Below are 43,171 nucleotides of genomic sequence, written 5' to 3' on the forward strand. Positions count from 1 at the left end.
CTCCCTTCTCACGGGCGCCCGTCATCGGGCGCCTCCCTCATGTGACCCCCGCCCGCGCCTAGGCAAAGCCCGGGCTCCTGCGGGGGGACTTCGCGCACTGCGCCACGGCGGCCTCGACGTCCTCGTCCGCGAGGAAGCTCTCCTCGCGCGCCCAGCTCGCCTCGCAGATCGCGTGGTCCACGAGCCGGCGCACGCTGCGGGCGTTGGAGAAGCCGCGCGAGGCGCGCAGGCGCTCCATCGCGGGGCCGAGGGCCCCCTCGCAGCGCACCTCGAAGCCGCGGCCCCGCGCCATGGAGCAAAAGATCCGGGCCAGCTCGTCGTTCGTGTAGTCCGGGAAGTCGATCCGGTAGCCAAACCGGTCGCGCAGCCCCGGGTTGAGGTCGAGCGTCGCGTCGAGCTGCTCCGGGTAGCCTGCGATGACGCAGACGAAGTCGTCGCGGTGCGCGTCGAGCTGGTCCACGAGGCAGTCGATGGCCTCCTGGCCAAAGTGCGGGGCGCTGGCGATCGCGTAGAACTCGTCGATGAACAGCAGGCCGCCCAGAGCTCGCTCCACGACGGACTTGACCTTGGGCGCGGTGTGGCCGACGTACTTTGCCACGAGATCCGCCTCGCCCACCTTGACTAGCCGACCGGTACCGTCGGTGACGCCCAGCAGGTCGAGGTACGAGACCAGGCGCGAGGCCAGCTCGCTCTTGCCCGTCCCGGGGTTGCCGGCAAAGATGAGGTGAAAGCACTCGATGGCCCCGCGCCCGTGACGGGACACCGCGCTCGAGATCTTCATGAGCGTCTCTCGCGGCGCGTCCATGCCCACGAGACCGTCAAAGACCTCGTCGGGGCTGGCAAGGTGTCTCTGGACTCTGGGAACCACTCCCTCGATCCAGGACGAGCCGGGATCGCCCTCCACGAGGTCGCCCAGAATCGAGAGCGTCTCGACGTCGGCGCGCGCGGGCTCGACGGTCCGGTAGCTCTCCACTCGATAGGGCGTGTTCCTCTCGATGAGCTCCTTCGGCGAGGCGGATGAACCGAACTCGTCCTGGACGGCGAAGAACGGCACCTCCCAGTTGCCCTCCTTGTCCCGCAGCGCCTCGAGGAAGGTGACGTTGAGCCCGCGGACCTCGCGCACGAAGTCGATGCGCCTCCTGAACTCGTCCCAGCCCTTGTCCCACCGCGGCCCTCCCGCGGTACCCGGATCTCCGGCCTCCCCGAGCCTCACGAGACCGCAGTTGAACTTTGCGTCACGCCATCGCGAGCTTCCCATAGTGTCCCCCTCTCTCCGCGAGGCGTCTCCCGTCCCGCGCCCCCAGGCCTAGCCCAACTTGAGAATCTCGGGCATGGCGTCAAAGCAGATGCGCACGATGGCGGCGAGAAACTCCTTCAGGACGGCAAGGTTCGCCTCGTCATGGCCGGGCAGGTCCATCTCGGCGTGCATGGTGTCGTCATCGTCAAGGCAGAACTTCACGAAGCGATAGCGGGAGTTGAGCGTGCTGGCCAGCTCAAGGGCGTCCAGGCGCCTCTCGTGCTCAAACAGGACGAGGTCGCGGGTCACGAGATGGATGCCGCCAGACTGAAGCGAGATGATCCGGGTGTAGACCATCGTCCCCTCGCCATCGCCCACCGCGACGGACACGCAGTCGGTATCGAGCTGGGCGTACTTGATGCCGAAGCTGTCAAGCAGGCCCTTGACCGCAAGAATGCCGGGATCGGACCTGTCATCCGCGAAGAGAAGCTCCCCATCCATCTGATCGATGAGAAACTCGATCTCCTCTGGGCTCAGGGATTCCAGCGCTTCGGCGACATCTGCTGGCAGGTTCATGTTGGCTCCTCTCGTCGTTGGGTGTACTCCCACCGTAGGAACGGGCTCTCAGGCTCGTTGCGCAACGAGAGGCATCTCGAGCGCGGCGAGAAGCCCCGCGGCGCAAGACGGCCGCTTGCCCTCGCTTTCGGCTTCCGACGCCTTGACGGATAATGGAGTTCGTCAAAGCGTCGTTTTTGAGGAGCGTCCATGGAGTGCCCGACCTGTGCGCACGCCCTCCCGGAGGGAGCCGTCTTCTGTCCCGTCTGCGGCGAGCGCCTCCCGGACGCCGTCGAGTGCGAGGACTACGCCTACGAGGCGTTCATCTCGTATCGCCACGTCCCGCAGGACGAGCGCGTCGCGCGCCGGATCCAACGCCGCATCGAGGGCTTCCGCATCCCCTCGGAGCTGCGCACGGCCGACCGCCAGCGCCTGGGCAAGTGCTTTCGTGACGAGGACGAGCTGCCCACCAGCGGCTCGCTCCCCACGATGCTCGAGGACGCGCTGCGCCGCGCGCGCCACCTGATCGTTATCTGCAGCCCCCAGATGCGCGAGAGCAAGTGGGTCGCGCGCGAGGTCGAACTGTTCGCCGCGTACCACGGCCGCGACCGCATCCTGCTCGCCCTGGCCGACGGCGAGCCCGAGGCCGCCTTCCCGCCCCTGCTCATGACCCGCGTCCGGCGAGAAGGGCCGAAGCTCGTCACGCAGGACGTGGAGCCGGTGGCCGCCGACCTGAGGCCCTTCGCGCGCCGGCGCTTCTCGGCCGAGACCCTCCGCCTCATCGCCCCGCTCGTGGGCTGCGGCTACGACGACCTCCGGCAGCGCGAGCGCACCCGCCGGACGCGCCGCCTCGCGACCGCGGCGTGCACGGTGGCCGTCGTGACCGCAGCCTTCGCCGCCTTCGCCCTCTTCCAGCAGGCGCAGATCCAGGCCAACTACGAGGCGGCGCTGCGCCGGCAGTCCGAGTACCTGGCCGACGAGGCGGGTGACCTGCTCGCCGAGGGCAACCACACGCAGGCGGCCCAGGTGGCGCTCTACGCCCTGGGCGAGGGCAACGGCGAGGAGCGCCCCTACGTCCCGGCCGCACGACTCGCGCTAGAGCAAGCTTGTCAGGTCTACCCGGGCGACTTCTGGCGCCCGGTCTATGCGAATCCCTCGGGTGCGGGCATCTCGTCCACCGACGACGTCTGCGTTAGCAGCGACGGCAGCCTCTATGCCGTACTCGACAGCAACGGCAGCGTCACAATCTACGATGTGCCCACCGGAGGCGCAGTGGCCACGATTGATGCGCCGGACAGCAGCGATAGCATGTTCTCCGACAGCCGTGATGACATCGCGTTCGCGGGCAACAATCTCATCTGCCTCGACAGCATCCAAAGCGAAGAGACGGTTGTCAGGTCCTTCAACCCAGCAACGCGCACGTGGGACTGGGAAACCGCCGTGGAACAAGCCTATAGCTCCCGCCTCACCGTATCTCCGGACGAGTCGCTCGTTGCCATTACCCCAATCTTATCTCCCTCTCTGACGACCTCTGCCTTCGTCATCTCCACCGATGATGGGTCCCTCATCCAGCAAATCACTCTTAACCCGCTGCAGGACGACCAAGAGAACATGTGGCTTGACCAGAACCCCACTGCCTTCAACGAGGACGGCTCTCTGCTCGTTCTCGCATACGGCTCCACCGTGAACATCATCAACACCGAAACCGGAGAGCTACGCGTCTTCTCCCCGGGCGTGGGGAGCATCTCCTCCCTTGTTGTCAGCGGCGGCTCTCTCTATCTGGGCTCATTCCAAGAGTCCGATTCCGTCAGCTCGTGCGTGATCAGCGCCTTTGGCCTCGCCGACTCTGGAGCGCTTTCCACAACGCCCCGCTGGTCCTACGAGCTCCCCGCAAAGGGGTCGCTCGCCGACGTCTATCTCCCCCAGCTTGTCGAGACGTTTGTCAATGGCGACCAGCAGAGCAATCTTCTCGTAATGGTTAGCGATGACCTCATGGCCCTCTCCACCGAAGACGGAGCCGTGACGCTCAACCTTGAGACCTTCGGAGACCTTTCTGCCGCACACGTCGTTGCCAATCGATTCCTCGCATACGTGAGCGACAAGGCCATCTGTACGGCAATTGATTCGCAGAACTACGCCGGAGCGTTTAACTCCATGGCGGTGGGAAGTGGCTTCAACTCTCCCTACAGCTATGGATCAGGCGTGCAAACCGGCTCCGAGGGCGTCAGCTTCTTTGTGGGGCCAAACACAAGCGGCTCCGGCAAGGCCCTTTACTGCCTGCTCGCAGACCTTAATCGCACGGTTGTCTACCAGTACAACCACCCGTATGAGCTGCCCGCCCAAGAGAACCCCTCTGAAGAGGTGACGGCCGCCCTTGGTGGAGGAAATCCAGACAAGCGCAGCGTCGACGGCACATACCTGTTTTCCTACGAGTACGATACGACATCCCTCTCCGTCATAGACGGAGCCACATTCGAGCTCGTCAACACCATCAATTTGCAAGAACTTGCGAAGGCGGGTGATGGCTACGTTAGTGTTGACTACGCTCCAAGCGGTGAATTTGATGACATCATCTACGTATCTTGTGGCACAACGCTCTATGCCCTCGAGCTGCCCACGGGCACCGTCATGGGCAGCTTCGAATGCAGTGAAATCGGCTCACTCGCCATAGGGTTTGCGCCTGTGGAGTGCGACAACGGACTCGTGCGCCTCACTCTGAGCAGCTGGCGTAACGACACGCTCGTCACCCTTGACGCTCGCACGCTCGAGGAGCATTCACGCATCCCCATCAACCTCGAATACGATTTTGACTACATACAGGATCTCGGAACGCTCGGCAACCGCATTCTCGTTGCCACTGACTCAGATTTAATAGCAATCGACTCGCAAACCGGTGAGCAGGTAGAATTCGGACCCGCCGGCTTCCCAGCGCAACGAGTCAATGGCATGATGCGGGGACAATCGCAGCAGCTAGACTTCTCGCCCCTCTCGGGTCAGCAGGGGTATCTCACCTTCGATAAGGACCACGAACACGTCCTTGTCTGTGACGCCAGCGGTACACTGGCGCAATACAACGCGAATGGCGAGAAGGATTGGGAGCTCGAGGCGGGAAGCCTGCTCACGGGAACTGCCAACTTTCTAGCGTATCTCCCCACAGGGGAAATCTTCGTGCAGTGCTCCCTAACAGAGGGAAGCATGGCACAATGCGTCCTGCTCGATGCGGAGACCGGTGAGACCCTTGCCTCCTCATCCGACGTGACCGCAATCGGGGAACTCTGGCCCAGCCCTGACGGGCAGAGACTCTTTGCACGAAGCAAATCCTATGGCATTGCCCAACTCGATGAAGCATATGTGACCGGAGTATTCATCATCAACCTCGACCATGATGCCTTTGGCGTGGAGTCCGCAATGACGCTTGCGACCAACGTCACACCCGACGGGCAGCGCGCCCTCTTCTACGATCAGCAGACAGATGAATACTTCACCCTGCCGCTGTACTCGACCGACGAGCTCATCGCCCACGCGAACGAGCTCGTGGAGGGCCACGAGCTCACCGGCGCCGAGCGGCGCCTCTACCACCTGACGTAGGCATCCACGTCAAAGGTCGCGCGCAACCGCAAGTCGTCAGCAATCTCGAGTTACGCGTGGCGCGCCCCATACGCAACTCAAGATTACCCCTCATTCAGACGATAAAAGACCGATTACGCATGCCCCGACCCGCCACCTAACATGCACAACTCCACATTTCAGGCAGGGCCTCACGCGCGCAACCGCCCCGAGGAGGTTCTCGCCGCAGCGGGAGGGCTGCCCCCTGTCCTTCTAAGCGGGATCTTCCGCGTCAGCGCAGTCCCGCGTGAAGGACAGGGGGCAGCCCCCGGCCCCGCTAGACGTTGAACCTGAAGTGCATCACGTCGCCGTCCTGGACGACGTAGTCCTTGCCCTCCATGCGCAGGCGGCCCGCTGCCTTGCAGCCGGCCTCGCCGCCCAGCTCGACGTAGTCCTCGTAGCTCGCGACCTCGGCCTTGATGAAGCCGCGCTCGAAGTCGGAGTGAATCACGCCCGCGGCCTCCGGCGCCTTGGCACCCACGCGCACGGTCCAGGCCTTGACCTCCATCTCGCCGGCCGTGAAGTAGCTCTGAAGGCCCAGAAGGCGGTACGCGGCCTGGGCCAGCGTCTCCAGACCGCTCTTCTCGAGGCCCAGGTCGGCGAGGTACTCGGCGGCCTCGTCGGGCTCGAGCTCGGAGAGCTCGGCCTCCACCTTGGCGCAGATGGGAATCGGCGTCACGCCGTCGATGGGCGCGAGCTCCTCGCCGAGCATGTCCTCGTCCACGTTGGCCACGTACAGCATCGGCTTCATCGTGAGCAGGAAGAGGCCCTTGGCCGCCGCGCGCTCCTCGTCGGTCATCTCCATCGTGGCGGCGCGCTTGCCGTCGTTGAGCCAGGCCAGCAGACGCTTGGCCACGTCGGCCTTCACCGCGAGCTCCTTGTCGCGCTTGGCGTCCTTCTCGAGCTTGGGCAGCTGCTTCTCGAGCGAGCCCAGGTCGGCGAGGATGAGCTCGGTCATGATGGTCTCGGCGTCGCCCGCCGGGTCCACGAAGTCCGCCGTCCGCCCGACCTCGCGCATGACGTTGGGGTCCCTGAAGTAGCGGACGACCTCGCAGATGGCGTCGGTCTCGCGGATGTTGGCCAGGAACTGATTGCCCAGGCCCTCGCCCTCGTTGGCGCCCTTGACCAGGCCCGCGATGTCCACGAACTCGACCGTGGCCGGCACGATGCGGCCGGGGTGCACGATCTCGGCGAGCTTGCCCAGCCGCTCGTCGGGCACGTCCACGATGCCCACGTTGGGGTCGATCGTGGCGAACGGGTAGTTTGCCGCCAGCCCGCCCTTGCGGGTCAGCGCGGTGAACAGGGTCGACTTGCCCACGTTGGGCAGGCCCACGATGCCGATGGAAAGCGACACGTCCTTCTCCTTACCTCAGGGCGACGAGCCCGTGCGCCCGCCGCCCCGCTATGCGTCGTCGTCGAGCTTCTCGAGCGCGTCCGCGACGCGGTTCAGCTGCTTCTTGCCCGTCTCCAGATAGCGGCTCGCCTGCTGCTTGGCCTCCGCCTTCTTGCGCGCGAGCTCCTCGGCGGCTCGGTCGGGCACCACGAGCTCGCTCACGTCCATGGGTCCCATCGAGAGGGCCCCCTCCTCGCAGGCGGTCGCGCACGCGCCGCAGCTCACGCAGTAGGCGCTCTGGATCGTCACCTTGCCGTCGCGGCTCAGGTCGAGCGCGTGCGTGGTGCAGGTGCGCGCGCAGTCGCCGCACATCGTGCAGCGCGTGGGGTCCCAGGTGGGCACGGAGAGCTCGATGCGCGCGGCAAGGTCCTCGTTGTGCTGGAGCGCCCCCATCATGAGCTTGCGCCCCTGGGTGAGCACGCGGAGGTGGTTGCCGGTGGTCCGCGCGCCCACGGCGCCCTCGATCTCCTTCTGCAGGCGGTTGAGGCGCTGCGTGTGGTCGGAGATCTTCTTCGCGACCGCCTTGGCGCCGGCGAGCGCCGGGGTGGTCCGCGTGACCAGACGCTCCGCCGAGTGGAGCGCCCCGCTCACGAACTGGCTGCGCTTGTAGGCGCGCGTGAAGTCGTGCGTGAGGTCGGCGTCGTCGACCTCGAGCCCCAGGGCGGCGTCGGCCCACTGCTCCGCCTCGGCAATCGCGTCGGTGTAGGTCTGCTCGCCCGTGGTGGTCCGGCAGCGGTCGCAGATGCCCACCGGCAGGTAGACACTGATGTTGTCGTAGTCGGCCATCAGCGAGAACCACATGTCGCGCGAGATGGACCCCACGCAGCCGAGCACGACCTCGTTGCCCTTGGGCAGCCGCTTGATCGCGCGCGTGCACGTGACGTAGCAGCGCTCGTAGGCCGAGGCGGCGCGGGCAATCTGGTCGTAGACCTGCCGGGGGGTGTGCCGGCGCGTGGTGAGCGTCTCGGTGGGACAGACGGCGGTGCACAGCCCGCACTTGCGGCAGTCCTCGCCCACGGCGACGGAACGGTTGTGAATCGTGATGGCGTGCGTGGGGCACACGTCGAAGCACCGGGAGCACGCGTCCGCGCGGCCGGACGCCACGCGCAGGCAGCGCCCGGAGTTGGCGAAGGGCTTCTCCTTGTAGTCGGCGGGGTTGAAGACCTTCTGATCGCCGCCCTCGTCCACGAGGGAGCCGACCATCGAGCTCGGCAGCTCCTTCAGGGAGCGCCAGTCGCTCTGCAGGTCGATAAGCTCGTCGAGAAAGTCCCTCTTCTCGGCCACGGACGCTCCTCTCGTTGCGGCACAACGGACCATTGTACGCCACGGAGCGGCCGGCGCGCGGCGCGCGCCCCGGCGCGGCGGGCTACCCGAGCGGGGGCATCGGCTCCCACGAGGGGTCGCGCTGGATGCGCCGCTGCTCCCGCCAACCCGCGACCAGGCGCTTGGCGCCCGAGACCGCGTTCGCACGGTCGACCAGAGCTATCCTGATGAGCTCCTTGGCAAAGGTGAGCAGCGTCCCGAGGGCGAAGCCCGCGGGGTTGTAGTCGCCGTAGAGGCGGAAGTAGCGCGCCAGGTAGCCGCGGTTGCGGGTGATGTAGTAGCGCGTCATGTCCGAGGTGGAGTTGAGCTGGCGCACGGTCCCGATGCCCTGGTTGGGCACCTCCCGACGCCGAGAGAGCACGTAGTCGGGGACGTAGTAGACGTCGGTGACCTTGCTCGCGAGGTAGCCGTACAGCGCGTCGTCCAGATAGATGAAGAAGCGCGCGTCGGGCAGGCCGATGCGGCGCACCACCTCGCGGGAGAAGAACGACCCCTCGAAGCAGAGGACGTTGCAGAGCTTGTAGCGCTCCCCCGGGCGCCAGGAGTCGCGCGAGAGCGGGTTGTAGATGCCGAGCGCCGTGGAGAAGCGGTGCTGCCAGTAGAAGTGCCCGCCGTCGAAGTCGTAGCGCTGGCCCATGATGGCCTGCGCCTCGCCGCTCCAGCGACCCAGCGTCTCGAGCGCGTCGGGGAGCACGGCCACGTCGTCGTCCATGACCCAGAACCACTCGGCGCCCAGCTCGTACGCCGTCCTGACGCCCTCCGAGAAGCCCCCCGACCCGCCGGTGTTGGTCTCCATGGGCACGTAGCGGACGCGTGAGGTCCCGCCGCGCTCGTCGGGGTCGTCGTCGGTCCTCCCCCACCGGGCGTCAAGGCGCGCGGCGAAGGCGTCCGTGAGCTCGGCGGTCTCGGGGGAGTTCTCGTTGTCGACCACCACCACGCGCCAGGGCGCCGACTCCAGGCCGAGGATGGATTCGAAGAGCCCCGCGAGCAGCGCCTGTCGCTTGAAGGTGACGATGATGATCGCGGGACGCCTCATGTACCACCCTTTCGAGATGCCCTTCCCCGGCTCAGTTCATAACCTTGTATTATAGGGCAGATGCCCCCTACACCCCAGCAGCGAGAAGAGCACATGAGCCCATCAGACGAGCGCACGGCCACCGACCTGGTCTCCGTTGTCATCCCCATCTACAACGCCGCGGCGACGCTGGACGCCTGCCTGCGCAGCGTCGAGGGACAGACGCACCGCGCCCTCGAGATCATCTGCGTCAACGACGGCTCGACCGACGCCTCGCCGGACGTCATGCGTGCCCACGCCCAGAGGGACAGCCGCATCGTCGTCATCGACAAGCCCAACGAGGGCTACGGCGCCTCGTGCAACCGGGGCATCGCGAGCGCGCGGGGCACCTGGGTCGCCGTCGTCGAGCCCGACGACCTTCTCGAGCCCTCCTGCTACGAGGAGCTTCTCGCCTGCGCCCGGCGGTACGGGGGCGAGAAGGGCGTCGACGTCGTCCGGGCTGCCTACTGGCGCGTCTTCCCGAACGCGGACGGCTCGGAGACGCGCGTGAGCTGCCCCTATCGCCACCGCGTCCGCCCCCCGCGCCAGCCGTTCGCGATCGGCGACGGCGTTGAGCTCCTGCGGCACCACCCCGCGATATGGGCCGCCCTCTACCGGCGCGACTACCTCGCGGGCCAGGGCATACGCTTTCCCGAGATCCCGGGCGCGGGATGGGCGGACAACCCCTTCCTCGTCGACACGCTGTGCCGCACGGACCGCATCGCCTACACCGACGCCTGCGTCTACGTCTACTACGAGCGCGACCTCAACGAGGCGGAGCGGCTCGCGCTCAGGTCGCCGCTCGTGCCGCTCGAGCGCTGGAACGACATGATGGACGCCGCCGAGCGCGCCGGCGTCTCGGATCGGCGGGTCCTCTCCGCGCTCGCCCTGCGCGGCGTCAACTACGCGCTCATCACCCTCGACGGGGCGGACGAGGAGACGCCGGAGGTGCGCGAGCTCGTCGCCCGCTCGATGGGGCGTCTCGACCCCGGGATCGTCTTTGGCGAGCCGGGCATAACGCCGGCGGGCCGCCGCCTGTTCGCGCGTGTGCGGGGCATCGACGAGCCTCCCGCGCACCGCGTGAGGCGCCTGGGTTATCTCGCCCGCGAGGCGCTGTACCGGCTGCGCACCAACGGGGTCGCGTTCGGTGCGCGGATGGTGCGCGCCCGCATGGGGAGGCTCCTGGGCCGCGGGGGCGACGGGACGCGCGCTGCTCAGAGGTAGGCGTCCGGCACGACCTCCGCCGGGCGGCCGCGACCGAGCAGATCCATGAGGCGGGCCTGCGCGCAGACGAGCGCCACGTTGCCGCTCCTGATGGGCATGAGCATGGAGCGGGCGTCGTTGCCCCGGGGCCGCGCAACGCTGGCCGCCACCCGGGCGCGCTCGGTGCCGATCATGTCGCCCACCAGCCGGCGCTGCTCGGCGGACGAGAGCGCGCTCCCCCGGCCGCAGGCGCCCTCGACGCAGCCCACGAGCTGCTCGACGTAGCGGCTCTGGAGCATCTCCATGCTCGCGACGTCCCCCTCGAGCCCCCAGTGGCGGTACAGCGCGACGAGCGCGTCCTGCTCGGCCTCCAGCCGACGGTAGCCCTCGCGCCCGGCCTCGCGGCGCGCCGAGGCGTCGAAGGAGCGGTCCACGTGATAGCAGGTGCCGCCCAGCACGCCCACGCGCTCGACGTCGCGCAGATAAGAGAGGGTGAAGGAGTGGTCGGTGGCGCGCTCGGGCGCAAAGGCCGCACCCACCTCCGCCGCGCGGGCGCGCTCGAAGAGCTTGGCGCTCGCGGGCAGCAGCAGGCCCGATGAGAACAGCCGCCACGCGGCGGCGCGGAACTCGTGCTGGGCGGGGAACACCTCGGGGTCGGACTCGAGCGAGACCTCGATCGTCCGCCCTCCCGTGACGGACACGCTGAGCTCGATGCCGCCCACCACGAGCTCGAGGGAGCGCTCGCGCGCCAGACTGACCATGTCCGCGAGCATCGTGGGGCGCGCCCAGCCGTCCGCGTCCATCACCACCACATAGGTGCCACGAGCCCGCTCGAGCGCGAGCCCCAGCGCGCGCTGCCTGCCGCAGCGGTCCGCGCGCACCACCTCGACGCGGAGGTCGCGCTCCGCGATGGCCTCGAGCTGCCGCGCCGTCGCGTCCCGCGAGCCGGCGTCCACGACCACGAGCTCGAGCTCCCTCAGGCTCTGGTTCTGGACGCTCTCGACCGCGCGGCGCACGCTGCCCTCGGCGTCACGGGTGACCATGAGCACCGAGACCGCTGGAGCTGTGGGCGCATGACGGGGCATCGTCTCCCCTACCCTCCGTCTCTGGGGAATCGCGAGGTTACGGCATAAGGGTATCAGCGAGCCAAGCGAAGCTGCCGGCTCGTGCGCGCGCTTGGCAAAATGAGCACAGTGGGCGGCCCGCTACGCCGCCGGGGCGATCCTCCCGAGCGCGACACCGAGCTGCGTGGCGTCGAGCACCTGGCGGCCCGTCTCCGCGGCGTTGCCCGCGTCGTCCGTGGTCGTCTCCGCGACGAGCGGCGCGTCGGAGGTCGTCAGGTTCGCGGTCCCTATGGCGGCCAGCGACTCGGCGAACGAGAGCAGTTCCGCGGCGTCCATGTTGGTGCGGATCTGCGAGAGGAAGCCCGACGCCGAGCGCACCAGGTCACCCGCGCTCGAGCCCGCGAGCTGCGCCGCCTGCTCGAGCACGTCCCCGGTGGCCAGGACCACCTGGTCGAAGCGCACGCCCGCCGCGAGGCCGAGCGGCACCACGCACGCGGCGTAGCCCTCGGACGAGAAGAGGTCGCCCAGGGTCGTGGGCTGGTCGTCCACCGTCAGGGCGAGGTCGGTCGGCACGGTGACGAGGACGGCGGTCCCCTTGGTCGAGTCCGCCGCGAGGATGCGCGCGCCCTCGAGCGTCCCGCCCTGCGCGTCCAGGCTGTCGGAGGTGAGCAGGAGCGTGTAGCTGATGTCGTCCCCCGTGGCGACGTAGCCCTCCGCCGGGCTCTCCTCGCCGTACCGGCTCAGCGCGCTGAGGGCGTCGCCCAGCGCCGTGTCCCCCATGCGGCTCTCCAGGTTCGCCCGGTTCCACGCGAACGCGACGGCGCCCGCCGCGAGCGCCAGCACGACCACGCAGACGACCGCCCCGATGACGTTGGCGTGCGGGCCGCCCTTCGGGACATCGGTCCGCTCGAACCGCTCTCGCTGTCGCGCCATGGCGCCCCCTTCGGCCGGGCGCCCCGCTGGCGCCGCTTAGAACAGGATACCCAACGCGCCGGCCCCGAGGCCAACCACCACGGCGACCGCGTAGACGAGCGCGGTGACGAGCAGGCTCTGCCGCCAGCTCGCGTTGGTGCGCCAGAGCACGAGCAGGCCCATGCCGCCCGAGGCGAGAAGCCCCGCGAGCATGGGACCCGCGGTCAGGATGCCGTCGAGGTAGAGCTCGCTGATGGCCACGCTCGCCGCGCAGTTGGGCACGAGCCCCACCAGCGCCGAGACGAAGGTCGCCCGCACCGGGTGGTCAGCGAGAAGGGCGCCGAGCGCGTCTTGTCCCACGCCCTCGATGACCAGGCCAAAGACGAGCGTCACCACGAAGATGAACGCCGTCACCTGCGCCGTGTGCACGAGCGCGGAGCGTACGATGCCCCCGATGCCGTGCCCGTGACCGTGGTCATGGTCGTCGTCGCAGTGGCAGTGCGCGCGCTCGCAGAGCTCGCTGATGTGGGGTCCGTCGCCTGCGGCGCGGCGGGAGCGCAGCAGCGCGTCGAGCGCGAGGCCCGCCACGAGACCCACCGCCACCTTGGTCGCCATGATCGCGAGCATCGAGCCCACGGGCGCCCCGTGCGCGATGAACACCGGCACCATCTCGTCGGAGGTCGAGAGGACCACGGCGACGAGGGTGCCCGCCGTGACCACACCGCCCGCGTAGAGCGTGGCCGCCATGGCCGAGAAGCCGCACTGGGGCAGCGCCCCCAGCAGGGCGCCCACCACCGGCCCCGCCGCGCCGGCGCGCGCGACGGCCTCCTGGGCCCGGTTGCCCGCGGAGTGCTCGATGGCCTCCATGATCAGGTAGGTCACAAACAGGAACGGCACGAGCACCAGCGTGTCCCAGAAGCTGTGCTCGAGCTCATGAAGAAGCAGCGACACGAGTCAAGTCCCTTCGAGAGGGCCCCGGGCCTACTCCCAGGGCTCCAAAGTTAGCCTGGGGTATTCTACCCCGACGAAGGTGAGCCCTTTCGCGGGCGCGCAGGGCCCGGCCGCGGCGCGGTCACGCGCCTCGAGGACCTCGCCCACCCACTTGACCGGGCGATGTCCGCGCCCCACCTCCGCGAGCGTCCCGACGATCGTGCGCACCATGTTGTGCAGGAAGGCGTTGCCCGTGACGTCAACGACCACGAGCTTCTCGCCCGCCTCCTCAACGCGCCGCACGTCGAGCGCCCCCACGTAGCGGCTCGTGGGCTTGCCCACGGCCGAGCTCGCCTTGCAGAAGCTCTTGAAGTCGTGCTCGCCCAGCAGCGGGCGCGCCGCGCGCGCCATCGCGTCCGCGTCCAGCTCGCCGCGGTACCACCACGCGTGGTCCCAGGCCAGGACGGGCCGCGCCTGCGAGGCGCAGATGCGATAGCGGTAGCTCCGCGCGAGCGCGTCGAAGCGCGCCGAGAAGCCCGCGGGCGCGCGATAGAGGCTCCGGACCGAGATGTCGTCAGGCGTGAGCGCCGCGAGCGAGCACATGAGGCGCGAGGCCGGAAGGGAGAGCTCGTCCCCGGAGACCGGCAGGCTCACGTACTGCGCAAGCGCGTGGACGCCCGCGTCGGTGCGGCCGGCGCACGTGAGCTCGCACGGCCGGTGCAGCACCGTCTCGAGCGCGCGGCGCAGCTCCCCGGCCACGGTCCGCATGCCCGGCTGCTCCGCGAAGCCGCAGAAGCCCGCCCCGCGGTAGCCGAGCCGTATGACGAGGGTCGCCTCCTCCATGGTGCCTCCTTCCCAGCCGATGATACGCGATGCGCGCCGAACGTGGCCGGCGCTCATATCGGATGCGTACACCCTAGCCGGTTACGTACACCCTTGCCTATCTGATGTACTTCTCGCCAAACCTCTGACCTGGTGGTTTGTCGGCGAGAAGCTCTTTTCAAACTTGCAACGGCGTACGTAACCGTATGAAGTGTACGCAACCGGACGCACGCTCGCCTACAGCAGCGTGATCGCCGCGGCCCAGGCCAGCCCGCAGGCGAGAAGCGCCCAGTCGCGCACGCGCAGCGGCTCCGCGAGCGACGTCTGGCTCCCGGTGTAGCAGCGGTCGCACATGGCGCGGGCCAGCTCGTCGGCACGGCGGAAGAGCGCCACGAGCAGCGGCACGAGCAGCTGGCCCCAGCCGCGCAGCCGCGCGACCACGCCGCCCTCGTCAAGCCGCGCGCCGCGCGAGCGCTGCGCGCAGCGGATGCGCTCCAGCTCCTCGGCCGTGAGCGGGACGAAGCGCAACGCCACCGCCACCGTCATCGAGACGTCCGTCACCGGCACGCCCACGCGCCGAAGCGGCCCCAGCGCCCATGCCACGGCCTCGGCGAGCGCCGGAGGCGTGGTGGTGGCCGAGAGCACCAGCGCGAGCCCCACCGTGACGGCCACGTGTGCGACCGCCATGGCCCCGCGCGCGAGTCCGGCGACCGAGAGGCCCGGCTGCCCCACGAGCGTGAGCGCGTTGGCAAGAAGCGACACCGCGAGCACCACCGCGGCCGGCCTGAGCCCCCGCAGCACCAGCGTCGGCGGCGTCTGGCTGGCGAGAAGCGCCGCGACCAGGGCGAGCAGCGCGAGCGCGAGCCCCGCCGCCGTGGACGACGCGAAGGTGGCCGCCGCGAGTAGCACCAGCAGCAGCACCTTCACGCGCGCGTCCAGACGGTGCGCCGGCGTCGAGCCCGGCAGATAGGCGCCCAGCGCCGGGTCCCTACGCATCGGGCGCCCCCTTCCCCGCCAGGGCGGCGGCGAGCCGGACCTCGATCGGCGGCACCAGCCCCGCGCGCTCGAAGAGCGCGGGGTCCGCGGCCGCCTCGGCGCCCGTCACGCGCGCCACCACGCGCCCCCCGGCGAGAAGGACCACCTCGCGGGCCTCGCCCAGCCACTCGCCCGCGTCGTGCGTGACCACCACGACGGCCACGCCGCGCGCCACGAGACCGGCCACCACGTCGTGCAGCAGCTCGCGCGAGGGCGCGTCGAGCCCGGCGGTGGGCTCGTCCAGGACCACCGCGCCCTGCCGCGCCGCCACCACGCCCGCAAGCGCCACGCGCCGCGCCTGCCCGCCCGACAGCTCGAACGGCGACCTGCCGAGAAGGGCCTCGTCCACGCCGAGCGCGCTCGCGGCGACGCGCGCCCGCGCGAGGGCCTCGCCCTCCCCGAGGCCCGCCATGCGCGGCGCGTAGGCGACGTCATCGAGCACGGTGTCGGCGAGCAGCTGGTCCTCGGGGCGCTGGAACGCGAGCCCCACGGCCCCGGCGCGCACCGGCGCGTCGTCCAGCGCAACGGAGCCGGCGTCGGGCTCAAGCACGCCGGCGGCGACGCGCGCCGTGGTGGTCTTGCCCGACCCCGTGGCGCCCAGCAGCAGCGTGAGGCCGCCCGGTGCGTCCAGCGAGACGCCGTCCAGGATCGCCCGCCCGGGCCCGGGCCTGGCAACGCGCACGTCACTCAGCGCGAGGCGATGAGAGACGCCTCCTTCGGGCCGCAGCGCGTCGGGTCGCCGCGGGCGCGAGGGCACGAGACCATGGCTCCGCAGGTGCGCGGCCAGCCCCTCGGCGTCCGCGCGGGACCCGATCTGGTACCCCGTCGCGACCGCGTCCGCCCACGCGCGCGCCATCGGGTCCCGGCCGAGCCCCACGGCCGCGAGCGCGGCCTCGCTCGCAAAGAGCTCCCGCGGCTCGCCGGACCAGGCCACGCGCCCCGCCTCGAGCACGACCACCTGCGCTGCGCCGAACACGGTCTCCACGTCGTGCGCGACCTCCAGCACACCCAGGCCCCGGCGCACCAGCTCGTCCACGAGCGCGCGCACGCGCCGACGCGCGGCGCCGTCCAGCTGGGCGCACACCTCGTCGAGCACGAGATAGCGCGGCCGCATCGCCAGGACGCCCGCCAGGGCCAGGAGCTGCTGCTGGCCGCCTGAGAGCTCGGTGGTCATCCGCTCGCGCAGGTCCGCGATGCCGCAGGCCTCGAGTGCCTCGTCCACCCGGGCGCGCACCTCGTCGCGCGACAGGCCCAGGTTGCGCGGGCCAAAGGCAACCTCGTCGGCCACCTGCGAGCTCACGATCTGGTCGCGCGGGTCCTGCCGCACCATCCCAACGAGCCGTGCCACCTCGAGCGCCGACTCAGGCCGCGCGTCCACTCCGTCCACCGCCACCGAGCCCGCCGACGCGAACAGCGACGCGTTGCAGAGCCGACCCAGCGTGGACTTGCCGGACCCGTTGAGCCCGAGCACAACCACGCGCTCGCCGCGCCCCACGCGGAGCGTGACGCCGTCGAGCACACGCGTGCGCCCGTCATAGCTGAACCCCGCCTCGCGCAGCTCGATCATCGTCACCTCCTCACACAAAAGAGGCCCCGGCATTCGTCGGGGCCTCAGAGCGATCTAGTGTCAAGGACGCCTACTCGGCGGTCTCCTCGGCCGGGGCCTCCTCGGTGGCCTCGGCGTCAGCCTCGGGAGCGGCCTCCTCGACGGAAGCCTCCTCGGCCTTGGGCTCCTCGGTGGGGGCCTCCTCGACCTTGGTCACCTTAGAGGCGGCCTTGCGCGGGGCCTTGGCCTTGACGGGCTCGGTCACGAGCTCCATGATCACGATCTCGGCGCCGTCGCCCTTGCGGGGACCGAGCTTCATGATGCGGGTGTAGCCGCCGTTGCGGTCGGCCCACATGCCCTGGGCGGCCTTCTCGAAGACCTCGCGGACGATGTCCTTGTCGCCCACCGTGGCGATGGCCAGGCGACGGCTCGCGATGTCGCCCTTCTTGGCCCAGGTGATGACGTGGTCGACGTCGGCACGGATGGCCTTGGCGCGCACGTCGATGGTCTTGATGCGGTCGTTCTCAAACAGGGCGCGGACCAGGCTGCGCTTCATGGCCTTGGTGTGGCTGGCGTCGGTGCCGAGCTTCATGCCCCTCTTCTTGTTGTGTCGCATTGCTTGCTTCTCCTAAATCCGGCTGCGCCTAGGCCTTGAGGGACAGGCCCATGGCCTCGAGCTTGTCCTTGACTTCCTCGATGGACTTGACGCCAAAGTTTCTGATGTTGAGAAGGTCGTTCTCGGAGAACTCGACGAGCTGGCGCACCGAGTGGATGCCGGCGCGCTTGAGGCAGTTGTAGGAGCGAACCGAGAGGTCCAGGTCCTCGATCTGCTTGTCGAGCTCGACGTTGTCCTCGACGGTGCCGGCAGCGAAGATGGAGGCATCCTCGACCGGCTCGTCCTCCTCGGCCAGGCCCATGAACGCGGTCATGTGCTGGTTGATGATGTTGGCGGCCTCGACCACGGCGTCGCGCGGAGAGATCGAGCCGTTGGTCTCGACCTCGAGCACGAGGCGGTCGTAGTCGGTGTGACGGCCGACGCGGCAGGCCTCGACGGCCTTGGCGCAGCGGCGCACGGGCGAGTAGAGCGAGTCCACGTGGATGATCCCGATGGGGTCGTTCTCGCGCTCGTTGTCCTCACCGGAGACGTAGCCGCGGCCCACGCCGATGCGCATGCGCATGGTGAGGTGCGCGCCCTCGCCGAGGGTGCAGATCACGTGCTCGGGGTTGACGAGCTCGAACTCGGCGGGAACGTCGAAGTCGCCGCCCGTGACCGTGGCGGGACCGTCGATGGAGATGGACGCCTCGGCCTCGTCACCGGTGCCCATGGAGCGGAACACGAGCCCCTTGACGTTGAGCACGATGTCGGTGACGTCCTCGTAGACGCCCTCGACGGTGGTGAACTCGTGCTGGATCCCGTCGATCTGGATGGCCTCGACCGCCGCGCCCGACAGGGAGGAGAGGAGGACGCGACGCAGCGAGTTGCCGAGCGTGTCGCCGTAGCCGCGCTCCAGCGGCTCGGCGCTCACGCGGGCGAGGTTGTCGCTGATCTCCTCGACCGACACCGTGGGTCGGATGAATTCGGACATTGCTACCTCCAAATCTGGTCGGGCTTACTTGGAGTAGAGCTCGACGATCAGCTGCGCGTCGATGTCGAGATCGATCTGATCGCGCGTGGGGATCTGGAGAACGGTGCCCTTGAGCTTCTCGATGTCAACCTCAAGCCAAGCCGGCACGGCCATGTGCTCGGAGGAGATGAGGGCCTCCTTGATGGGGAGAAGGTCGCGGGCCTTCTCGGCCACGGCGACGACGTCGCCGGCCTTCACCTGGTAGGAGGGGATGTCGACGCGCTTGCCGTTCACGGTGATGTGACCGTGACGGACGGTCTGACGGGCCTCCTTGCGGGTGCGGGCGAAGCCAAGGCGGAAGACGACGTTGTCGAGGCGGCACTCGAGCAGGCTCATCAGGTTGTCGCCGGTGATGCCCTCGCGCTTGAGGGCGCGGGTGTAGTAGCCGTGGAACTGCTTCTCGAGCACGCCGTAGATGAACTTGGCCTTCTGCTTCTCGCGGAGCTGGACGCCGTACTCGCTCTCCTGGCGGCGACGACGCTTGGGCTCGCGGTGGGAGGTCTTGTTGATGCCCATCACAACGGGATCGATGCCGAGCTGACGGCACCTCTTGAGGACCGGGGTCCTATCGATAGCCATTGATATTCCTCCTAGCTACACGCGGCGACGCTTGCTCAGACGGCAACCGTTGTGCGCGATGGGGGTCTTGTCCTGGATGCCCGACACCTCGAGGCCGGCGGCCTGGAGGGAGCGGATGGCGGTCTCGCGGCCGGAGCCGGGACCCTTCACGAAGACGGCGACCTTGTGCAGGCCGTGCTCCATGGCCGCCTTGGCAGCGGCCTCGGCGGCGAGCTGCGCGGCGAACGGGGTGGACTTGCGGGAGCCCTTGAAGCCCACGGTGCCACCGGACTGCCAGGAGATCACGTTGCCCTGGGGGTCGGTGATCGAGACGATCGTGTTGTTGAACGTGCTCTTGATGTGAGCCTGGCCCACGGCGATGTTCTTGCGCTCGGAGCGGCGAACGCGCGTGGTACGCTGGTTCTTCTTCTGCGGCATTGTCTACTCCCTAGCCCCTCTTCTTGGCACCGATCTGACGCTTCTTGCCCTTGCGGGTGCGAGCGTTGGTGTGAGTGCGCTGACCGTGGACAGGAAGGCCCTTGCGGTGACGGAGGCCGCGGTAGCAGCCGATCTCCATCAGGCGGGCGGTGTTCTGACGGACCTCGCGGCGCAGGTCGCCCTCGGTGGTGTAGTGCGCGTCGATGAAGTCACGGATGCGGGTGACCTCGTCCTCCGTCAGGTCCTTGACGCGGGTGTCCGGGTTGACGTTGGTCTCCGCGCAGATCTTGGTGGCGCGGGTCTGGCCAATGCCGTAGATGTAGGTGAGTCCGACCTCAACGCGCTTGTCACGCGGCAGGTCGACGCCGTTGATACGGGCCAACTTGAAGCTCCTTCCTTAGCCCTGACGCTGCTTGTGGCGCGGGTTCTCGCAGATGACGTAGACCTTGCCGTGGCGACGGATGATCTTGCACTTGTCGCACATCTTCTTGACCGAAGGACGTACCTTCATGCGTCTTACCTTTCCTAGTGCTGACACGAACCTATCTACTCGCCCAGCCGCTGGCGTGAATATCCGGCTGAACGGGCGCCTCCCCTACTTGTAGCGGTAGGTGATGCGCCCCCTGGTGAGATCGTACGGGGAGATCTCGACGACGACCCTGTCCCCGGGGAGGATGCGGATGTAGTTCATCCGGATCTTGCCCGAGATCGTGCAGAGAATGGTCTTGCCGTTCTCGAGCTCCACGTTGAACATCGCATTGGGCAGCGGCTCGACGACCTTGCCCTCCAGCTCGATTGCGTCCTGCTTGCTCAAGTGTCCATCCTCTCCAGTCTGACAGCGACCAATAATCATACCAAATTCACAGGAGCCTCCCCGTGCGGGAAAACTCGCTGCACCAGACGCACACAAGCGACCCTGCGCCCATGGCGCCTAGGCCGCCTCACCGCCCTGCATCGGGCACCAGGGGCCCTGGTCGTCCTGCGTGAGGATGACCGGGCCGTCCTCGGTGACTGCGACGGTGTTCTCGTAGTGGGCCGCGGGCTTGCCGTCGTCGGTGACCACGGTCCAGCCGTTGCCCAGCGTGTGGCACTCGTAGGTGCCGAGCGTGATCATCGGCTCGATGGCGATGACCATGCCCGCCTGGAGCTTGACGCCGCGGCCGCGCTTGCCGTAGTTGCGAACCTCGGGGTCCTCGTGCATGACGCGGCCCACGCCGTGGCCCACGTAGTCGCGCACGACGCCGTAGCCGTTCGACTCGGCGAGCTCCTGCACGGCGGCGCCCACGTCACCGAGGTGGTTGCCCGGGACGGCCTGCTCGATGGCGGCCTTGAGGCAGTCGCGCGTGCACTCGCACAGCGCCTTCCACTCCTCGGAGGGCTCGCCCACGTAGAACGTCCAGGCGTTGTCGCCCACCCAGCCCTGGTAGGTGGCGCCGGTGTCGATGGAGACGATGTCGCCCTCCTGCAGGATGACGCTCGTGGAGGGGATGCCGTGCACGATCTGCTCGTTGACCGAGGAGCAGACGCTGCCCGGGAAGCCGCCGTAGCCCTTGAACGTGGGGACGGCGCCGTGCAGCCTGATGAAGCCCTCGACCACCTGGTCGATCTCCATCGTGGTGGCGCCGGGGCGCACCATGGCCCCGGCACGGCGAAGGGCCGCCTTGGACAGCGCCCCGGCGGCCTTCATCTGCTCGATCTCGGCTGGTGTCTTGATGTGAATCATAGTCCGAGGAGCGCCTTGACGTCGGCGTACACGGCGTCGACCGGCCGGTCTCCGTCAACCTCCTTGAGAATGGCGTGACCCTTGTAGTACTCGACGAGCGGCGCGGTCTGCGTCTGGTAGACGTCGAGCCGGTGCTGGATCGTCTCCGGCTTGTCGTCGTCACGCTGGTACATCTCGCCGCCGCAGCGCGGGCACACGTCCACGCCGGCCGGCGCGGTGTAGCCGCACGAGCGGCAGGTGCGACGGGCGCTCAGGCGCTTGACGATGACGTCGGGCTCAACGGCGACGAGAAGCGCCGCGTCGAGCGTGCGCCCCATGGCCGCGAGCTCGGAGTCGAGCGTCACGGCCTGGGACGTGTTGCGCGGGAAGCCGTCGAGGATGAAGCCGCGCTGGGCGTCGTCGTCCTGCAGGCGCTCCTTAACGAGGTCGACCACGAGCTCGTCGGGGACGAGCTTGCCCTCGTCCATGTAGCCCTTGGCCTTCTTGCCCAGGCGGGAGCCGGCCTTGATGGCCGCGCGCAGAAGGTCGCCGGTGGAGATGTGCGCGAAGCCGTACTCCGCCACGAGCTTCTGCGCCTGGGTACCCTTGCCCGCCCCCGGGGCGCCGAGAAGAACGATGTTCATGCCAGCCGCCTTTCTCGCTTCAGACCTACCCGCGCGACGGGACTACTTGAAGAACCCGTCGTAGTTGTGCATCTTGAGCTGGCTCTCGATGGAGGAGAGCGTGTCCATGGCAACGCCGACCATGATCAGCACCGACGTGCCGCCGAACGCCTGGATCAGGGAGTTGCCCGTGAACCAGAAGATAATCGTGGGGACCACCGCCAGGACGGCCATGAACAGCGCGCCGGGCAGCGTCACGTGGTCGATCGTGCTCTTGATGTAGGCGGCCGTGGCGGCGCCGGGGCGCACACCGGGGATGAAGCCGCCCTGCTTGCGCAGCTGGTCCGCGGTCTCGGTGGGGTTGAAGACCATCGAGGAGTAGAAGTACGCGAAGGCCACGATGAGCACGACCGAGAGCAGCCAGTTGATCCAGCCGGACGAGAGCGCGTTGGCGGAGGCCAGCACCCAGTCGACCGTCGGGAAGAAGACCGCGATCTGGGCCGGCAGGTACAGGATGGCCGACGCGAAGATGATCGGCACGACGCCGGCGGTGTTGACCTTGATCGGCAGGTAGGTGGACTGGCCGCCCATCATGCGACGACCCACGACGCGCTTGGCGTACTGGATGGGGATGCGGCGCTGGCCGCGCTCCACGAACACGATGATCGGGATGATCGCCAGGATCACCACGAGGGTCACCACGGTGAGCACGACGTTGCCGGTGCCGGTGACCGAGGAGATGAGCGAGGTGGGCAGGCCGGACATGATGTTCGCGAAGATGATGAGCGACATGCCGTTGCCCACGCCACGCTGCGTGATGATCTCGCCGAGCCACATGATGATGATCGCGCCGACGAGCATCGTGAAGACGATGACGACGTCGAGCAGGATCTCGGGCGCGCCGGTGTTGGCAAACGACACGCGGTAGCTGCGGAACAGGAACAGGTAGCCGACGGCGTTGAGCAGCGCGAGCGCGATCGTGAGATAGCGCGTGTACTGCGTGATGCGCCGCTGCCCGGCCTCCCCCTCGCGGGCGAGCTCGCCCAGCGAGGGGATGACCGCCTGCAGCAGCTGCAGGATGATCTGAGCCGTGATGTAGGGCATGATGCCCAGGCTGAAGACAGACATGCGGGAAAGCGCGCCGCCCGAGAACAGGTTGAGCACGGCCATGGCGCCGTTGGAGGACAGGGCACTCTGGTAGGTGCCGAGAAGGTCCTGGAACGGCGCGCCCGGAACGGGCAGGTACGCACCGAAGCGGTACAGCAGGAGAATCCCTGCCGTCAGAAGCAGCTTCTGCCTGAGCTCTCGAACGCGAAACGCGTTGGCGATTCCCTTTAGCACGCCTGCTCGACCTTTCCTCCGGCCGCCTCGATCTTCTCCTTGGCCGAGGCGGAGACCTTGTCAACCTTCACGGTGAGCTTCTTGGTGAGCTCGCCGTCGCCAAGAACCTTCACCGGAATATAGTTGTGCTTGATGACGCCCTTGGCAACCAGCGCGTCGGCGTCGACGGTCTCGCCGTCGGCGAACAGCGCGTCGAGACGGGCGACGTTCACCGGGGCGTACTCCACGCGATTGTGGTTCTTGAAGCCGGGGAGCTTGGGGAGGCGCATCGCGAGCGGCTGCTGGCCGCCCTCGAAGCCCTTGCCCTTGCCGCCGCCGGAGCGGGAGAGCTGGCCCTTGGTGCCGCGGCCGGCCGTGGTGCCGTGACCGGACGAGTTGCCGCGGCCGATGCGCTTGCGGGCCTTGCGCGAGCCCTCAGCGGGACGCAGATCGTTGAGCTGCATGAGTGACTCCTAGTTCTCTTCCACGTCAACAAGGTGCTTGACCTTGAAGATCATTCCACGGATGCTCGGGTTGTCCGGCTGCTCGACGACGTCGCCGATCTTGCGGAGGCCGAGGGCGCGGCAGGTGGCCGTCTGGTCCTTCTTGACGGAGGCGACCGCGCTGCGGACGAGCTTGATCTTGAGGGACTGAGCCATCGTTAGTTCTCCTTCCCGGCGAACATCTCGCTGACCGTGATGCCGCGGCGCTCGGCGGTCTGCTCGGGGCTCGAGAGCTCCTTGAGGCCCTCGGCGGCCGCCTTGATGATGTTCATGGCGTTGCTCGTGCCGAGCGACTTGGACAGCACGTTGGTGATGCCCGCGAGCTCGAACAGCGGGCGCACCGGGCCGCCGGCGATGACGCCGGTACCCTCGATGGCCGGCTTGATCAGCACGTGGCCCGCACCGTAGTGACCCTCGACGGCGTGGGGGATGGTGCCGTGCTCGGTCACCGGCACGTGGAACATGTTCTTCTTGGCGTCCTCGACGCCCTTGGAAATGGCCAGGGGCACCTCGGCGGACTTGCCCATGCCGAGGCCCACGTTGCCCTTGCCGTCACCCACGGCCACGAGGGCCACGAGGGACATGCGACGGCCGCCCTTGACGGTCTTGGAGACGCGGTGGATGAAGACGACGCGCTCCTGAAGATCCGTGTCCTGCTGGCGCCTGCGATCTCGTGCCATTGAATCCTCCTAGAACTTCAGGCCCGCGTTGCGGGCACCGTCTGCAAGAGCCTTGACGCGACCGTGGTAGATGCGGCCGCCGCGGTCGAAGGTGACCTCGGTGACGCCCTTCTCCACGGCGCGCTTGCCCACCAGCTCGCCCACGAACTCGGCGGCCTCCTTGTTGGAGCCGATCTTGCCCGTGGCGCGGAACTCGGGGCTCAGCGTCGAGGCGGAGCAGATGGTCTTGCCGTCGGCATCGTCGATGACCTGAGCGTAGATGTTGGCGTTGGTGCGGTGCACGCTGAGGCGCGGACGCTCGGCCGTGCCGAAGATCTTGGCGCGGACGCGGCGCTCGCGGCGCTTGAGTGCGGCCTTCTTCGCCTGATGCTTGTTCATTCCTTCTCCTTAGACGTGCCGCCACCTGACGGGGTGACGGTCTTTCATGCCGAGACAGGCTACTACTTGGCGGCCTTGCCGAGCTTCCTGCGGATGTGCTCGCCCTCGTAGTGGATGCCCTTGCCCTTGTACGGCTCGGGCGGGCGCTTCATGCGAATCTCGGCCGCGACCTGGCCGACCTGCTCCTTGGAGATGCCCTTGACGGTGATGTGGGTGTTGTCGGGCACCTCGAACGTGATGTTCTCGGGAGCGGGGTAGACCACGGGATGCGAGTAGCCGAGGGAGAGGTCGAGGTCCTTGCCCTTGAGCGTGGCGCGGTAGCCGACGCCGGTGAGCTCGAGCTTCTTCTCGAAGCCCTCGGAGACGCCGACGACCATGTTGTGGAGCAGCGTGCGGGTGAGGCCCTGCTGCGCGTTGGAGGCGGTGCTGTCGTCAACGCGGACGACGTGGAGCTCCTCGCCCTCCTCCTTGATCTCGATCAGATCGGAGAACGTGCGGGTGAGCTCGCCCTTGCCGCCCTTGACGGTGACGGTGGTGCCGTTGACTGTCACAGTGACTCCGGCCGGAACCTGGACAGGCATCTTACCAATACGAGACATTATCGTCTCCCTTCATTCCTGCCGAGAGTTACCAGACGTAGGCGATGACCTCGCCGCCGACGCCGAGCTTGCGGGCGTCGCGGTCGCACATCATGCCCTTGGAGGTGGAGATGACGGCGGTGCCGAGGCCGCCGAGCACGCGCGGAAGCTTGTCCGCGGTGGAGTAGATGCGCAGGCCAGGCTTGGAGATCCGGCGGATGCCGCGGATGACCTTGGCGTGGCGGGCGCCGTACTTGAGGGTGATGTGGAGGGTCTTCTGGGGGGTCGTGTCCTCGACCTCGTACCCAGCGATGTACCCCTCCTCGCAGATGACGCGCGCGACCTCAACGAGCACCTTGGTCGAGGGCATGGACACCTCGGCCTTGTTGGCGGCGTTCGCGTTGCGGATGCGCGTCAGCATGTCAGAAATGGGGTCAGTGATCTTCATTGATCCTTCTCCTTAGGTAATGATGAACCTGAGTGCCCGGTTCGCCCGTACCCGTGGCGCGGACGCCTGGGCGTCAGAGCCCTGAGCGCCTACCAGCTGGCCTTGCGGACGCCAGGAAGCTCGCCCTTGCTCGCAAGCTCGCGGAAGCACACGCGGCAGAGGCCGAACTTGCGATAGACGGAGTGGGGACGCCCACAGCGCTGGCAACGGTTCTGCTTGCGGGTCGAGTACTTCGGCTCGCGCGACGCCTTGACGATCATCGATGTCTTAGCCACAAATCCTCCTTCAGTGCAAATCCTGGCGCGCGGCTCATGCCGCGTCGCCGATTGATATACGACCTACTCAGCCTTGAACGGGAAGTGGAAGGCGGAAAGCAGCGCCTTGCCCTCCTCGTCGGTCTGGGCGGTGGTCACGATGGTGATGTCCATGCCGCGGGTGTGGTCGACCTTGTCGAAGTCGATCTCCGGGAAGATGAGCTGCTCGGTGACGCCCATCGAGAAGTTGCCGCGGCCGTCGAAGCTCTTCGGCGAGATGCCGCGGAAGTCGCGGATGCGCGGGATGGCGATGGAGATGAGACGATCGAGGAACTCCCACATGCGGTCGCCGCGCAGGGTCACCTTGGCGCCGATGGGCATGCCGGCGCGCAGGTGGAAGGTGGCGATGGACTTGCGGGCGTGGGTGATCAGCGGCTGCTGGCCGGTGATGGCGCGCAGGTCGGCGACGGCGCCGTCGATGGCCTTGGCGTCCGTGGCGGCCTCGCCGACGCCCATGTTGACCACGATCTTCTCGAACTTGGGGATCTGGTTGACGTTCTTGTAGTTGAACTGCTTCTGGAGCTCGTCGCGCACGGTGGCGAAATACTGCTCCTTGAGGCGCGGGACGTACTTCTCGTCTGCCATGTTCTCTCCTTCAACTCTTGGGGCGTTCGCGCGGGGTTCCAACCTCGCGCCCCCCGACCCTGGCGAGGCCGGGAGCCATGTCACGCGCCCGAGGCAGAATCCTCCCTACCTACAGACGCAAGGAAACAGTTTATGCCTTTTCTCCGCAGAATGCAGCCGAGAAGCTCAGGGCACGTTTCCTGCACATTCGCCACGCCTCGCGGCGGTCCCGTCACGCGCTCAGGATTGCCCGCAAGTCGGAGCTTTTGACCCGTGTGCGCTCAGAAATCCCCGGAAGTCTGTGGTTGCGGCAACAGACTTCCGGGGATTTTCGAGCAGACCCCAGCGAGAAGCTCCGACATGCGTCGATTCCTCAGCGCGGAACCCGTGAAGCGAGAAGGACGAGAAGGCCCCCGGTTCATCGGAGAGAAGTTCCGCGAAGCACACTTCTTGGAGAGGAACCGGGGGCCTCCCCGAATGTCATGCGGTCAGAATCCTAGAACTTCTCGCCGCACTTCTTGCAGACGCGGACCTTGTTGCCCTTGTCGTCGACGTCGTGGCCGACGCGGGTGGGCTTGCCGCACTTGGGGCACACGAGCATGACGTTGGACACGTCGATCGCGGCCTCCTTCTCGACGAAGCCGCCCTGCTGGTTCTGGGCCGTCGGGCGCTGGGCCTTCTTGACCACGGCGACGCCCTCGACGACGACCTTGCCCTCGGCGGGCTTGGCCACGAGGACCTCGCCCTCCTTGCCCTTGTCCTTGCCGGAGAGAACGACGACCTTGTCGCCCTTCTTCACGTTCATCTTCGCCATATTCACTCACTCCCTAGAGCGTCTCAGGCGCGAGCGAGACGATCTTCATGTACTTGCGGTCGCGGAGCTCGCGGGCGACGGGCCCGAAGATACGGGTGCCCTTGGGCTCGCCCTCCTTGTCGACCAGCACGCAGGCGTTCTGGTCGAACTTGATGTAGCTGCCGTCCTTGCGGCGGGTCTCCTTGACGGTGCGCACGATGACGCAGCGAACGATGTCGCCCTTCTTCACCGAGCTGCCCGGGGTCGCCTCCTGCACGGCGCCGATGATGACGTCGGCCAGGCCGGCGTAGCGACGCTTGGAGCCACCGAGGACCTTGACGCACTTCACGCGCCGCGCGCCGCTGTTGTCAGCGACGTTGAGCATGGTCTCCATCTGAATCATTGGTGTTCCTCCGAACGGGGTGCCTTCCCAGAGGTGCGCCCGAGCGTGCGGCGCACATGGGAGCGGCTCGACAGTGAATACTTACTTGGCGCGCTCGACGATCTCGACCAGGCGCCAGCGCTTGGTCTTGGACAGCGGGCGGGTCTCCATGATGGTGACCAGGTCGCCGACGCCGCACTCGTTCTTCTCGTCGTGGGCGTGGAACTTCTTGGAGACGGTCATCATCTTGCCGTACTTGGGGTGGCGCTTGCGGTAGTCGGCCTTCACCGTGATGGACTTGTCGCCGGAGATGGAGACGACGGTCCCGGTGATGACCTTGCGCGCGTTTCTGGTTTCGGTCTCAGCCATAGTCATTCTCCTGCGATCTAGTTCTGAGCGGCGGACTTCTCCGCGGCGATCTGACGGGCGCGCTGCTCGGTGAGGACGCGCGCGATGTCCTTCTTCACGGTCTTGACGCGAGCCGTGTTGTCGAGCTGGCTCGTGGCCATCTGGAAGCGAAGGTTGAAGAGCTCGGCGCGGCCCTCCTCGAGCTTCTTGGCGAGCTCGTCATCGCTCATGGCCTGGACGTCCTTGTACTTCATCAACTATTCCTCCCCGTCGGACTCGGCGCGGGTGACGATCTTGGTCTTGATGGGCAGCTTGTGCTGCGCGAGACGCAGGGCCTCGCGAGCGACCTCGTCGGGCACGCCGTCGATCTCGAACATGATGCGGCCCGGCTTGACGACGGCCACCCACTCCTCGGGGTTGCCCTTGCCGGAGCCCATGCGGGTCTCGGCCGGCTTCTTGGTGATGGGCTTGTCGGGGAAGATGGTGATCCAGACCTTGCCGCCACGCTTCATGTAGCGGGTCATGGCGACACGGCAGGCCTCGATCTGGCGGTTGGTGATCCAGTGGGCCTCGAGCGCCTGGATGCCGTAGGAGCCGAAGTGCAGCTCGGTGTTGCCCTTGGCGTGGCCCTTCATGGAGCCGCGCTGAACCTTGCGGTGGAGAACGCGCTTAGGAGCGAGCATTAGCGGTTCCTCCTCTCGTTGCGACCGCGACGAGGACGGCTGGAGCCCTCGAGGGCCGGGCGCGGGGTGGCCTGGCCGGGCAGCTTCTCGCCGAGGTAGATCCAAACCTTGACGCCGCAGGCACCCATCGTGGTGCGGGCGGTGGACTGACCGTAGTCGATCACGGCGCGGAGGGTGTGCAGGGGCACGCGACCCTCGCGGTACCACTCGCGACGACCCATCTCGGCGCCGTTGAGGCGGCCGGAGCACTGGATGCGGATGCCCTTGGCGCCGGCCTTGCGGGCGGACTGGACGGCCTTGCGCATGGCGCGACGGAAGGCGACGCGCTGCTCGAGCTGCTCGGCCACGGACTGAGCGACGAGGTTGGCGTCGAGCTCGGGGCGCTTGACCTCGACCACGTCGACGTTGACCATGCCCTTGCCCACGCCGGCGACCTTCTCGAGGTCGGAGCGCAGGACGTCGATGTCGGCGCCCTTCTTGCCGATCACGATGCCCGGGCGGGCGGTGTAGATGGTGACCTTCACCTTGTCGCCGGCGCGCTCGATGTCCACGCGGGACAGCGCGGCGTTGGCGAGGCGCTTCTCGAGGTAGCGGCGGATGGCGAGGTCGTTGCCGAGGGTCTCGGCGTAGTTCTTATCGGCGTACCAGCGGGAACGCCACTCCTCGGTGATGCCGAGACGGAAGCCGGTAGGCTGAACCTTGTGACCCATGCTCGCTTACGCCTCCTTTCGCGGAGCGACGACGACGGTGATGTGGCTCATGCGCTTGTTGATGCGCGAGGCAGAGCCCTTGGCGCGAGGGCGGATGCGCTTGAGCGTGGCGCCCTCGTCAACGTAGGCGAGCTTGACGTAGAGGTCGTCAGCGCGCATGCCGTTGTTGTTCTCGGCGTTGGCCACCGCGGAGCGCAGGACCTTGGCCACGTCGACGGAGGCGGCGCGGGTCGAGAACTGCAGGACCTCGAGGGCCTTCTCGACGGGAAGGTTGCGGATCAGCGAGATGACGGCGCGAGCCTTGCGCGGCGCGATGCGCACGTACTTGGCGGTCGCGCGGACCTCGTTGGTGTTGGTGTTCTGAGCCATTTACTTCCCTACCCCCTAGTTGGCCTTGTGACCACGGAAGGTGCGGGTGGGGGCGAACTCGCCCAGCTTGTGACCCACCATGGACTCGGTGACGTACACGGGCACGTGCTTGCGGCCGTCGTGGACGGCGATCGTGTGACCGACCATCTCGGGGAAGATGGTCGAGGAGCGCGACCAGGTCTTGATGACCTCCTTGGTGCCAGCCTCGTTCTGAGCGGCGACACGCGCGAGGAGGCGAGTCTCCACGAACGGGCCCTTCTTGAGACTTCTGCTCATGCTTTCTATCTCCTACTACTCGTGTTCCGACTACTTGGACTTGCGGCGACGGATGATGAGGCGGTTGGAGGCCTTCTTCGGGTCGCGGGTCTTGTAACCCTTCGTCGGCTTGCCCCACGGGGTCACGGACGGACGGCCGGATGTGTGGTTCTTGCCCTCGCCGCCGCCGTGCGGGTGGTCGACCGGGTTCATGACCGTACCACGGACCGTCGGGCGGACGCCGGCCCAGCGCTTGCGGCCGGCCTTGCCGACCACGATGTTGGAGTGCTCGGCGTTGCCGACCTCACCGATGGTGGCGCGGCAGGTGAGCAGGACGCGGCGAAGCTCGGAGGAGGGCATGCGCAGGACGGCGTAGCCGTTGTCCTTGCCCATGAGCTGCACCGAGGTGCCGGCGGCGCGGGCCATGGCCGCGCCCTTGCCCGGCTGGAACTCCACGGCGTGCACGAGGGTGCCGACGGGGATCTCGGAGAGCGGCATGCAGTTGCCGGGCTTGATGTCGATGTCCTTGGTGCCGGACAGGACGACGTCGCCCACGTGCAGGCCCTCGGGGCACAGGATGTAGGCCTTGGCGCCGTCGGCGTAGTGCAGCAGCGCGATGCGGGCCGAGCGGTTGGGGTCGTACTCGATCGTGGCGACCTTGGCCGGCACGTCGTCCTTGCGGCGCTTGAAGTCGATCTTGCGGTACTGGCGCTTGTGGCCGCCGCCCTGGTGACGGGTGGTGATGCGGCCGTTGTTGTTGCGGCCGGCCTTCTTGGGCAGGGGCTCCAGGAGCGACTTCTCGGGGGTGGTGCAGGTGATCTCGGAGAAGTCCGAGACCGTCTGCCAGCGCCGACCGGCGCTCGTGGGCTTGAGGTGCTTGACTGCCATTGACTCTTTCCCTTCTTTTCCGTTGGCCGTCCCGCTCAGGGAGTGGCGGGCGACACCGGATTACCACGGTACCGCGCGTATCCATACGGCGCGGCATTGAGGCCCGAGCCCCGTGGGGCCCGGGCCGGGTTGCTACTCAGCGGCCTGCTGGTTGCCGAAGATCTCGATCGTCTCGCCGGCGGCGAGGGTCACGACGGCCTTCTTCCAGGAGCGCGTGGTGCCGGGGGTCTGGTAGCGGACGCGCTTCTTCTTGCCGGAGACGTTCATGGTGTTGACCTTGACCACGTGAACGCCGAAGAGCTTCTCGACGGCGGCGGCGATCTCCTCCTTGGGAGCGGCCTTGGCCACCTCGAAGGTGTACTTGCCCTGCTCCATGAGGTCGAAGGAACGCTCGGAGACGATCGGGCGGATGATCACGTCGTAGGCGGAGTTCATTTAAGCGAGCACCTCCTCGAGCTGCTTGGCGATGTCGGCGGTCATGACGAGCGCGCCGTTGTCGATAAGGGTGCGGGTGGTGGCCTCGGAGACGCCGATCACGCGGACGCCCTGGAGGTTGCGGAACGACAGGTAGGTGTTGACGTCGTCGTCCGGCACCACGATGGTCACGCGCTTGTCGCCCAGGCCGAGCGCGCCGAGGGCGGCCTTGGCCTGCTTGGTGGACGGCTTCTCGAAGGAGAGAGCGTCAACGAGCACGAGCTCCTGGTCGGCGACCTTGCCGGAGAGCACGGAGCGCATGGCGAGCTTGACCATCTTGTTGTTGATGCGCTTGTTGTGGGTGCGCGGGGTGGGTCCGAAGACCACGCCGCCGCCGGTCCACTGGGCGGCGCGGATGGAGCCCTGGCGGGCGCGACCGGTGCCCTTCTGACGGTACGGCTTGACGCCGCCGCCGGAGACCTCGTGGCGGTTCTTCACCGAGTGGGTGCCCTGACGCGCGCAGGAGTCCTGGCAGGTCACCACCTGGTGGATGACGGGGATGTTCGGCTCGATGCCGAAGACGTCGGCGGAGAGCTCGGCCTGGCCGACCTCAGCCCCCTCGACGTTCTTGATAGCGTACTTGGACATTCTGTCCTCCTTGTTAGCCTAAGACGTTTCCGGGCACTTAGGCCATGCGGACCTGGACGAGTGCGTTCTTGCCGCCGGGGACAGCGCCCTTGACGAGCATCAGGTTCTGCTCGGCGTCGATGCGGACGAGCTTGAGGTTCTTGACCGTCACGCGCTCGTCGCCCATGTGGCCGTACATGTGCAGGCCCTTGCGGACGCGCGCGGGATAGGCGCACTGGCCGATGGAGCCGGGCTTGCGCTGGTTGCGGGAGCCGTGCGTCATGGGCCCGCGGGAGAAGTTCCAGCGCTTGATGGTGCCCTGGAAGCCCTTGCCCTTGGAGGTGCCGATGACGTCAACGGCCTTGACGTCGGCAAAGTCGGCGACGGTCACGACGTCGCCGGTGTGGTGCTCCTCGCCGTTCTCGACGCGGACCTCGCGCAGGTAGCGCATGGGCTCCACGCCGGCGGCCTTGAAGTGGCCGGCCATGGGCTTGTTGACGTGCTTGGCGGAGATGTCTCCGAAGCCGATCTGGACGGCGTCGTAGCCGTCGGTCGCCTTCGTCTTGACCTGCGAGACGGTGCAGGGGCCAGCCTGGATGACGGTGACGGGCACGACGTTGTCGTCCTCGTCCCAGATCTGCGTCATCCCAAGCTTGCGGCCAAGGATCGTGCTGACCATGCCTTTTCCTAACCCTCGGTGGTCATGGGACCTTGGGGCACCCGTTGCCCCTCCCCAGCGGACCACGTCCTGTATCTGCGGCGCTTACGGGGACTTGACACAGATGTCCCCTTTTGCGCAGCCTGTCTAGTCTACACGCGACGCTCCGAATTCACAATGTCTACGCATAATTTTCTAGTGCCGTGAACTGCGGTTGCGCATTCCGCGCTCCCGGGCGTATCCATGGGCGGCGTTGGCGGCGGCGGTTTTACTCCTTGTTTGAGGCATCCTCCTGCCTTTACGCACGAATCGGACCCCCAAAGCGTTCGTATGGTCGGGAGCAAGCGGCGGCCGCGACGGGGTTGTGCCCGTAATCCGCAGTTACGCGTGCCTTGAGGCGTGACGCGCCATGTGTAACTCGCATTTTCCCGTCCAAATGATTGGAAGTTATGAGCTACGTATGCGTCTTGGCATGCGCAACCCAGAATCACTGACGCCAGGTGGAAGCGGGCGCGCACAGAAGGAGCCCCGACCCAGAGGGCCGGGGCTCGGAAGGACGATCGTGGACCCAACTGTTAGCGACGCTTGCGGAGGACGCGGGCGCCGAGAAGGGCCGCGGAGCCGGAGGCGGCGGCGAGAAGGGCCGCGACGGAGCCCGCGTCGCCAGTGGCGGCGAGCTTGTTCTTGTCGACGTCCTTGTCGCTGGATGCCTGCTTCGTGTCGGAGCCGCTGCCCGCGATCCCGTCGTCAGACGTGACGTTGGCGAGCACGAACGTCGAGAAGTGCGTTGTCGTGAAGCTCACGGTGCCGGCCTCGGCGTCGACCGTGGCGCCCATGTCGGTCACAGTGCCGTCATCGGCCACGTGGAAGACGTGCAGGCCGTCGGCCGAGAGGTCCTCGGGGATGGGCAGCGTCACGATGACGGAGTCGCCGTCGGGAATTTGGAAGACGTCGCCGAACATGTCGAGCAGATGGATGTCGTAGACGTACGGGTGGCCCGTCACGCCGGGGACCGCGGCGACCACTGCGTTGGTCGCGGTCTGGGCCTCGTCTCCGCCGAGCCAGTCGGTCACGAGCGTGAGCGAGGACCACATGCCGTCCGAGCCGTAATCCCCGTCGTTGGGCGTGTGCGCGAGCGTCGCGCCCTGCTCGTTGGTGATGACCGTCTGGTCAGCGACGCTTGCGTGCAGCGTGGAGGGACCGGAGAGCTGGACGAGCAGGATGCTCCCGTTGCCGGAGGGCACGAGGGTGCCCTTGCCCTCGAGCGAGGTCGAGAGCGCCTTGCCCTCGGGAACCGTCAGCGAATAGCCTGAGTAGGCCCCGCGGTTGTCGGCGCGCACCCAGAAGGGACCGTCCTTCCAGCCGTTGGCGTCATAGAGCGGGTCGGACGGATCGAGGCTGTTGGCACCGATGGTCATGGTCCACATCGCCGCGCCGCCGATGTTGCCGCCCGACGTAACGCCCTCGCCGAGGTCGAGGTCGAGCTGGTACCACTCGCCCAGGTCCGGGCGCCCGTCAAAGGTCATGACGCCGTCCTTGATGGTGTAGGGCAGCAGGCTGCCGTCCGCAGCCCAGGGCTCGGCCGGTGCCTCGCCGTCGTCGATGACGGTGTAGGTAGCCGTGTCGGTGAAGGTGGCCTCGGGGTGCGCGAGGTCGGTGATGGTCATGGTCACGTCGGTCGTTCCTGCTTTGAGCGGCGTGATGACACCGTCCTCGTCAACGGTGAGAACGCTGGGGTCACTCACGGAGAAGGAGGTCTCAATGTTGAGCACGCGGTCGGTGTCCGTGGAGGTGTAGGTGTAGCCGACGTAGGCCTGCCCCCACGAGGTCTGGATCGTCGCCTTCTCATAGGGGATAAGGTCGTCCACGACGAGCGTGGGACAATGGAACTGCTTGAGGTACTGCCTCGCCGCGTCATCGCCCTCGTTATACCAGGCGACAAACTCATCCCAGTGGTCATAGATGTTGAGCGAGTCTACCTCGAACGTGACAGCCTCCCCGTTGGTGGATGTGAGCGTCACGTACGCCACGCCCGCCTTATTCAAGTCATAGGTCTCAACCCAAAGGCCCCTCTCGTCCTGGGAGACACTGACGACAGACGGGTCCGAGCTCTCGAACGACTTGAGCTCCGTCCATGTCTTCCCCGCCTGCTCGAAGAGCTGCTTGGGATCGACGGTGCGGCCTGTCCCATAGTTGTGCGGCAGGCCGTTGCACTCCGGGCAGCTCGAGATGGTGAATAGATTGATGGTCTCCGTGCCCGGCGTGGCCTCGCCCGCCCTCGCGACGCTCGGGGCCAGGACGCCCAGGGCCACGGCGAGCGTGCACGCGAGCGCAGCGACGATTCTTCTCGGGTGTTTCATGACGTTCCCTTCTGAGCCCAGATTCAGACTCTTTTTAGACTATCCCCGCCCTGGGAACGTTCAAGGATCACGCAACAACTGACCGCGCCACCGTAAAACTTGGACGACGAGAGGGACAGCGGCCCCGCGAGCGGGCCCCTCGCCCTACCCCAGCGGCACGACGACGTCGGTCCGCCACGCCCCGTCGCGGACCTCCTCACGGACCTCGCCGTCGTGGTCGCGCGCTATCGACGCCACGATCTGGCGCCCCCAGCCGTGCTCGGGGAGGTCGTCGCCGCGGGCTCGTTCGGGCACGCGGGCGCCGGGCGCACAGGAGTTCTCCACGCGCACGGCGAGGCACCCGCGGCCCACGCGAGCCCCCACGCGCACGAACGGCGTCTCCGCGCCGCTCGCGTGCGCGGCCCCCACCGCGTTGCCGAGCAGGTTCGAGAGGAGCATCCCCACCTCGACGGGCGTGAGCCCCACGTCGCGGGGGATCTCCGCGCGGCACGACCAGCCTATTCCGAGCTCCGCGCACCGCCGCTCGTGCATGGAGAGCAGCGCCGCTGCCACCACGTGGTCGCACCGCTCCGTGCCCTTCTCGTCCGCCCCGCTTCCGAGCAATCTCTCGGCGGCCTCCAGGTCGCCCTCGTCGAGCGCCGCCGTCAGCGCCTCCAGCCGCCCGCGAGCCTCGGCGCGCAGCTCCTCGAGCGACCGGCACGTCTCCCTCACGCGGCGCGCGTGGGCGAGCTGCGCCTCGTACTGCTCGCGCGCCGCCTCTGCCTCCTGCCGCGCGAGCCCCGCCTCCTCCGAGGCCGCGAGGGCTCGAAAGAAGGCGACGTCGAGCGCCGGGCAGACCAGCGAGCACGCCGCGATGCACGTCGCCGACAGCATGCCGGGCGCCCCCGTCGCGTACAGCGCGAGCGAGAACGACGCGACGGCGAGCTGGCTCAGGGGGCAGAGCAGAAACGCGGCGCGCTGCCTGCCCGAGATGGGGCGGGACGGGACGACGAGCACGACCGTCGCGCCGACGAGCGCCGCCACCGATGCCGCCGAGAGCGCCAGCACGAGCCATCTCATCGCGCGCCCCCGTCCCCGCACCCCGCGTCCAGCTCGCCCAGGAGCTCCCGCGCGTATCGGCCCGCCTCCGCGAGCTCCCCGCGCGAGACCAGGGAGCGCAGCACGCCCCAGTGGCCCCGCAGGTCATGGCGCATCATGGCGACCTCCGACATCGCGTCCACCTCGGCGCGCGTCTGAGCGGCGAGCCGTTCGACGTGCTGCTCGTAGAAGCGGGCGCGCCGCCGCTCCTCCCCGCGCACGCGCAGCCTGCCGGCCGCCCTGAACACCTCGACGTCCGCGACCAGGCTCAGCACGCACAGGGCATCGGCCGCCCAGAAGATGGGACCCGTGGCGGGCGTGTCGAACATGCACCCCACGGACGTGAGAAACAGGGCCGCCGACTGCGCCACGAGAAACGCCGCGAGCGCGATCTGCCCCTCGTGCAGGCAGGCGAGCACATCGGGAAGCTGCCGCGAGAAGCCCCACAGCACCATCCCGAGCACCAGCGCGCCGAACAGCGTTGACGCGACGTGGGCTGGGTAGCGCTCCCAGGACGCCGCCACCGAGACCGCCGGCGCCCCTCCGGTCGCGACCTTCCAGAACGAGATGCTCAGGATCTCGGCCACGGCAACGGACGTGAGGATGAGCGCCGCCACGAGGACGCGCTCGCGCCAGTCTCCCCGATAGCACGCGACCGGCATGATCGCGCCCGCCACCACGACCGTCACTATGGTCGTCGGGTCTCCCGCGGGCAGGACGAGAAAGACGCCCACCGCGACCTCGATCGCGCGGAGCGCAGGCACGCTCCTCGGCCGCAGCACGCGCTCCGTGAAGCGATACGCCACGAGCAGCATGGGCACGAACGCGAGAAACACCAAGATGTAGGGCACCGCCCCGTCCGATGGTTCGCTCACAGCAGACCCCGCCTGACGCGCGCGAAGAGCGCCTCCTTGAACGCGGGGCGCCATCTGCGGCTCACCGGCAGCTCGACGCCCGTCACCAGCCTCACGGACTCGGAGCCAAGGCGCGCCACGTAGTCGAGGTTGATGAGATAGCTCTGGTGGCAGCGCGCGAACCACGTGGGCAGCTCGGCCTCGAGCTGCGACAGCTTGCCGTAGACGCGCAGGTCGCCCGTCCGCGCGTGCACGATGACATGGCGGCGGTCGCTCTCGGCGTAGGCGATATCGCGCGGCCGCACCACGTCGACCACGTGGTCATGACGCAGCGCAACAGGCTGGGCGCCGGTCTCCGCCTGACGGGCCCGCACCTGCTCGAGCGCCAGGCTCACGTCCTCCTGGCGAAACGGCTTTCGCAGGAAGCTCGCGTGCGCGGTGCGGTAGACGCGCGTGTGCGACTCCTCAAACCCGCTCACGTAGACCACCTGCGTGTCGCACCCCGGCGGCAGCAGGCGCTCCACCGCCTCGATGCCGCTCTCCCCTCCCAGGCGCACGTCCATGAAGACGATATCGGGCAGCTCCCCGCTATCGAGAAGCTCCTCAAGCTCGGGGGCGCTCGCGCACACGCGCGCCGCGAGTCCCCGGCCGAGCGGGGCGGCGGCGATCATCGCGGCGAGCTCGCGAGCCTCGCGCTCAACGTCATCCACGATCACGACATCAAGGCTCACGGTGCCCCCTCCCAACAAGCTGCTTAACGCAAACTTATCGCGTAGGGGGCAACTCCGGTAGCTCATCCGACACTTTTGACCCCACGAGCGATACAAATGGATTCGCGTTGCGAGCATCAGGTGGTCGATGGCCGTCTCGCGCCCGGCTAGAATCGTCTCAACGCCAGGCCCCGACGAAGGAGGACCCGTGAACGCGAGCTACGAGCTGTTCATCATGCCGACGTGCCCGTTCTGCCAGAAGGTGCTGCGCTACATGGAGGGCGCCGGGATCGAGCTGCCGCTGCTCGACATCACCCGCGACCCCGCCGCGCGCGAGCGCCTGGTCGAGGTGGGCGGCAAGGCACAGGTGCCGTGCCTCTTCATCGACGGCGCGCCGCTCTACGAGTCCGACGACATCATCGCCTACCTCAAGGAGCACGTCGCCCAGGCGTGACGACGCCCGTCGACGTGCGGGAAGCTGACGCTTCCGAACCAAAATCCGTCAGGACTCCGCACCCCAACTGTTGAGGTGCGGCAAGCTGACGCCTTCGACCCCGCAAACGTCAGGAAGCCGCACCCCCAAGAGAGGTGCGGCTTCCTGACGCTCTTCTCGCCCCGCGCGCCATAGAGCCACCACGCAAAAGGCCCCCGGTGTTCCTAAGCGAGAGTTCCGCGAAGCGCACTCTCGCGTGGAACACCGGGGGCCTTCCCAGGTGCGTTAGGACCTAGAGCTTGATCTCGATGTCAACGCCGGCCGGGAGGTCGAGACGCATGAGCGAGTCAACGGTGGCGGCAGCGGGGTCGAGAATGTCGATGAGACGCTTGTGGGTGCGCATCTCGAACTGCTCGCGGCTGTCCTTGTCCTTGTGCGGCGAGCGGATGACCGTGTAGAGGTTGCGCTCGGTGGGCAGGGGGATGGGGCCGGACACGCGGGCACCCGTCTTCTGGGCGGTGTCGACGATGAGCTTCGCGGACTGATCAACGACCTCGTGATCGTAGCCCTTGAGGCGGATCCTGATCTTCTGGCTTGACACTGTGTACCTCCAAATGAGCTAGGGCTCGGGTCGTTGAGTTAGGAAACGTTTCCGCCGTTCTTGGCGACGATCTCGTCGCGAATGTTCTTCGGGACGGGCTCGTAGGAGTCGAACTGCATGGTGTAGCTCGCGCGACCCTGCGTCTGGGAGCGGAGGTCGGTGGCGTAGCCGAACATCTCGCCCAGGGGCACCTTGGCGCGGATTACCTTGGTGTCGCGACGGTCCTCCATGCCCTCGATCTTGCCGCGGCGGCCCGAGAGGTTGCCCATGACGTCGCCCATGTACTGCTCGGGGGTCTCGACCTCGACCTCCTCGATCGGCTCGAGGAGCACGGGGTTGGACTTGCGCAGGGCCTCCTTGATGGCCATGGAGCCGGCGATCTTGAAGGCGGCCTCGGAGGAGTCGACCTCGTGGTAGGAGCCGTCGACGAGCTTGACCTTGATGTCGACGACCGGGTAGCCGGCGATGACGCCGCTCTCGAGCGCCTCCTGGATGCCCTTGTCGATGGAGGGGATGTACTCCTTCGGAATCACGCCGCCGACGATGGCGTTCTCGAACTCGTAGCCCTTGCCCTCCTCGTTGGGCTCCATGTCGATGATGGCGTGGCCGTACTGGCCGCGGCCGCCGGACTGGCGGACGAACTTGCCCTCGACGTGGCTGACGGCCTTGCCGGCGGTCTCGCGGTAGGCGACCTGCGGCTTGCCCACGTTGCAGTCGACCTTGAACTCGCGGCGCAGACGGTCGACGATGATCTCGAGGTGCAGCTCGCCCATGCCGGAGATGATGGTCTGGCCGGTCTCGTGGTCGGTGTGGACCTGGAAGGTCGGGTCCTCCTCGGCGAGCTTGGCCAGGCCCACGGACATCTTGTCCTGCTCGGCCTTGGTCTTGGGCTCAACGGCGACGGAGATGACCGGCGTGGCGAACTCGATGGACTCGAGGATGATCGGGTTCTTCTCGTCGCAGAGGGTCTCGCCGGTGGTGGTGTTCTTGAGGCCCACGCAGGCAACGATGTCGCCGGCGGAGCAGCCCTCGCGGTCAACGCGGTCGTTGGCGTTCATCTCGAGGATGCGGCCCAGACGCTCGCGGCTGTCCTTGACCGAATTGTAGACGTAGGAGCCCGCGTCGGCGTGACCGGAGTACACACGGATGTAGGTGAGCTTGCCCACGTACGGGTCGGTCATGATCTTGAACGCGAGCGCGGAGAACGGCTCCTTGGGGTCGGCGTGACGGACCGCCGGCTCGCCCTTGAGGTCGGTGCCGTCGATCTCGGCGACGTCGAGCGGGCTCGGCAGGTAGTCCACGACGGCGTCGAGAAGCTCCTGGATGCCCTTGTTCTTGTAGGCGGAGCCCACGAAGACGAGGTTGAGCTCGCCGGCGATGACGCCCTTGCGCAGGGCGGCCTTGAGGAGGTCAACGGGGATCTCCTCCTCCTCGAGCACGAGCTCCATGATCTCGTCGGAGAAGTTGGAGGCGGCGTCGAGAAGCTCCTCGCGCTTCTCCTGGGCCAGCTCGACGAACTCGTCGGGGATGGCATCGAGGGGCTCGGGGTAGATCATGCCCTTCGCGTCCTCCTTGAAGTCCCAGGCGGTCATGGTGACCAGGTCCACGAGACCCCAGAAGTTGGACTCGGCGCCCATCGGGATCTGGGCCGCCACGGCGTTGGCGTGCAGGCGGTCCTTCATGGTGTCGATGGCGTGGAAGAAGTCGGCGCCCACGCGGTCGTACTTGTTGATGAAGGCGATGCGGGGCACGCCGTACGTGGTGGCCTGGCGCCACACGGTCTCGGACTGCGGCTGGACGCCGGCCACGGCGTCAAAGACGGCCACGGCGCCGTCGAGGACGCGCAGGCAGCGCTCGACCTCGGAGGTGAAGTCCACGTGGCCCGGGGTGTCGATGATCTGGATGACGTGGTCCTTCCAGAAGCACGTGGTGGCCGCGGAGGTGATGGTCACGCCGCGCTCCTGCTCCTGGACCATCCAGTCCATGGTGGCCGCGCCGTCGTGGACCTCGCCGATCTTGTGGGTCTTGCCGGTGTAGTAGAGGATTCGCTCGGTCGTGGTGGTCTTGCCCGCGTCGATGTGGGCCATGATGCCGATGTTGCGGAGGTCCTCGAGCTTGTACTTAACCTTTGCCATACGTAGTCTCTCCTCGGATCGGCGAACTAGAAGCGGTAGTGAGAGAAGGCGCGGTTGGCCTCGGCCATCTTGAAGAGGTCCTCACGACGCTTGATGGAGGCGCCCACGCCGTTGGAGGCGTCGAGGATCTCGTTGGCCAGACGCTCGGCCATGGTCTTCTCCTTGCGGGCGCGCGAGAAGTTCACGATCCAGCGGATGGCAAGGGTGGTGGCGCGACGGGAGTTGACCTCCATCGGCACCTGGTAGGTGGCGCCGCCCACGCGCTTGGGCTTGACCTCGAGGGTCGGGCGGACGTTGTCCATGGCCTTCTTGAAGACGGAGAGGGCGTCCTCGCCGGACTTCTCGGCCACGATGTCAAAGGCACCGTAGACGATGCGCTCGGCGGTGGCCTTCTTGCCGTCGAGAAGGACCTTGTTGATGAGCTGGGTCACGAGGCGGTTGTTGTAGACAGCATCAGGCTGGACCTCGCGACGGTGGTTCTTGGCTGCTGCACGACGCGGCATGTTCTATCTCCTTCGGTGTGGGGCTCGTTGGGTGGCGTGACTACTTCGGGCGCTTGGTGCCGTAGCGGGAACGGGCCTTCTGGCGGTTCTGCACGGCGGCGCAGTCGTAGGCGCCACGGATGATCTTGTAGCGGACACCGGGGAGGTCGCGCACGCGGCCGCCGCGGATCAGGACGATGGAGTGCTCCTGGAGGTTGTGGCCCTCACCGGGGATGTAGGCCGTGACCTCGATGCCGTTGACGAGGCGCACGCGGGCGACCTTGCGCAGGGCGGAGTTCGGCTTCTTGGGGGTGGTGGTGAAGACGCGGGTGCAGACGCCGCGCTTCTGGGGGTTGTGCTGCAGAGCGGCGTTCTTGGACTTGGCCTTGACGCTCACGCGGCCCTTGCGGACGAGCTGGTTGATAGTAGGCAAAGCTCTCTCCTTCTATAGCTCCTACGTGCCTGTTTGTCGTATTCAAGGGGCGGGCAGCACCCCAAACCCCGGATTGACGCGACGATGAACGTTACGCTGTCGCGCGGCAGTTGTCAAAATGCCACGGGTCCGGGCGTATCCATTCTTCACGCGGCATCCACGGTGGGGCGCCGGGCTCGTCATTCGAGGTCCTTCTCGCCCGCGCGCTAGAGCAGGTTGCGACGAAGCACGCGCACGAGCGGCGTCGGATTGTCCACGAGCTGGTACTCGTAGCGCATGTCAACGATCGTATCCTCGTTTGGAATGAGGCCCACCACCGCGATGAGCGCGTCGCGCGCGGCGGGTTCCCAGGGGATGTAGACGCGCGCGACGTTGCCGTTCTCGTCGTACTCAAGGCAGACGCGCGTGGCCAGCGTCGTGTCGTCGAGCACGAAGCGCTCGACGCTGCGCGCCATCGCGCCCCAGTAGCCGTCCGAAGAGACGATCGCCGTCACGCGGCCGGAATCGTCACGCTCGAGCTCGTAGGAGCGGCGCCCCGTCTCGACCCCACCCGTCCCATAGCTGATCAGGGAGGAGAGGCCGCCGTCCTCGTATTCGTAGCGCTCCGCCACCTGGCCCGCGTCGTAGACCTCAACCCAGTCCGTGACGCCGTCCGCACCGACGCTGCGCCGCTGCGTGATCGAGCCCGACTCGTCGTAGCCGTCGCACACGAAGGAGCCGTCGTCGGCATAGGCGTAGAGCACGTAGCCCGAGAGCGCGCCGCCCGTCAGGGTATCCGTGCGCGTTGGGCGTCCTTGGTCGTCATAGGTGACCCGGTAGCTGGTGGCGGTGACGTCATCGTCGCGGCCGACCAGCGCCACCACGTTGCCGTGGTCGTCGGTCTCGAGGCTCTCGGCCTGGCCGTTCACCGTCAGGCTCCGGGTGACCCCATCGGTGCCGAGAACGCGCTCGGTAGTCCCGAACTGCGTGAAGAGCATCTGGTCGGGACAGGCCTTGAGCATGACGGCGTACGCATAGGGGGTTGTGTTGGCGAAGATCATCTCCGAGCCGTCGGACATGGAGTCGTTCCAGGCGTTCCCGGTGTTCGTGACGACCCACACCGGCTGGGGGCGGAGCAGGAACCACCACGCGGCTCCCCCGCCGGCGAGAAGGACCGCGAGCGCGGCGACCACGATCGCGACAACGCGACGGCGGCGGGGCTTGGGGCCGGCCGGCTGCTGGGCGGGCGCCGGGGCCGGCGCCACGGGCTTCTCGCCGCCGAGCGTCGACCCGCAGCGCGAGCAGAACCTGGCGCCGTCTGGAAGCTGCGATCCGCATCGCGGACAGAACATGGCCGCTCCCTCCCGTTTTGGGGTGTTTTCAGAGATTCTATTCCTTGGGGAGCCTCCCGTGGCGCACGGCGATGGACCTGCGGCTTCCGGACGGTTCTGTGGCCTAAAGCGTCAGGATGCAGCAGGTCAACAAAAGAGGTGGGGGGCGCTGACCATTTTTTTTTTTTATACATGCCCTAAATACCACCCCACGGGAGAGGGCAGATCCCCCCCCAAA

The 43,171-nt window shown here is 67.5% G+C and carries 53 protein-coding genes; 3 read left to right on the forward strand and 50 right to left on the reverse strand.

Going from position 1 to position 43,171, the window contains the following annotated elements; translation table 11 throughout:
- Positions 1 to 58 precede the first annotated feature (58 nt).
- Together ACWTSU_RS01620 and ACWTSU_RS01625 are read right to left on the reverse strand one after the other, a co-directional pair.
- A complete protein-coding gene (locus ACWTSU_RS01620; protein ID WP_455138160.1) occupies positions 59 to 1,258 on the reverse strand; it encodes an AAA family ATPase in 1,200 nt (399 codons plus the stop codon).
- Positions 1,259 to 1,306: 48 nt separating this feature from the next.
- Positions 1,307 to 1,813, reverse strand: coding sequence for a YbjN domain-containing protein (locus ACWTSU_RS01625; protein WP_455138161.1), 507 nt, complete (start codon positions 1,811 to 1,813; stop codon positions 1,307 to 1,309).
- Positions 1,814 to 2,002: 189 nt separating this feature from the next.
- On the opposite strand from ACWTSU_RS01625, the gene ACWTSU_RS01630 reads away from it, so the two are divergent.
- The gene (locus tag ACWTSU_RS01630; RefSeq protein ID WP_455138162.1) at positions 2,003 to 5,380 is read left to right on the forward strand and encodes an outer membrane protein assembly factor BamB family protein; all 3,378 of its coding nucleotides are present in this window, start codon (positions 2,003 to 2,005) and stop codon (positions 5,378 to 5,380) included.
- A gap of 295 nt (positions 5,381 to 5,675) precedes the next feature.
- Here ACWTSU_RS01630 and ychF read toward each other — a convergent pair whose 3' ends face one another.
- From ychF to ACWTSU_RS01645, 3 genes are all read right to left on the reverse strand, one after another.
- Entirely contained in the window at positions 5,676 to 6,752 is a 1,077-nt protein-coding gene (gene ychF / locus ACWTSU_RS01635) for a redox-regulated ATPase YchF (protein WP_455138163.1), read from the reverse strand.
- Between the two features lie 48 nt (positions 6,753 to 6,800).
- Positions 6,801 to 8,075 (reverse strand): 4Fe-4S dicluster domain-containing protein, encoded by a 1,275-nt coding sequence (locus tag ACWTSU_RS01640; protein ID WP_455138164.1) that lies wholly within the window; start codon positions 8,073 to 8,075, stop codon positions 6,801 to 6,803.
- An 82-nt stretch (positions 8,076 to 8,157) separates the two neighbouring features.
- Positions 8,158 to 9,150: a glycosyltransferase gene (locus ACWTSU_RS01645; protein ID WP_455138165.1), complete on the reverse strand. Its 993-nt coding sequence runs from the start codon at positions 9,148 to 9,150 to the stop codon at positions 8,158 to 8,160.
- Positions 9,151 to 9,243: 93 nt separating this feature from the next.
- Between ACWTSU_RS01645 and ACWTSU_RS01650 the strand changes: the two genes are divergently transcribed.
- A complete protein-coding gene (locus tag ACWTSU_RS01650) occupies positions 9,244 to 10,392 on the forward strand; it encodes a glycosyltransferase family 2 protein (RefSeq protein WP_455138166.1) in 1,149 nt (382 codons plus the stop codon).
- On the opposite strand, the gene ACWTSU_RS01655 is transcribed toward ACWTSU_RS01650, so the two are convergent.
- The 40 genes from ACWTSU_RS01655 to ACWTSU_RS01850 form a co-directional block, all read right to left on the reverse strand.
- Positions 10,383 to 11,456 carry a glycosyltransferase family 2 protein gene (locus ACWTSU_RS01655; protein ID WP_455138167.1) on the reverse strand — a complete coding sequence of 358 codons (1,074 nt, stop codon included), beginning with the start codon at positions 11,454 to 11,456 and terminating at the stop codon, positions 10,383 to 10,385. The genes ACWTSU_RS01650 and ACWTSU_RS01655 overlap by 10 nt on opposite strands.
- Before the next feature lie 120 nt (positions 11,457 to 11,576).
- On the reverse strand, positions 11,577 to 12,368 hold the full coding sequence (locus ACWTSU_RS01660; RefSeq protein ID WP_455138168.1) for a hypothetical protein: 792 nt from the start codon (positions 12,366 to 12,368) through the stop codon (positions 11,577 to 11,579).
- A gap of 36 nt (positions 12,369 to 12,404) precedes the next feature.
- Entirely contained in the window at positions 12,405 to 13,298 is an 894-nt protein-coding gene (locus ACWTSU_RS01665; protein WP_455138169.1) for a putative manganese transporter, read from the reverse strand.
- A gap of 30 nt (positions 13,299 to 13,328) precedes the next feature.
- Entirely contained in the window at positions 13,329 to 14,120 is a 792-nt protein-coding gene (gene truA, locus ACWTSU_RS01670) for a tRNA pseudouridine(38-40) synthase TruA (protein ID WP_455138170.1), read from the reverse strand.
- A 216-nt stretch (positions 14,121 to 14,336) separates the two neighbouring features.
- Entirely contained in the window at positions 14,337 to 15,095 is a 759-nt protein-coding gene (locus ACWTSU_RS01675) for an energy-coupling factor transporter transmembrane component T family protein (protein ID WP_455138171.1), read from the reverse strand.
- Positions 15,088 to 16,701: an energy-coupling factor ABC transporter ATP-binding protein gene (locus ACWTSU_RS01680; RefSeq protein WP_455138172.1), complete on the reverse strand. Its 1,614-nt coding sequence runs from the start codon at positions 16,699 to 16,701 to the stop codon at positions 15,088 to 15,090. The genes ACWTSU_RS01675 and ACWTSU_RS01680 overlap by 8 nt, the downstream gene beginning before the upstream one ends.
- Before the next feature lie 70 nt (positions 16,702 to 16,771).
- Positions 16,772 to 17,296, reverse strand: a complete 525-nt coding sequence (gene rplQ / locus ACWTSU_RS01685) for a 50S ribosomal protein L17 (protein ID WP_455138173.1) — start codon at positions 17,294 to 17,296, stop codon at positions 16,772 to 16,774.
- Positions 17,297 to 17,324: 28 nt separating this feature from the next.
- Positions 17,325 to 18,266 (reverse strand): DNA-directed RNA polymerase subunit alpha, encoded by a 942-nt coding sequence (locus ACWTSU_RS01690; protein ID WP_455138174.1) that lies wholly within the window; start codon positions 18,264 to 18,266, stop codon positions 17,325 to 17,327.
- 24 nt (positions 18,267 to 18,290) lie between these two features.
- Complete coding sequence (gene rpsD, locus ACWTSU_RS01695; RefSeq protein WP_455138175.1) at positions 18,291 to 18,884, reverse strand: 30S ribosomal protein S4; 594 nt, start codon at positions 18,882 to 18,884, stop codon at positions 18,291 to 18,293.
- Between the two features lie 15 nt (positions 18,885 to 18,899).
- Positions 18,900 to 19,301, reverse strand: a complete 402-nt coding sequence (gene rpsK, locus ACWTSU_RS01700; RefSeq protein WP_075279274.1) for a 30S ribosomal protein S11 — start codon at positions 19,299 to 19,301, stop codon at positions 18,900 to 18,902.
- A gap of 10 nt (positions 19,302 to 19,311) precedes the next feature.
- A complete protein-coding gene (rpsM, locus tag ACWTSU_RS01705) occupies positions 19,312 to 19,683 on the reverse strand; it encodes a 30S ribosomal protein S13 (RefSeq protein ID WP_455136505.1) in 372 nt (123 codons plus the stop codon).
- A gap of 15 nt (positions 19,684 to 19,698) precedes the next feature.
- Positions 19,699 to 19,812, reverse strand: coding sequence for a 50S ribosomal protein L36 (rpmJ, locus tag ACWTSU_RS01710; protein WP_013252436.1), 114 nt, complete (start codon positions 19,810 to 19,812; stop codon positions 19,699 to 19,701).
- An 84-nt stretch (positions 19,813 to 19,896) separates the two neighbouring features.
- Positions 19,897 to 20,115 (reverse strand): translation initiation factor IF-1, encoded by a 219-nt coding sequence (gene infA, locus ACWTSU_RS01715; RefSeq protein ID WP_072374229.1) that lies wholly within the window; start codon positions 20,113 to 20,115, stop codon positions 19,897 to 19,899.
- 117 nt (positions 20,116 to 20,232) lie between these two features.
- Positions 20,233 to 21,024, reverse strand: a complete 792-nt coding sequence (gene map / locus ACWTSU_RS01720; protein WP_455138176.1) for a type I methionyl aminopeptidase — start codon at positions 21,022 to 21,024, stop codon at positions 20,233 to 20,235.
- Complete coding sequence (locus ACWTSU_RS01725) at positions 21,021 to 21,647, reverse strand: adenylate kinase (protein ID WP_455138177.1); 627 nt, start codon at positions 21,645 to 21,647, stop codon at positions 21,021 to 21,023. The genes map and ACWTSU_RS01725 overlap by 4 nt, the downstream gene beginning before the upstream one ends.
- A gap of 42 nt (positions 21,648 to 21,689) precedes the next feature.
- The gene (gene secY / locus ACWTSU_RS01730; RefSeq protein WP_455138178.1) at positions 21,690 to 22,967 is read right to left on the reverse strand and encodes a preprotein translocase subunit SecY; all 1,278 of its coding nucleotides are present in this window, start codon (positions 22,965 to 22,967) and stop codon (positions 21,690 to 21,692) included.
- The gene (gene rplO, locus ACWTSU_RS01735) at positions 22,961 to 23,410 is read right to left on the reverse strand and encodes a 50S ribosomal protein L15 (protein WP_455138179.1); all 450 of its coding nucleotides are present in this window, start codon (positions 23,408 to 23,410) and stop codon (positions 22,961 to 22,963) included. The genes secY and rplO overlap by 7 nt, the downstream gene beginning before the upstream one ends.
- A gap of 9 nt (positions 23,411 to 23,419) precedes the next feature.
- The gene (rpmD, locus tag ACWTSU_RS01740) at positions 23,420 to 23,605 is read right to left on the reverse strand and encodes a 50S ribosomal protein L30 (protein ID WP_455136500.1); all 186 of its coding nucleotides are present in this window, start codon (positions 23,603 to 23,605) and stop codon (positions 23,420 to 23,422) included.
- Between the two features lie 2 nt (positions 23,606 to 23,607).
- Entirely contained in the window at positions 23,608 to 24,129 is a 522-nt protein-coding gene (rpsE, locus tag ACWTSU_RS01745; RefSeq protein WP_455136499.1) for a 30S ribosomal protein S5, read from the reverse strand.
- 9 nt (positions 24,130 to 24,138) lie between these two features.
- On the reverse strand, positions 24,139 to 24,507 hold the full coding sequence (rplR, locus tag ACWTSU_RS01750) for a 50S ribosomal protein L18 (protein ID WP_455136498.1): 369 nt from the start codon (positions 24,505 to 24,507) through the stop codon (positions 24,139 to 24,141).
- 62 nt (positions 24,508 to 24,569) lie between these two features.
- The gene (gene rplF, locus ACWTSU_RS01755) at positions 24,570 to 25,106 is read right to left on the reverse strand and encodes a 50S ribosomal protein L6 (RefSeq protein WP_455138180.1); all 537 of its coding nucleotides are present in this window, start codon (positions 25,104 to 25,106) and stop codon (positions 24,570 to 24,572) included.
- Between the two features lie 28 nt (positions 25,107 to 25,134).
- The gene (gene rpsH, locus ACWTSU_RS01760; protein WP_455136496.1) at positions 25,135 to 25,533 is read right to left on the reverse strand and encodes a 30S ribosomal protein S8; all 399 of its coding nucleotides are present in this window, start codon (positions 25,531 to 25,533) and stop codon (positions 25,135 to 25,137) included.
- 89 nt (positions 25,534 to 25,622) lie between these two features.
- Positions 25,623 to 25,808, reverse strand: a complete 186-nt coding sequence (locus ACWTSU_RS01765) for a type Z 30S ribosomal protein S14 (RefSeq protein WP_058271077.1) — start codon at positions 25,806 to 25,808, stop codon at positions 25,623 to 25,625.
- 63 nt (positions 25,809 to 25,871) lie between these two features.
- A complete protein-coding gene (gene rplE, locus ACWTSU_RS01770) occupies positions 25,872 to 26,432 on the reverse strand; it encodes a 50S ribosomal protein L5 (RefSeq protein WP_455138181.1) in 561 nt (186 codons plus the stop codon).
- Positions 26,433 to 26,907: 475 nt separating this feature from the next.
- On the reverse strand, positions 26,908 to 27,225 hold the full coding sequence (gene rplX / locus ACWTSU_RS01775) for a 50S ribosomal protein L24 (protein ID WP_455136494.1): 318 nt from the start codon (positions 27,223 to 27,225) through the stop codon (positions 26,908 to 26,910).
- 13 nt (positions 27,226 to 27,238) lie between these two features.
- A complete protein-coding gene (rplN, locus tag ACWTSU_RS01780) occupies positions 27,239 to 27,607 on the reverse strand; it encodes a 50S ribosomal protein L14 (RefSeq protein WP_455136493.1) in 369 nt (122 codons plus the stop codon).
- Between the two features lie 81 nt (positions 27,608 to 27,688).
- Positions 27,689 to 27,955, reverse strand: coding sequence for a 30S ribosomal protein S17 (gene rpsQ, locus ACWTSU_RS01785; RefSeq protein WP_455136492.1), 267 nt, complete (start codon positions 27,953 to 27,955; stop codon positions 27,689 to 27,691).
- Positions 27,956 to 27,972: 17 nt separating this feature from the next.
- The gene (gene rpmC, locus ACWTSU_RS01790; RefSeq protein WP_455136491.1) at positions 27,973 to 28,188 is read right to left on the reverse strand and encodes a 50S ribosomal protein L29; all 216 of its coding nucleotides are present in this window, start codon (positions 28,186 to 28,188) and stop codon (positions 27,973 to 27,975) included.
- Positions 28,189 to 28,191: 3 nt separating this feature from the next.
- Positions 28,192 to 28,617 (reverse strand): 50S ribosomal protein L16, encoded by a 426-nt coding sequence (gene rplP / locus ACWTSU_RS01795; RefSeq protein ID WP_455136490.1) that lies wholly within the window; start codon positions 28,615 to 28,617, stop codon positions 28,192 to 28,194.
- Positions 28,617 to 29,327, reverse strand: coding sequence for a 30S ribosomal protein S3 (gene rpsC, locus ACWTSU_RS01800; protein ID WP_455138182.1), 711 nt, complete (start codon positions 29,325 to 29,327; stop codon positions 28,617 to 28,619). The genes rplP and rpsC overlap by 1 nt, the downstream gene beginning before the upstream one ends.
- Positions 29,328 to 29,333: 6 nt before the next feature.
- Positions 29,334 to 29,696, reverse strand: a complete 363-nt coding sequence (rplV, locus tag ACWTSU_RS01805; protein WP_455138183.1) for a 50S ribosomal protein L22 — start codon at positions 29,694 to 29,696, stop codon at positions 29,334 to 29,336.
- A 15-nt stretch (positions 29,697 to 29,711) separates the two neighbouring features.
- Positions 29,712 to 29,972, reverse strand: a complete 261-nt coding sequence (gene rpsS / locus ACWTSU_RS01810; RefSeq protein ID WP_087227318.1) for a 30S ribosomal protein S19 — start codon at positions 29,970 to 29,972, stop codon at positions 29,712 to 29,714.
- A 30-nt stretch (positions 29,973 to 30,002) separates the two neighbouring features.
- Positions 30,003 to 30,839, reverse strand: coding sequence for a 50S ribosomal protein L2 (gene rplB, locus ACWTSU_RS01815; RefSeq protein ID WP_455138184.1), 837 nt, complete (start codon positions 30,837 to 30,839; stop codon positions 30,003 to 30,005).
- A gap of 132 nt (positions 30,840 to 30,971) precedes the next feature.
- The gene (rplW, locus tag ACWTSU_RS01820) at positions 30,972 to 31,274 is read right to left on the reverse strand and encodes a 50S ribosomal protein L23 (protein WP_455136486.1); all 303 of its coding nucleotides are present in this window, start codon (positions 31,272 to 31,274) and stop codon (positions 30,972 to 30,974) included.
- Positions 31,275 to 31,901 (reverse strand): 50S ribosomal protein L4, encoded by a 627-nt coding sequence (gene rplD / locus ACWTSU_RS01825; protein ID WP_455136485.1) that lies wholly within the window; start codon positions 31,899 to 31,901, stop codon positions 31,275 to 31,277.
- A gap of 37 nt (positions 31,902 to 31,938) precedes the next feature.
- The gene (rplC, locus tag ACWTSU_RS01830; RefSeq protein WP_455136484.1) at positions 31,939 to 32,559 is read right to left on the reverse strand and encodes a 50S ribosomal protein L3; all 621 of its coding nucleotides are present in this window, start codon (positions 32,557 to 32,559) and stop codon (positions 31,939 to 31,941) included.
- Between the two features lie 554 nt (positions 32,560 to 33,113).
- Complete coding sequence (locus tag ACWTSU_RS01835; protein WP_455138185.1) at positions 33,114 to 34,898, reverse strand: hypothetical protein; 1,785 nt, start codon at positions 34,896 to 34,898, stop codon at positions 33,114 to 33,116.
- Positions 34,899 to 35,042: 144 nt separating this feature from the next.
- Positions 35,043 to 35,957 carry a GHKL domain-containing protein gene (locus tag ACWTSU_RS01840; RefSeq protein WP_455138186.1) on the reverse strand — a complete coding sequence of 305 codons (915 nt, stop codon included), beginning with the start codon at positions 35,955 to 35,957 and terminating at the stop codon, positions 35,043 to 35,045.
- The gene (locus ACWTSU_RS01845) at positions 35,954 to 36,850 is read right to left on the reverse strand and encodes a hypothetical protein (RefSeq protein WP_455138187.1); all 897 of its coding nucleotides are present in this window, start codon (positions 36,848 to 36,850) and stop codon (positions 35,954 to 35,956) included. The genes ACWTSU_RS01840 and ACWTSU_RS01845 overlap by 4 nt, the downstream gene beginning before the upstream one ends.
- Complete coding sequence (locus tag ACWTSU_RS01850; RefSeq protein ID WP_455138188.1) at positions 36,847 to 37,560, reverse strand: LytR/AlgR family response regulator transcription factor; 714 nt, start codon at positions 37,558 to 37,560, stop codon at positions 36,847 to 36,849. Before ACWTSU_RS01850 ends, ACWTSU_RS01845 begins: the two co-directional genes overlap by 4 nt.
- 187 nt (positions 37,561 to 37,747) lie before the next feature.
- Between ACWTSU_RS01850 and ACWTSU_RS01855 the strand changes: the two genes are divergently transcribed.
- A complete protein-coding gene (locus tag ACWTSU_RS01855; RefSeq protein ID WP_455138189.1) occupies positions 37,748 to 37,993 on the forward strand; it encodes a glutaredoxin family protein in 246 nt (81 codons plus the stop codon).
- Positions 37,994 to 38,264: 271 nt separating this feature from the next.
- Here the strand turns inward: ACWTSU_RS01855 and rpsJ are convergent, their stop codons facing one another.
- The 5 genes from rpsJ to ACWTSU_RS01880 all read right to left on the reverse strand — a co-directional run bounded on the left by rpsJ (position 38,265) and on the right by ACWTSU_RS01880 (position 42,954).
- A complete protein-coding gene (gene rpsJ, locus ACWTSU_RS01860) occupies positions 38,265 to 38,573 on the reverse strand; it encodes a 30S ribosomal protein S10 (protein WP_075575844.1) in 309 nt (102 codons plus the stop codon).
- A gap of 38 nt (positions 38,574 to 38,611) precedes the next feature.
- A complete protein-coding gene (gene fusA, locus ACWTSU_RS01865) occupies positions 38,612 to 40,708 on the reverse strand; it encodes an elongation factor G (protein ID WP_455138190.1) in 2,097 nt (698 codons plus the stop codon).
- A gap of 26 nt (positions 40,709 to 40,734) precedes the next feature.
- Positions 40,735 to 41,211 (reverse strand): 30S ribosomal protein S7, encoded by a 477-nt coding sequence (gene rpsG / locus ACWTSU_RS01870; protein ID WP_455136317.1) that lies wholly within the window; start codon positions 41,209 to 41,211, stop codon positions 40,735 to 40,737.
- A 40-nt stretch (positions 41,212 to 41,251) separates the two neighbouring features.
- Positions 41,252 to 41,623 carry a 30S ribosomal protein S12 gene (gene rpsL / locus ACWTSU_RS01875; protein WP_455138191.1) on the reverse strand — a complete coding sequence of 124 codons (372 nt, stop codon included), beginning with the start codon at positions 41,621 to 41,623 and terminating at the stop codon, positions 41,252 to 41,254.
- A 206-nt stretch (positions 41,624 to 41,829) separates the two neighbouring features.
- On the reverse strand, positions 41,830 to 42,954 hold the full coding sequence (locus tag ACWTSU_RS01880) for a zinc ribbon domain-containing protein (protein ID WP_455138192.1): 1,125 nt from the start codon (positions 42,952 to 42,954) through the stop codon (positions 41,830 to 41,832).
- Positions 42,955 to 43,171: the final 217 nt, after the last annotated feature.

This window comes from Thermophilibacter sp. (assembly GCF_966187215.1).

Bases quoted from the DNA above. Each gene is read 5' to 3' on its own strand.
- ACWTSU_RS01650 (WP_455138166.1), top strand. From the start codon at position 9,244: ATGAGCCCATCAGACGAGCGCACGGCCACCGACCTGGTCTCCGTTGTC.
- ACWTSU_RS01835 (WP_455138185.1), bottom strand. From the start codon at position 34,898: ATGAAACACCCGAGAAGAATCGTCGCTGCGCTCGCGTGCACGCTCGCC.
- rplE (WP_455138181.1), bottom strand. From the start codon at position 26,432: ATGGCAGACGAGAAGTACGTCCCGCGCCTCAAGGAGCAGTATTTCGCC.
- rplB (WP_455138184.1), bottom strand. From the start codon at position 30,839: ATGGCAGTCAAGCACCTCAAGCCCACGAGCGCCGGTCGGCGCTGGCAG.
- rpmC (WP_455136491.1), bottom strand. From the start codon at position 28,188: ATGAAGTACAAGGACGTCCAGGCCATGAGCGATGACGAGCTCGCCAAG.
- rplX (WP_455136494.1), bottom strand. From the start codon at position 27,225: ATGGCGAAGATGAACGTGAAGAAGGGCGACAAGGTCGTCGTTCTCTCC.
- rpsG (WP_455136317.1), bottom strand. From the start codon at position 41,211: ATGCCGCGTCGTGCAGCAGCCAAGAACCACCGTCGCGAGGTCCAGCCT.
- rplC (WP_455136484.1), bottom strand. From the start codon at position 32,559: ATGGTCAGCACGATCCTTGGCCGCAAGCTTGGGATGACGCAGATCTGG.
- ACWTSU_RS01660 (WP_455138168.1), bottom strand. From the start codon at position 12,368: ATGGCGCGACAGCGAGAGCGGTTCGAGCGGACCGATGTCCCGAAGGGC.
- fusA (WP_455138190.1), bottom strand. From the start codon at position 40,708: ATGGCAAAGGTTAAGTACAAGCTCGAGGACCTCCGCAACATCGGCATC.
- rpmD (WP_455136500.1), bottom strand. From the start codon at position 23,605: ATGGCTCAGTCCCTCAAGATCAAGCTCGTCCGCAGCGCGGTCGCCTCC.
- ACWTSU_RS01840 (WP_455138186.1), bottom strand. From the start codon at position 35,957: ATGAGATGGCTCGTGCTGGCGCTCTCGGCGGCATCGGTGGCGGCGCTC.
- ACWTSU_RS01655 (WP_455138167.1), bottom strand. From the start codon at position 11,456: ATGCCCCGTCATGCGCCCACAGCTCCAGCGGTCTCGGTGCTCATGGTC.
- ACWTSU_RS01630 (WP_455138162.1), top strand. From the start codon at position 2,003: ATGGAGTGCCCGACCTGTGCGCACGCCCTCCCGGAGGGAGCCGTCTTC.
- rplD (WP_455136485.1), bottom strand. From the start codon at position 31,901: ATGTCCAAGTACGCTATCAAGAACGTCGAGGGGGCTGAGGTCGGCCAG.
- map (WP_455138176.1), bottom strand. From the start codon at position 21,024: ATGATTCACATCAAGACACCAGCCGAGATCGAGCAGATGAAGGCCGCC.
- ACWTSU_RS01675 (WP_455138171.1), bottom strand. From the start codon at position 15,095: ATGCGTAGGGACCCGGCGCTGGGCGCCTATCTGCCGGGCTCGACGCCG.
- rplP (WP_455136490.1), bottom strand. From the start codon at position 28,617: ATGCTCGCTCCTAAGCGCGTTCTCCACCGCAAGGTTCAGCGCGGCTCC.
- ACWTSU_RS01645 (WP_455138165.1), bottom strand. From the start codon at position 9,150: ATGAGGCGTCCCGCGATCATCATCGTCACCTTCAAGCGACAGGCGCTG.
- ACWTSU_RS01625 (WP_455138161.1), bottom strand. From the start codon at position 1,813: ATGAACCTGCCAGCAGATGTCGCCGAAGCGCTGGAATCCCTGAGCCCA.
- rpsK (WP_075279274.1), bottom strand. From the start codon at position 19,301: ATGCCGCAGAAGAAGAACCAGCGTACCACGCGCGTTCGCCGCTCCGAG.
- rplQ (WP_455138173.1), bottom strand. From the start codon at position 17,296: ATGCGACACAACAAGAAGAGGGGCATGAAGCTCGGCACCGACGCCAGC.
- rpsQ (WP_455136492.1), bottom strand. From the start codon at position 27,955: ATGGCTGAGACCGAAACCAGAAACGCGCGCAAGGTCATCACCGGGACC.
- rplN (WP_455136493.1), bottom strand. From the start codon at position 27,607: ATGATTCAGATGGAGACCATGCTCAACGTCGCTGACAACAGCGGCGCG.
- rpmJ (WP_013252436.1), bottom strand. From the start codon at position 19,812: ATGAAGGTACGTCCTTCGGTCAAGAAGATGTGCGACAAGTGCAAGATC.
- rplV (WP_455138183.1), bottom strand. From the start codon at position 29,696: ATGGCTCAGAACACCAACACCAACGAGGTCCGCGCGACCGCCAAGTAC.
- ACWTSU_RS01620 (WP_455138160.1), bottom strand. From the start codon at position 1,258: ATGGGAAGCTCGCGATGGCGTGACGCAAAGTTCAACTGCGGTCTCGTG.
- ACWTSU_RS01680 (WP_455138172.1), bottom strand. From the start codon at position 16,701: ATGATCGAGCTGCGCGAGGCGGGGTTCAGCTATGACGGGCGCACGCGT.
- rplR (WP_455136498.1), bottom strand. From the start codon at position 24,507: ATGAACAAGCATCAGGCGAAGAAGGCCGCACTCAAGCGCCGCGAGCGC.
- rplO (WP_455138179.1), bottom strand. From the start codon at position 23,410: ATGCAGCTCAACGATCTGCGTCCCGCTGAGGGCTCGCGCAAGGCCCGC.
- ACWTSU_RS01725 (WP_455138177.1), bottom strand. From the start codon at position 21,647: ATGAACATCGTTCTTCTCGGCGCCCCGGGGGCGGGCAAGGGTACCCAG.
- ACWTSU_RS01880 (WP_455138192.1), bottom strand. From the start codon at position 42,954: ATGTTCTGTCCGCGATGCGGATCGCAGCTTCCAGACGGCGCCAGGTTC.
- truA (WP_455138170.1), bottom strand. From the start codon at position 14,120: ATGGAGGAGGCGACCCTCGTCATACGGCTCGGCTACCGCGGGGCGGGC.
- rplW (WP_455136486.1), bottom strand. From the start codon at position 31,274: ATGAACTCCGCCTACGACGTGATCATCCGCCCGATCGTCTCCGAGCGT.
- rpsS (WP_087227318.1), bottom strand. From the start codon at position 29,972: ATGAGCAGAAGTCTCAAGAAGGGCCCGTTCGTGGAGACTCGCCTCCTC.
- rpsH (WP_455136496.1), bottom strand. From the start codon at position 25,533: ATGAAGATCACTGACCCCATTTCTGACATGCTGACGCGCATCCGCAAC.
- ACWTSU_RS01690 (WP_455138174.1), bottom strand. From the start codon at position 18,266: ATGTCCGAATTCATCCGACCCACGGTGTCGGTCGAGGAGATCAGCGAC.
- rpsC (WP_455138182.1), bottom strand. From the start codon at position 29,327: ATGGGTCACAAGGTTCAGCCTACCGGCTTCCGTCTCGGCATCACCGAG.
- rpsD (WP_455138175.1), bottom strand. From the start codon at position 18,884: ATGGCTATCGATAGGACCCCGGTCCTCAAGAGGTGCCGTCAGCTCGGC.
- rplF (WP_455138180.1), bottom strand. From the start codon at position 25,106: ATGTCTCGTATTGGTAAGATGCCTGTCCAGGTTCCGGCCGGAGTCACT.
- rpsE (WP_455136499.1), bottom strand. From the start codon at position 24,129: ATGGCACGAGATCGCAGGCGCCAGCAGGACACGGATCTTCAGGAGCGC.